General features: G+C 67.9%; 49 protein-coding genes, 1 pseudogene and 1 riboswitch (2 of these 51 running past the window's edge). Of the genes and pseudogenes, 20 read left to right on the top strand and 30 right to left on the bottom strand.

Features of this window, described 5'->3' with window-relative positions; genetic code table 11:
- From J2Y70_RS09725 to J2Y70_RS09660, 14 genes are all read right to left on the bottom strand, one after another.
- Positions 1–2,796 carry the 5' portion of a discoidin domain-containing protein gene (locus J2Y70_RS09725; RefSeq protein ID WP_309916554.1) on the bottom strand. 51 nt of this gene lie to the left of the window's left edge, so 2,796 of the gene's 2,847 nt are visible here — the first part of the coding sequence; it begins with the start codon at positions 2,794–2,796; its stop codon lies beyond the left edge, outside the window.
- Positions 2,797–2,828: 32 nt separating this feature from the next.
- Positions 2,829–3,623, bottom strand: coding sequence for an FkbM family methyltransferase (locus tag J2Y70_RS09720; protein ID WP_309916551.1), 795 nt, complete (start codon positions 3,621–3,623; stop codon positions 2,829–2,831).
- Positions 3,624–3,670: 47 nt separating this feature from the next.
- Complete coding sequence (locus J2Y70_RS09715; protein WP_309916547.1) at positions 3,671–4,468, bottom strand: sugar phosphate isomerase/epimerase family protein; 798 nt, start codon at positions 4,466–4,468, stop codon at positions 3,671–3,673.
- Entirely contained in the window at positions 4,465–5,421 is a 957-nt protein-coding gene (locus J2Y70_RS09710; protein WP_309916544.1) for an aldo/keto reductase, read from the bottom strand. Before J2Y70_RS09710 ends, J2Y70_RS09715 begins: the two co-directional genes overlap by 4 nt.
- A gap of 31 nt (positions 5,422–5,452) precedes the next feature.
- A complete protein-coding gene (locus J2Y70_RS09705) occupies positions 5,453–7,501 on the bottom strand; it encodes a glycosyltransferase (RefSeq protein ID WP_309916541.1) in 2,049 nt (682 codons plus the stop codon).
- Positions 7,501–8,430 (bottom strand): GDP-L-fucose synthase, encoded by a 930-nt coding sequence (locus J2Y70_RS09700; RefSeq protein ID WP_309916538.1) that lies wholly within the window; start codon positions 8,428–8,430, stop codon positions 7,501–7,503. The genes J2Y70_RS09705 and J2Y70_RS09700 overlap by 1 nt, the downstream gene beginning before the upstream one ends.
- Positions 8,431–8,569: 139 nt before the next feature.
- Positions 8,570–11,005, bottom strand: a complete 2,436-nt coding sequence (locus J2Y70_RS09695; RefSeq protein ID WP_309916535.1) for a methyltransferase domain-containing protein — start codon at positions 11,003–11,005, stop codon at positions 8,570–8,572.
- Between the two features lie 4 nt (positions 11,006–11,009).
- Entirely contained in the window at positions 11,010–12,380 is a 1,371-nt protein-coding gene (locus tag J2Y70_RS09690; RefSeq protein ID WP_309916532.1) for an ABC transporter ATP-binding protein, read from the bottom strand.
- On the bottom strand, positions 12,370–13,212 hold the full coding sequence (locus tag J2Y70_RS09685) for an ABC transporter permease (protein WP_309916529.1): 843 nt from the start codon (positions 13,210–13,212) through the stop codon (positions 12,370–12,372). Before J2Y70_RS09685 ends, J2Y70_RS09690 begins: the two co-directional genes overlap by 11 nt.
- Before the next feature lie 5 nt (positions 13,213–13,217).
- Complete coding sequence (locus J2Y70_RS09680) at positions 13,218–14,441, bottom strand: cystathionine gamma-synthase (RefSeq protein ID WP_309916526.1); 1,224 nt, start codon at positions 14,439–14,441, stop codon at positions 13,218–13,220.
- Between the two features lie 82 nt (positions 14,442–14,523).
- A complete protein-coding gene (locus J2Y70_RS09675; RefSeq protein WP_309916522.1) occupies positions 14,524–15,894 on the bottom strand; it encodes a pyridoxal-phosphate dependent enzyme in 1,371 nt (456 codons plus the stop codon).
- Positions 15,895–16,096: 202 nt separating this feature from the next.
- Positions 16,097–16,321 carry a YdcH family protein gene (locus J2Y70_RS09670; RefSeq protein WP_263110973.1) on the bottom strand — a complete coding sequence of 75 codons (225 nt, stop codon included), beginning with the start codon at positions 16,319–16,321 and terminating at the stop codon, positions 16,097–16,099.
- Between the two features lie 341 nt (positions 16,322–16,662).
- On the bottom strand, positions 16,663–17,559 hold the full coding sequence (locus J2Y70_RS09665; protein ID WP_309916518.1) for an OmpA family protein: 897 nt from the start codon (positions 17,557–17,559) through the stop codon (positions 16,663–16,665).
- A complete protein-coding gene (locus J2Y70_RS09660; protein WP_263397147.1) occupies positions 17,556–17,948 on the bottom strand; it encodes a DUF4398 domain-containing protein in 393 nt (130 codons plus the stop codon). The genes J2Y70_RS09665 and J2Y70_RS09660 overlap by 4 nt, the downstream gene beginning before the upstream one ends.
- Positions 17,949–18,047: 99 nt before the next feature.
- Between J2Y70_RS09660 and J2Y70_RS09655 the strand changes: the two genes are divergently transcribed.
- On the top strand, positions 18,048–19,193 hold the full coding sequence (locus tag J2Y70_RS09655; protein WP_309916514.1) for a PilT/PilU family type 4a pilus ATPase: 1,146 nt from the start codon (positions 18,048–18,050) through the stop codon (positions 19,191–19,193).
- 108 nt (positions 19,194–19,301) lie between these two features.
- On the opposite strand, the gene maiA is transcribed toward J2Y70_RS09655, so the two are convergent.
- Positions 19,302–19,961, bottom strand: coding sequence for a maleylacetoacetate isomerase (maiA, locus tag J2Y70_RS09650; protein WP_309916510.1), 660 nt, complete (start codon positions 19,959–19,961; stop codon positions 19,302–19,304).
- Between the two features lie 89 nt (positions 19,962–20,050).
- The gene (locus J2Y70_RS09645; RefSeq protein WP_309916506.1) at positions 20,051–21,040 is read right to left on the bottom strand and encodes a fumarylacetoacetate hydrolase family protein; all 990 of its coding nucleotides are present in this window, start codon (positions 21,038–21,040) and stop codon (positions 20,051–20,053) included.
- A 373-nt stretch (positions 21,041–21,413) separates the two neighbouring features.
- Between J2Y70_RS09645 and J2Y70_RS09640 the strand changes: the two are divergent.
- From J2Y70_RS09640 to J2Y70_RS09630, 3 genes and pseudogenes are all read left to right on the top strand, one after another.
- Positions 21,414–22,724: pseudogene (locus J2Y70_RS09640) on the top strand (DEAD/DEAH box helicase); the annotation flags it as partial.
- A 178-nt stretch (positions 22,725–22,902) separates the two neighbouring features.
- Positions 22,903–23,262 carry a 6-carboxytetrahydropterin synthase QueD gene (gene queD / locus J2Y70_RS09635; protein WP_309916503.1) on the top strand — a complete coding sequence of 120 codons (360 nt, stop codon included), beginning with the start codon at positions 22,903–22,905 and terminating at the stop codon, positions 23,260–23,262.
- A 227-nt stretch (positions 23,263–23,489) separates the two neighbouring features.
- A complete protein-coding gene (locus tag J2Y70_RS09630; protein WP_263397140.1) occupies positions 23,490–23,861 on the top strand; it encodes a phasin family protein in 372 nt (123 codons plus the stop codon).
- A 303-nt stretch (positions 23,862–24,164) separates the two neighbouring features.
- Here J2Y70_RS09630 and bioD read toward each other — a convergent pair whose 3' ends face one another.
- The gene (gene bioD, locus J2Y70_RS09625) at positions 24,165–24,857 is read right to left on the bottom strand and encodes a dethiobiotin synthase (RefSeq protein ID WP_309916499.1); all 693 of its coding nucleotides are present in this window, start codon (positions 24,855–24,857) and stop codon (positions 24,165–24,167) included.
- A 270-nt stretch (positions 24,858–25,127) separates the two neighbouring features.
- Between bioD and J2Y70_RS09620 the strand changes: the two genes are divergently transcribed.
- From J2Y70_RS09620 to btuB, 3 genes are all read left to right on the top strand, one after another.
- Positions 25,128–25,610 carry a GAF domain-containing protein gene (locus J2Y70_RS09620; RefSeq protein WP_309916496.1) on the top strand — a complete coding sequence of 161 codons (483 nt, stop codon included), beginning with the start codon at positions 25,128–25,130 and terminating at the stop codon, positions 25,608–25,610.
- Positions 25,607–26,050, top strand: coding sequence for a TfoX/Sxy family protein (locus J2Y70_RS09615; protein ID WP_309916494.1), 444 nt, complete (start codon positions 25,607–25,609; stop codon positions 26,048–26,050). Before J2Y70_RS09620 ends, J2Y70_RS09615 begins: the two co-directional genes overlap by 4 nt.
- A 26-nt stretch (positions 26,051–26,076) precedes the next feature.
- Positions 26,077–26,296: riboswitch (cobalamin riboswitch) on the top strand.
- Between the two features lie 111 nt (positions 26,297–26,407).
- The gene (gene btuB / locus J2Y70_RS09610; RefSeq protein WP_309916491.1) at positions 26,408–28,279 is read left to right on the top strand and encodes a TonB-dependent vitamin B12 receptor; all 1,872 of its coding nucleotides are present in this window, start codon (positions 26,408–26,410) and stop codon (positions 28,277–28,279) included.
- Positions 28,280–28,522: 243 nt separating this feature from the next.
- On the opposite strand, the gene J2Y70_RS09605 is transcribed toward btuB, so the two are convergent.
- Positions 28,523–29,422: a LysR substrate-binding domain-containing protein gene (locus J2Y70_RS09605; protein WP_309916487.1), complete on the bottom strand. Its 900-nt coding sequence runs from the start codon at positions 29,420–29,422 to the stop codon at positions 28,523–28,525.
- Positions 29,423–29,561: 139 nt separating this feature from the next.
- On the opposite strand from J2Y70_RS09605, the gene J2Y70_RS09600 reads away from it, so the two are divergent.
- The 3 genes from J2Y70_RS09600 to J2Y70_RS09590 are packed head-to-tail and all read left to right on the top strand — an operon-like array spanning position 29,562 to position 31,303.
- Positions 29,562–30,107 (top strand): hypothetical protein, encoded by a 546-nt coding sequence (locus tag J2Y70_RS09600; protein ID WP_309916484.1) that lies wholly within the window; start codon positions 29,562–29,564, stop codon positions 30,105–30,107.
- An 8-nt stretch (positions 30,108–30,115) separates the two neighbouring features.
- A complete protein-coding gene (locus J2Y70_RS09595) occupies positions 30,116–30,442 on the top strand; it encodes a hypothetical protein (RefSeq protein WP_309916481.1) in 327 nt (108 codons plus the stop codon).
- A gap of 21 nt (positions 30,443–30,463) precedes the next feature.
- Positions 30,464–31,303: an MBL fold metallo-hydrolase gene (locus J2Y70_RS09590; RefSeq protein WP_309916479.1), complete on the top strand. Its 840-nt coding sequence runs from the start codon at positions 30,464–30,466 to the stop codon at positions 31,301–31,303.
- A 154-nt stretch (positions 31,304–31,457) separates the two neighbouring features.
- Here the strand turns inward: J2Y70_RS09590 and gph are convergent, their stop codons facing one another.
- The gene (gene gph, locus J2Y70_RS09585) at positions 31,458–32,111 is read right to left on the bottom strand and encodes a phosphoglycolate phosphatase (protein WP_309916476.1); all 654 of its coding nucleotides are present in this window, start codon (positions 32,109–32,111) and stop codon (positions 31,458–31,460) included.
- Positions 32,112–32,156: 45 nt separating this feature from the next.
- On the bottom strand, positions 32,157–33,059 hold the full coding sequence (locus J2Y70_RS09580) for a LysR family transcriptional regulator (protein ID WP_309916472.1): 903 nt from the start codon (positions 33,057–33,059) through the stop codon (positions 32,157–32,159).
- Between the two features lie 100 nt (positions 33,060–33,159).
- On the opposite strand from J2Y70_RS09580, the gene J2Y70_RS09575 reads away from it, so the two are divergent.
- The gene (locus J2Y70_RS09575; protein WP_309916469.1) at positions 33,160–33,795 is read left to right on the top strand and encodes an NAD(P)H-binding protein; all 636 of its coding nucleotides are present in this window, start codon (positions 33,160–33,162) and stop codon (positions 33,793–33,795) included.
- Between the two features lie 142 nt (positions 33,796–33,937).
- Positions 33,938–34,879: an MBL fold metallo-hydrolase gene (locus J2Y70_RS09570; RefSeq protein WP_309916466.1), complete on the top strand. Its 942-nt coding sequence runs from the start codon at positions 33,938–33,940 to the stop codon at positions 34,877–34,879.
- 51 nt (positions 34,880–34,930) lie between these two features.
- Here J2Y70_RS09570 and dinB read toward each other — a convergent pair whose 3' ends face one another.
- The gene (gene dinB / locus J2Y70_RS09565; protein ID WP_309916463.1) at positions 34,931–35,992 is read right to left on the bottom strand and encodes a DNA polymerase IV; all 1,062 of its coding nucleotides are present in this window, start codon (positions 35,990–35,992) and stop codon (positions 34,931–34,933) included.
- Positions 35,993–36,199: 207 nt separating this feature from the next.
- Between dinB and fabA the strand changes: the two genes are divergently transcribed.
- Both fabA and fabB read left to right on the top strand, forming a co-directional pair.
- Positions 36,200–36,715, top strand: a complete 516-nt coding sequence (fabA, locus tag J2Y70_RS09560; protein ID WP_309916460.1) for a 3-hydroxyacyl-[acyl-carrier-protein] dehydratase FabA — start codon at positions 36,200–36,202, stop codon at positions 36,713–36,715.
- Complete coding sequence (gene fabB, locus J2Y70_RS09555) at positions 36,715–37,923, top strand: beta-ketoacyl-ACP synthase I (RefSeq protein WP_309916456.1); 1,209 nt, start codon at positions 36,715–36,717, stop codon at positions 37,921–37,923. Before fabA ends, fabB begins: the two co-directional genes overlap by 1 nt.
- Before the next feature lie 54 nt (positions 37,924–37,977).
- Here the strand turns inward: fabB and J2Y70_RS09550 are convergent, their stop codons facing one another.
- From J2Y70_RS09550 to J2Y70_RS09525, 6 genes are all read right to left on the bottom strand, one after another.
- Complete coding sequence (locus J2Y70_RS09550; RefSeq protein ID WP_309916453.1) at positions 37,978–38,835, bottom strand: SH3 domain-containing protein; 858 nt, start codon at positions 38,833–38,835, stop codon at positions 37,978–37,980.
- A gap of 313 nt (positions 38,836–39,148) precedes the next feature.
- Positions 39,149–41,173 carry a M3 family metallopeptidase gene (locus J2Y70_RS09545; RefSeq protein ID WP_309916448.1) on the bottom strand — a complete coding sequence of 675 codons (2,025 nt, stop codon included), beginning with the start codon at positions 41,171–41,173 and terminating at the stop codon, positions 39,149–39,151.
- A 61-nt stretch (positions 41,174–41,234) separates the two neighbouring features.
- Positions 41,235–42,338 carry a PLP-dependent cysteine synthase family protein gene (locus J2Y70_RS09540; RefSeq protein ID WP_263397125.1) on the bottom strand — a complete coding sequence of 368 codons (1,104 nt, stop codon included), beginning with the start codon at positions 42,336–42,338 and terminating at the stop codon, positions 41,235–41,237.
- A 153-nt stretch (positions 42,339–42,491) separates the two neighbouring features.
- Positions 42,492–42,704, bottom strand: coding sequence for a heavy-metal-associated domain-containing protein (locus J2Y70_RS09535; protein ID WP_309916445.1), 213 nt, complete (start codon positions 42,702–42,704; stop codon positions 42,492–42,494).
- A gap of 46 nt (positions 42,705–42,750) precedes the next feature.
- On the bottom strand, positions 42,751–45,204 hold the full coding sequence (locus J2Y70_RS09530) for a heavy metal translocating P-type ATPase (protein ID WP_309916442.1): 2,454 nt from the start codon (positions 45,202–45,204) through the stop codon (positions 42,751–42,753).
- Positions 45,201–45,644, bottom strand: coding sequence for a heavy metal-responsive transcriptional regulator (locus J2Y70_RS09525; protein ID WP_309916439.1), 444 nt, complete (start codon positions 45,642–45,644; stop codon positions 45,201–45,203). The genes J2Y70_RS09530 and J2Y70_RS09525 overlap by 4 nt, the downstream gene beginning before the upstream one ends.
- Positions 45,645–45,888: 244 nt before the next feature.
- On the opposite strand from J2Y70_RS09525, the gene J2Y70_RS09520 reads away from it, so the two are divergent.
- The 3 genes from J2Y70_RS09520 (at position 45,889) to J2Y70_RS09510 (ending at position 49,688) form a co-directional block, all read left to right on the top strand.
- A complete protein-coding gene (locus tag J2Y70_RS09520) occupies positions 45,889–46,323 on the top strand; it encodes a CopL family metal-binding regulatory protein (protein ID WP_309916436.1) in 435 nt (144 codons plus the stop codon).
- 111 nt (positions 46,324–46,434) lie between these two features.
- Positions 46,435–48,258 (top strand): copper resistance system multicopper oxidase, encoded by a 1,824-nt coding sequence (locus J2Y70_RS09515; RefSeq protein ID WP_309916433.1) that lies wholly within the window; start codon positions 46,435–46,437, stop codon positions 48,256–48,258.
- A gap of 479 nt (positions 48,259–48,737) precedes the next feature.
- Entirely contained in the window at positions 48,738–49,688 is a 951-nt protein-coding gene (locus J2Y70_RS09510) for a copper resistance protein B (protein ID WP_309917050.1), read from the top strand.
- A 177-nt stretch (positions 49,689–49,865) separates the two neighbouring features.
- On the opposite strand, the gene J2Y70_RS09505 is transcribed toward J2Y70_RS09510, so the two are convergent.
- On the bottom strand, positions 49,866–50,339 hold the full coding sequence (locus J2Y70_RS09505; protein ID WP_309916430.1) for a hypothetical protein: 474 nt from the start codon (positions 50,337–50,339) through the stop codon (positions 49,866–49,868).
- Positions 50,340–50,658: 319 nt separating this feature from the next.
- Positions 50,659–51,384, bottom strand: a complete 726-nt coding sequence (locus tag J2Y70_RS09500; RefSeq protein WP_309916427.1) for a TetR family transcriptional regulator — start codon at positions 51,382–51,384, stop codon at positions 50,659–50,661.
- 37 nt (positions 51,385–51,421) lie between these two features.
- Between J2Y70_RS09500 and J2Y70_RS09495 the strand changes: the two genes are divergently transcribed.
- Entirely contained in the window at positions 51,422–52,615 is a 1,194-nt protein-coding gene (locus J2Y70_RS09495; RefSeq protein ID WP_309916424.1) for an NAD(P)/FAD-dependent oxidoreductase, read from the top strand.
- A 165-nt stretch (positions 52,616–52,780) separates the two neighbouring features.
- Here J2Y70_RS09495 and glmS read toward each other — a convergent pair whose 3' ends face one another.
- On the bottom strand, positions 52,781–54,613 hold the full coding sequence (gene glmS / locus J2Y70_RS09490) for a glutamine--fructose-6-phosphate transaminase (isomerizing) (RefSeq protein WP_309916421.1): 1,833 nt from the start codon (positions 54,611–54,613) through the stop codon (positions 52,781–52,783).
- Between the two features lie 296 nt (positions 54,614–54,909).
- Here glmS and J2Y70_RS09485 point away from each other — a divergent pair, with 296 nt between their 5' ends.
- Both J2Y70_RS09485 and J2Y70_RS09480 read left to right on the top strand, forming a co-directional pair.
- Complete coding sequence (locus J2Y70_RS09485) at positions 54,910–56,181, top strand: efflux RND transporter periplasmic adaptor subunit (protein ID WP_309916418.1); 1,272 nt, start codon at positions 54,910–54,912, stop codon at positions 56,179–56,181.
- Positions 56,182–56,363: 182 nt separating this feature from the next.
- Positions 56,364–56,674, top strand: partial view of an ABC transporter ATP-binding protein gene (locus J2Y70_RS09480; protein ID WP_263397113.1) — the 5' portion only. The gene runs 412 nt beyond the window's last position; only the first 311 of its 723 coding nucleotides appear in the window; it begins with the start codon at positions 56,364–56,366; the stop codon falls past the right edge of the window.

Raw genomic sequence — 56,674 nt, 5'->3', positions numbered from 1 at the left:
CAGCGCGGCAAGCACGCCGTACAGGGCGAACATGACCCAGAAAGCCAGCAATGGCCAGTTCCTGTAGCGCAGCTCCAGCACGTTGCGGCCCGCCGCCGCGTCGATGGTGATCAGTCCCTCGCGCGGCCTCGGCTTGATCCGCTTGCCATTGAGCGTGTAGCGCAGGTTGGGATTATCGGAGAACAGGTACTGCACGGTCGTCGGCGCGTCCGACTGCCATGCCACCCGGGTGTAATTGGCGAAGTTGGTTTCGAAATCCAGCAGCTTCGGCGAGACGTCGGTGACCGCTCCCGCAGCCGGTGCCGGTGCCGGGCCACCGAATACCTCGACCTCGGCCAGGTGAAGATAGGCTTCCTCCGGCGCGCTCGCGCCGCCAAGCTGCACACGTACATAGCGACCCTGCACACCGCCGACCCGGACGACGTCATGCTGCGTGCGCCCGGGCAGCTGCCGCGCCCAGGTCCCCGGCCGGGCCTTCAGGGTGTCCGCGGTGTCGGCGGGCCCGAAAGGCGTCCTGGAGACGAAGACCCAGTAGTCGTGCAGCCTGAACTCGTACCTCTTCACGTTCCAGATGCCGATGCGGTCGATCGCCTGCGCACTGCCAAGGTCGATATCAAGCCACGCGTTGAGATCCTGGTTGGTGTGGGAAATCGATCCAGCCTCGAGATCCCCGTTCGTATTGCCATCGACGGCGAGGCGCGCCTCGCGGCCATCGATGGTCCCGCTCTGCGTCGCCGCCTTGCCCCTGGCGATATTCACCGGCTCAGGACGCGTTGGCCCGATCCTGAAGAAGCCATTGTCCACCACGGTGGAGTCGGCCGGTGGATTTGCCGATGCCGTGGCCCGCAAAGGCACCGCGACGATGCCGTTCGGCAGGTGGTAGATGTCGTCGGGCGCCACGCCCGCGGCGAATTCCGCCAGGGCGCCCACGGCGGACAGGTCGGACTCATAGGCCACGAAGAAGTCCGCGCTCGAACGCGTGACCAAGTCCCAGTCAGGATTCAGCACCCAGGTTTCATCCCTGACCGCCATCGGCATCTTCTGCAGGTAATCCGCACGCGGACCCATGCGGAAATCGAAGCCATGGTAGGAGGAGAGCTTCAGCTCGTTGAGGACGAGGTAAGGGAACGACTTGGGAAATGGCTCCCGCCCCACCTTGCTCCACAGCAGGGTGAGGTCGACATACTTGAGCACGGCCTTGTCGGAGAACCGCTGCTTGAGATACTCGGCAAAGCGATGCTTCTCGCCCGCATCAAGCGACATCACGTCCGTCCTGGACCGGGCCTCGTAGGTATTCCGCCCGTGCGAGAAGTCGTACATCACGTCGAGTGCGGGCAGAAGGGACAGGGCGATGGCCGCGCTGTACGCAATGCCCCTCACCGGCACCAGCAATGCCACGATGAAGGCGAACGCAAGGACCAGTTCAAACAGCACGTAGTTGTTCAAGCCGAGACTGCCCGACACGCCAGGGCTTCGTGCCACCAGGAAGGCCCCGACCAGCACGAGCAGCCCCACGACCAGCAGCGCGAGCTTGGTGGCGAGCACCGGCCGGGTCTCGACCACGGCCCGCAGCATGATGGCGATGACTACCGCGAACAGGAGGTGCACCGGCAGCAGGAACCGCTGATAGATATGCATGCCCCCGACCTGGGGCACGAAGTAGTAGACGAGGTCGCTGACGACACTGAACTCGCCGAAAGTCGACAGCGTGACGAGCATCCAGATCGCCAGGCAGCCCACGATCGCCCGCCACTCCCTTGGTGTGACCGCCTTGATCGGATCGCGTCCGAAGACAAACAGGCAGAAGATGACGACCGCGATCAGGCCCGCCTGCGACGAGAACTCGTAGAACGGCCCCGGCACCTCCAGCCGCGTGGAAAGCAGCCGGAGCAGGCCCTGGGGCGCCTGGGCAAGCTGGTGAGCGCTATAGAACAGCGACGGGGTATCGGTGCTGATCGTCGCCTTCAGGTGCCGGTAGATGGCGAGCAGGTAAGGCATCACGATTACCGATGCCACCCCGTAGGGCAACATCGCCAGCACGACGCGCCGAACGCGCATCCGCAGCGTGACGTCATCGTCGGCCAGCACCAGAAGCGTTGCGGCGACCACGACGACCGACAGCCCGATGCTCGTGACGCCGATGGGGACATAGCCGCCGAGAAAGCCGAAGATCACCGGCAGGGCCGCGGCGAACAGCCGTCCGACCGTCGGCCCGGCCGCGAAGGACAGCGCCATGTAGGCCGCCCACGGCAACACCGATATGCAGAAGATGAACTGCGGCTGCGTGGTCGCGCTGATCATGTTCACGCTGAACGTGAAGGCGGTGGCCGCGAAGGCCGCAATCGCGAAGCCGAAGAAACGCGTCAGCAGCCTCAACGAGAAATAGCAGGCAATGAACGAATGAAGGGCAACAAGCCAGACCAGGATCCGGCCGTAGTCCTGCATTGCCGTGCCTTCCGGTGAGGACAGCAGGCAATAGAGGACGAAGAGCGGGTGCAGCACGAAGAAGTTCGGCGCAAGGAAATAGTCGGAGCTGCCGTTGTACTGTGAAAAATCCAGCGCACTGAAGTGCATTCCCGCGAGCAGGGAATGCGTCTTCATCATGGAGGGCCAGTAGAGGCCGAGCACATCCCCGCCATAGAGGATGCCGCCGGCGTCAAGCGAGCCATGCCTCAGCGCCGGATAGTAGAAGAGCAAGGTCACCGCGGCCGCGAGGAAGAACGCTCGGTTTCTGTCGATGGCGCCTGCCGCCGCGCCTGCGGCGCGCACAAGCCAGTCCGCCAGCGCATCGAGCATGCGCGGACCGTCGACGTTGAATCGGGCGATTCTCATCTCCCGACCCCGGGCAGGCGCTCAACGGGAATGAAGAAGACGTTGAGGATCGGACCGCCGTCGAAATCCACGAAGGAATCGGATTGCTTCAGGTAACGGCAAACCCGGTAGTTCCGGCCGGCGAAGAACTCGGCAAGATTCGGATAGCTGAGGGGATTGTGCTCGACCATGAAAGCCGGTCGGCACCTGTCGATGGTGTTGGCCAGCCCGGCCACCACGGAGTCCTCGAGTCCTTCCACGTCGATCTTCACGACGTCTACCTGGAGGTTCAGCTCGTCGAGCGGAATCACCTGCACCACGTTCTCGACCAGCTGGACATGCCGGGAAAGGCCGTCGATATTCATGTGCTTCTCGAGGTTGGCACGCACCGCCTCGGGGTTCATCGACGCATAGTTCGTGAGCGCGAAACCCCGGTACACCGGGGTGAAGAGCGTGAAGGACGCCGCACCGCGGCCAGCGCCGACCATGCGGAAGTCGAAGGGCCAGCCCTTCGCGCGAAGCGCGGCAAGCGACGCCTCGTGCGCGGGATTGGGCTCGATCGAGAAAATCGACTTCTGCGGCCGAAGGTGATGCATCGACCGGGCGGAGAGCCCGTCGTTGGCGCCCACGTCCAGCATCAGGTCGCGATCATTCGCCAGCTTGCTCAGGCCATGGAAGTCCGCGTCGTGCGGCAGCATGAACGGCAAACGACCCACTACTCTGCGCGAAAATATGTAGAGATAGATGTTCGAGACAGCAATTCGCTGCAGCACGTCCTTGATCCGGAATACTGTTTTAAGTGGAGCAATCATGTGCAGGCACCTAGGAAAACACTATTGAGATAATGTGAGGCTGGATATCAGTTCTTTCCGAACGCCGCCGCCACGGCTTCCAGCGAGCTGAACAGGTCTGCCAGGCCAAGATTTTTCATTTCCAACGAAACCCAACCGGCATATCCTTCCGCCTTCAACAGTCGGGCCAGCTCCGCATGTTCCGGGCGCAGGGCGACTTTCACCAACGACGGCTCGCTGATCTGTACATGACTGACGTAGGGGATAGCGGCAACCACCGATTCGATGCGCTCGTTATTGGCGATGATCGTTCCCACGTCCAGATTCAGCCGCAGAGACGGAGAGTCGATGAACCGCACAAGCGCCAATGCCTCGGATGTGGTATTGAGGTAGTTCGTGCCGTAAAGCGTCGGATTAGCCTCCATCCCGATCACCACGCCCTTCCGCTCGGCGTAGGCCGCACAGTCCGAGAAGAATCGAACCCCTATCGGATACTGCCCCGCATTTTCGATGACCCGGTTTTTAGGACATCCGAAAACGATATGAGGCACGCCGACCTCCACAGCAAAATCAATTGCCGAACGGGTGTATTGCAGCAGGAAATTGCGCTCATCTTCCGACCCGAAAATCCGCTCGCTCAATCCATACCAGACCGACTGCATGGAGCATGTATCCAAGCCCCATGCGCTGCGGAATTCCGCGACCATCGATGCCGCCAGGCGCCGGCTGTGCGGCTCGTACGGATTCACCGGAACGAGCCGGGTTGGCGCAATCTCCAGCCCGGAGAAGCCCTCGGCCTTCAGCTTCTCGAAAACAGCTTGGTCATCTTCTGATCCCCAACCGATATTGGACGCTGCGAGCTTCATCTACATTCCTCTGATGGAAAATCCACGCGCGCCCAGAACTCGTCCGGAATGGCGGTTTGCAAGGCGCGCACGTTTTCCTCCAGTTGAGCGGTACTGCTGGCCCCCAGCACGGGAAGGACGCCTCCCCTGAGCACCCACTGCAGCGCCGCATGACTTCCTTTCACATCGAACTCTTGGCAAGCATTGACGAAGTGATCGATCCGGGCCTTGTTCTGCTCGTAGATCTTCTCCGTCTTGTCGTAGCCAATCTGCTCGCTTTTCGAGATACGGGATCCGGAGGGGACGCCATCGCGGTACTTACCGGTCAACAGGCCTTGCGCCAGTGGCGAAAAACCAAGCATTCCCACCCCATTTGTCTCACAGAAAGCCCTGACGCCGTTGGCATCAATTCTGTTGATCGCATACGAGAAAATGAACTGTTCCAGGATCGGCTTCTCCATGCCGAGGCGATCACATACTTCATGGCATTCCAGCAGCGCCTCAATGGGCCATTCGGAAGTGGCCCAGTACAAGATCCGCCCGGAATCGATCAGGCGGTCATACGTCCTGACCACCTCCTCCATTGGAACCTCGGGATCGTAGCGATGAGCGTAGTAAATATCCACATACTCGACGCCGAGCCGTGAGATCGATTGCTCGAAGGCCCAGCGGATGTGCTTTCGGCTCAACCCCTTGTGGTAGACATGAGGGCCGATCGGCCAGGAGCCTTTGGTCGCCAAGGCAAATTCTTCCCTGGGGTATCTTTCCAATGCCTGCCCCAGCAGGGATTCGGCCTTGCCCATTCCATAGTTGTTGGACGTGTCGAAAGAGCGCATCCCCAGATCCCAAGCCGCATCGACCATTTCCCGGGCGAACCCGACGTCTGTCTTTTCGGTGCCAATTGTCAATGCACTGCCGAAGGTGAGGCTCGACAACTTCAAGCCGGAGCTTCCTACCCTGACGAACGAATTCATGTCCATACCCGTAGTCCGTGTAGTAATGAGGTCACTTCCGGTGACGCAACCTAGTATTAAGCCATGACAGGCCACTGACGTGCCAGATCTTGCGAGCAACTACATAAAATGGGCGCACGCGCTGCGCGAAGTAGTTGAAGCGATCCATGCCCGGAATGACGGGAGTCGCCGGCAGGCCATGCCCGCTGAGCTTGTCGGCGACGGCCACGGCCGCTGGCGACTCGTGGAAGGCGTCGTACAGCGCATTGATCTCATGCGAGAAGTTGGTGGGCATGTCGTACTGCAGCGCCCAGAAACCCTTCGCGGCAACCTGCATGTGCATAGCGTTGTAGTGGTGGAAGTAGCCCTCGTTCTCGCGCAACGTGAGATGACGTGAGCGATGAAGTTCGACATCCGCGTCACTCGCGCGCAGCACGAGGGCGAGCGCCAGCAGGATGTCGAACCGGACCAACGTCGACAGATCCAGCGTCGCGAGCGCTTCGCGGCTGAAGAACAGTGTACCGAGCTGATGCTCTGCGATGCTGTCCTGGGTCCAGCGGTACAGGCCGACCGAACTGCTGTTGCGCAGGATGCCGCCAGCGCTCGCCGGCGCCTCTGCCTTGAATGCGTTGACGAAGAAGCCGGAAACGAACACGGTGGGCCGCTTCTTCAGCGCGACATGCAACGACCAGTCGAGCGCCTTCTCAAAATAGTCGTACTGCGGGAAGTCTAGCTGGTTGAAGAACACCGCATAGTCGCCCTCGACCAGGCCGGCAGCGTCGAACAGCTTGGAACCCAGGCGCTGCTTGTTCCATTCACCCTCATCACCCTGTGGAGGCGAAAAACGGAATTCGACGTTGGTCGGCTTGTCGGCTGGCGCGTTCTCGCGCCAGCGCGGGCTGCGGACCGTGATGCGCACGCGATGGCGCGACTGGTTTTGAAGTTCCGCCGCAGCGCGCAAGATGTGGGTCAGGTTCGGGAACACCTGCTCACCACTATCATCGTCCTGCTTGGTCCACGGATCGTGGTCGATCAGGACCACGTCCACGACGACACCGGCATCTGCAGCAGCCAATGCAGCATGATGCTCCTCTTTGATCGCCGCCAGAGTCGCGTCGAGCTTGGTTTCGAATGAGTACTCTTCGGCGATCAGCTTCTGCGCTGCGCGAACGCGCCGATTCGCCTCCTCGGGATCGGCCAGGATCTGGTTCAGCGCCGCTTGGATGGCGTTGGCGCGCTCCTGCTCGGTCTCCCCGGAGAAGTAATACACCAGATCCCCGAACTGCTCGATGACATGTGGGTTGCGATCGGAGATGACCGGCGTACCTGACACTAGGCCTTCGAACACACGACCGGAGGCCGTGCGCGACTTCAGGTGCGCGGGCGAAGAGACCGCCAGCACCGCACCGTACTGTCGCATGGTTTCGAACATGCTGACGCCGTCGAATGGGATCTCGCCGCGGTAAGAGGTGAAGCCGGCCCACGGATCGATGCCTTCCAGTTTGCGCGGCCCATAGAAGTCGGCGATGCCGCGCTCCTGCAGCACATCTAGCAGGCCCTGGGCACGGCCGGACTTGCCGCTTCCGCGCTCCCAGTTCACACCGCAGTAAAAGACCTTGGAAGCTTCTGCGGCCGCTGCAGCGCCGCCCAGCGGATGCGGCGGCACCAGCGCGCTGCGCGACGCAGAGCCGATCAGCGACAGACCCTTGTCCTGCCACTCACTGCCCAGCACCTGGCGGATATGTTCCTTCAGCAATGCCGAGCCGTTGAACAGATAACCATCGTAAGCGCGCAGATGCTGGATCAGGTTGATGCGGTAGTTGGACTGGAAATGCATGAATTCCAGCGGATTGGCTACCCAGAGGAACGTGCGCAGATTCAGGAACTTCGGCGTGTCGTAGTGGAACGAAATAGCGAAATCGTACTTGTCAGGCAGATGTACATCGTTGATGCACTTGCCGGTCGCGACGTCGAATCCCAGGAAGTCCACCACGGTGATGGGATAGCCAGTCTTCCTCATTTTCTCGATGAGTTCGTACTCGGCATTTTTGATCTTAGGCCACTGGGAGATCACCAGGACCCGAGGCACCGCTGACGACATCACAGCGCTCCTTCATGGGCGATATACCAGTCCCAGGTCTTCTGCAGGCCCTCCTTCAGCGTGTTGTCGCTGCGGAAACCAGTCGCGTCGATCTTACTAAGGTCGTAACCGAGATATTCGCGACCGTTAGGCTTGCTCAGGTCCCAGTCCACGCGGCCCTGCATCCCAGACACCTCCGTCAGCGCCTCGACCATCTCGCGGATGGTGTAGACGTTGCCGCTACCGATGTTGACCGGGCCTTGGACGTTATCCATCGCTAGTAGCGCGGCCTTGGCGGCGTCTTCCACGAACAGGAAGTCGCGCTGGGCGGTACCATCCCCCCACACCGCGACGCGGCCACCATTGCGCTTGGCTTCGTGAAAACGCTTGATGAGGGAGGGGATCACGTGGCCCTGCTCGGCGTCGAAGCGATCGCGCGGCCCGAACAGGTTGCAGGACACGATATAGGTCCAGTCCAGCCCATAGCTTTCACCATAAGCGCGCAGCATACCCAGCATGGCGCGCTTAGCGTGCGAGTAGGAATCTTCGGACTTGTGCGGTTCGCCCATGAAGATCATGTCTTCGGTGAAGGGCTGCGCCGGCGGCGGATACGGATACACGGCACCAGTCCCCATCACGGCGATCTTGCGCACGCCGGCCTTCTGCGCCGCGTCCACCACGCTGGTGTTGATCAGGACGTTGTCGTAGAACGACAGCGCCTTGTTCTTCATGTTCCCCATGATGCCGTAGACACGACCGGCGCCATGGAATACATACTGCGGCGCTATCTTCTCGAAATAGCGGCGCGTTGCAGGAAGGTCGACCAGGTCGCATTCCTCGCGACCCACGGGTACGACGTTGTGATAACCCAGTGCGCGGAGGTGCTCGACCATCGCAGAGCCGAACAGGCCCCGCGCACCGGTCACTACGATCTTGTCTTCCTTCTTCATGCCATTCCCTCTAACCAATTCAAAACGCATCCACAGCTGCGGACGACGAAATATATAAGCAATCCCCATACGCCGCGCCGGTCGCCCTGAGGCGACAATGGCAACATCGTCACACACGCGGCTTGCCAAGCCCAACGACTCACACCACTTTTGGCTCCCGATTCGCCAGTTCAGCGTAAGCTGATTCCAGCCGTCCGGTCCGATCGATCAGTTCCCGGCTAGCCAGATCCAATGCCTCTGTGCGTTCGACAAGCAAGGACCGCAGTTCGTCGAGCTCGGCCTGCAACGCTCGCGTCCGTGCATCCGATTCCTCGAGAAGCCTGGTTCGTTCCGAAAGCTGCGCACTGACGTCTTCTAGCTGCCGCGTACGATCGATGAGGATTTCTCGCACGCTGACCAACTCGTCAGTACGGCTAACCAGATCGGTGGTCGCGTTTTCCAATCGCAAGGTGCGATCATGCAACTCTGATCGCAGCGTACCGAGTTCAACATCGCGGTAGCGTAGCTGTGAGCGACCTTCTTGCTGATCACGGGTAACGATTTCATATTCATTGGCGAAACTCGCATCCAGCGCACGAACATCGATCTCGCCTCCCGCCGCCAGCAAATGGATACCATTGGCGCAGCGCGCCAGATTATCCCACGCCAGCGCGTATTCGCGGATACCATCCCCATGGTTGAAGAGATTCGGATGCTCCGGCAGCAACAGCACGTCGTCCAGGCTCACCGATAGCAGGCGGCGGCCCACCTCCAGCCCCTGCAGCCAAAGATCATGCGCCTGCTCCTCTCGGCCCAGCGCCAGGGCCAACCGCCCCGCCTCGAACCACGACGCGGTCGTCTTGGTCAGCAAGTGTACGCCGAAGGCTCCTGCGTCGATCCGGGCACAGGCAACGAACGCATCGATGGCCGCGTCGAGCTTCCCCTGAGCGCGCAGCACCGCTGCCTTGACGTAGGCGAGCGACACGCGCCAGCGCAGAACCATCCGCCCTTCGCCCGGGGCCTGAATGTAGTTGTCGATCCGCCCCAACAGCGCGTCGACGGTTGTCGACGACGGCAGCACCGATTCCAGCAGCGCATAGGCTTGCACGCACAGCGCGGCACCTTCGTCAGCGGACCCGGCAGCCGCCTGCTTCAGCACACTGGCAGCATATCGCCCGCGCAACGCAGCAGAGGAGGCACGTTGGCCAATCGTGATCATGGATAAGCCCAGCCACGGGTTGGCGTATTCCTGGGCGTATTGCACTGAAGGATGGCCGGACGCTGCGACGTGGTCAAATACACGTTCTTCGTAAGTGGCGGCGGCAAAGGGCGACTTCATCCCCACCATAAGCCACCATTCCGCGCTCCAGGGTTCTCGCGTCTGCGGGTCGACGGGATACAGCTCGCGCTGCTTCCTTTCCCAGACGAAGCGTTGACCGACGACCTTCGCCTGACTGGCCGACTGCACGTACGCAGCTTCCACATCGAAATCGTTGGCGATCTCCGTGCGCAGGCGATCGAGGTCGTACACGTGCAGGTGGTAAGGATTGGGATCCTCGCCACTCTCGTCGCTCCAGTCGTTGGGCACGCTGACGATTACCCGCCCGCCCGGTGTCAGCACGCGCTCGAACTCCTTGAGCAGACCTTGCGGATCTTCCACGTGCTCGAGCGTCTCGAAAGAGATCACCGCGTCGAAGCTGGCATCGGGGTAAGCGTGCAGCGCTTGCGGCAGGTAGCCGCATACGTAGGCACCGCGCGACCGATCGCCTGCATAGCAGAGGTTGGCATAGTCGACGGCATACTCGCTGCCATCGATCCCGGTGACGCTGGAGGCACGGGTCAGCGCGCGGACGACGTGACCGCCATAGCCCAGGCCGCAGGCAGCATCGAGTACGCGGTCATTGGGGCGGATGAAATCGCAGGCCCACTGATAGCGGATCACGTGCGCGTCGGAGCGCTCGCCGGTATCGCGCAACATGTCCATGTGCAGGCCGCGCTCCTCTTCCAGCGCAGAAAGCGGATAGGCGGCCAGTGCGGCGTCGGGAATGCGTTCGAGCGCCACGAGGATGTCGCCGTTCTCATGGTTGAGCGAGTCGTAGGGATTGAGCCGGTAGTAGCGCGGATGCTTGCGAAAACCAGCGGCAAAACAGAGCCGCTCCCACCAGGCTCGGGTCCGCGCGACGCCATTTTCATTGATGGATGCCGAGGCAAACCGCAAGATGGCGTCGCGACTGCATACGCGGCGGATTTCCGCCAATGCCGCACGCAGGCCTTCCTCATCCATGCATTCAAGGCAGCCATCGGACACGACGACCTCGAACTGACCATCATCGAAGGGCATCGCCCGGGCATCTCCTTGGATGAAGCGGCCGGGCATTCTTGCGTTGGCATCGTCGACGAGCGCACCATCGAGTTCGAGTCCGCTTGCATCGACGCCCTGGCGCAGCAAGGCCTCGGTCAATCGCCCTGCGCCTGAACCAATGTCGAGCACCTTGGCCAGACCGCATGCCGTGACAACGGCATTGGCGAGCCCAGCGCTGCGTTCATTCGAATGGGCCGGACTAGCGCCTCTTGCTTTCATTCTCTTCACCGCCATAGATTCAGTTTCCTTGCCGGCGCCAAGTGGCGTTCATGCGCAGATCGATGACACCGCCGAAGAAGTACTCCTCCTTCCGCATCAGCACCTGAAAGAACGCTGCCTCGTCCACCCAGTGCAGCATTCGCTGCGCCAAATAGTCGGGGGTATCTTCATGAGACACCGACGCTTGCACTTCGTACAGATTGACGCCCAGCACGCAGTCGCATTCGAGTTCTACCTCGAAACGTTCGCCTGCGTGAATCTGGCGCCGCCAGAAAGTTTCGGCGGAGGGATTCTCCGCCATGCGCTGCATGTCCTGATTCAAGGTGCCCCAGGAGTAGAGCTTGACGCCTTCCTTGTTGCGGATGCGCACGCCCACAGACAACTTGTCCGTGGTGATCTGCGACTCGCAGACCACCTTGATGCGCAGCCGTTCGCCGGGATAGAACACGCTGACACCGGAGCCGTCTGCCGCAAGGGTCGTGACACTAAGGATGCGTACCCCACCGTCGCCGAAGGTCAGCCGGTCCGAACCAATCATCGACGCAACCGGCGCCTGCGCCGTATCTGTCTGCGCCGGCTCTTCGCTCTTCAGCATGTCCGTCAGGCTACTGAAGTACGCCGCTTCTTCGTCATGCAAGAGCCTGCGGTAATTCAGCACCACATTGGCCGACGAACCCCAGTCCAGCTGTCTTCCGTTGCTCAACAGCAAGCAGCGGCTGGTCAACGTCCGCACGCTCTCCTGATCATGCGAGACAAATAGCAAGGACATGCCGTCGGAGACCAGCTTCTCGATCCGCTGGAAGCAGCGCTTCTGGAACAGCGCATCGCCGACGGCCAACGCCTCGTCCACGATCAAGATGTCCGGCTCGACCTGCACCTGCACCGCGAATGCCAGGCGCACCAGCATGCCGCTGGAGTAGGTCTTGACCGGCTGGTCGAGATGATCGCCGATGTCAGCGAACGCCGCGATGGCATCGAACTTGCGATCGACTTCATCAGCAGTGAACCCCAGCAGGGCAGCATTGAGATACACATTTTCGCGGCCGGTGAACTCGGGGTTGAAGCCCGAGCCGAGTTCGAGCAGCGCGGCTACGCGCCCCTTCACCTCGACACGCCCCTCAGTCGGGGCCAGCGTGCCCGTCACGATTTGCAACAAGGTGCTCTTGCCACTGCCATTGCGGCCCAGGATGCCGACCGATTCACCGCGGCGGACATCGAAATTAACGTCGCGCAGGGCCCAGAACTCGCGAAAGTACTCACGCTGGCCCAGGCCGGCGGCACGGCGCAGGCGCGGCAGGACGAACTGCTTCATCCGGTCGCGAGGCGTGTCGTACATCTCATAGCGCTTCGACACCGACTCGACGTGGACAACGATCTCGTCAGAGGACATCGGCGAAACCCTTACGCGTTTTCTGGAACCAGGCATATCCGAACATCAACACCGCCACCCCGACCGCCATCGCCAGGCTCCACTGCGGCAGACGCGGCAGTTGCCCGAAAACCAGCACGCTGCGACTATCTTCGATGATGTAGGTCAATGGATTGAGATACATCCAAGGGCGCACCCACTCCGGCAGCGACGCGGCCGGGTAGAACACCGGCGAGAGAAACAGCATGACACTGGAAAGCACACCGGTGACTTGGGAGATATCGCGCAGATAGACCCCCGATGACGCCAACAGCCACGACAGGCCCGTCATCATCAGGATCAGCGGCAACATGACCAGCGGGAACAGCACCGCAGTCCACGGCACGCCGACACCCAACACGATCTGCGCAATCAATAGCACCAGCATGCTGATAGCCAGGTGGAACAACGCCGAGCCGATCAGCACCCAGATGAGCGCGTCCAACGGGAAGATGACCTTCTTGACGAAGTTTACGTTGGCGATGATCAGAGTCGGTGCCTTGTTAAGGCACTCGGAAAAGAACCCGTGCACCGCCAAGCCGACGAAAGCCAGTACCGCAAAGTTCACCTTGTCCACCGGGCCTTCACCAACCCAGCGCACCTTCATGACGGTAGTGAAGACGAAGGTGTACACCGTCAGCATCAGCAACGGGTTGAAGAACGACCAAGCCGTGCCAAGGAAAGAACCGCGATAGCGACCGATCACCTCGCGCCGGATCAGCTGGCGCAGGAGCTGGCGGTTTCTCACTAGCGACCGGATCAGGGCGAGTGGACTGGCCGATACACGGTTTCGCGCATGGACTTGTGCGGACATGCGTTTCAGGACTCCCTGGACGACCGGCCCCGGGCTCCCAGCTGGTCGGTCAACGCCTGCTGCAAATCCACCCGCAAATCCCCCACATCCTCGACCCCCACGCTCAACCGCACCAAGCCATCGCTGATGCCGAGCTGTTCGCGGCGGGCGACCGGGATGGAGGCATGGGTCATGACCGCAGGATGGTTGACCAGGCTTTCCACGCCGCCCAGCGATTCGGCCAGGGTGAACAGCTCGGTCTTCTCGCAGAAGCGCTTGGCCGCGTCGAAGCCGCCCTTGAGCACGATCGAGACGATGCCGCCGAAGCCGGACATCTGCCGCTGCGCCAGGGCGTGCTGCGGATGCGAGGCCAGGCCGGGGTAAATCACCTTCTCCACGGCCGAGTGGGTATCCAGCCACTGCGCCAGCGCCAGCGCGTTGTCGCAGTGCGCGCGCATCCGCAGCGGCAGGGTCTTGAGTCCGCGCAGCGCCAGGAAGCTGTCGAACGGGCCCTGTACGCCGCCCACCGAGTTCTGCAGGAACGCCAGCTGCTCGGCCAGTTCGGCATTGGCGCCGACCACGGCGATGCCGCCGACCATGTCCGAGTGGCCGTTGAGGTACTTGGTCGCCGAGTGCACGACGATGTCCGCGCCCAGTTCCAGCGGGCGCTGCAGCATCGGCGAGGCGAACGTATTGTCCACCACCACCAGCAGGCCGTGCTGGCGCGCGATCGCGGCGATCGCGGCGATGTCGACGATCTTCAGCATCGGGTTGGTGGGGGTTTCGATCCACACCATCCGGGTCTTGGGCGTGATCGCCGCTGCGAACGCGGCCGGATCGGTCAGGTCGACGAAGCTGAAGTCCAGCGCGGCGGTGCGCCTGCGCACACGCTCGAACAGGCGGTAGCTGCCGCCGTACAGGTCGTCCATCGCCACCACATGGCTGCCGCTGTCCAGCAGCTCCATCACCGTGGAGGTGGCGGCCATGCCGGAGGCGAACGCGAAGCCGCGCGAGCCGCCTTCCAGCGCGGCGACGCAGCGCTCGTAGGCGAAGCGGGTCGGGTTGTGGGTACGCGAGTACTCGAAGCCCTGGTGTTCGCCGGGGCTGGACTGGGCGTAGGTGGAGGTCGCATAGATCGGCGGCATCACCGCGCCCGTGGACGGGTCCGGATGCTGGCCGCCATGGATCGCCAGGGTCGCCAGCGACAGCGCAGGGCCGTCGCCATTGGGGTTGGACGTGTGGTCCGTCATAAGGGGTTCCCGGAGAAGGGGCGTGATTCTAGCAGCGAGGTCTGAACGGCCCCCTGTACCGGGAGCCGTCCACGAGGCACCGTCACTGGACGCGGCGGCGCAGGTAGTTGAGCAGGTCGATGCGGGTGATCAGGCCGAGGAAGGCACCGTCGTTCATCACGATGGCGACCTGGCCGCGGTCGAACACCGGCAGCAGGGCCTCGATCGGCGATTTCACGTCGAGCCGGTCGAGCTTGCTGACCATGGCCGTGGAGACCGGGTCGCGGAAGCGGGCCTCGTCGCCATAGACGTGCAACAAGACGTCGCTTTCGTCGACGATGCCCACCAGTTGGTCGCCATCCATCACCGGCAGCTGCGACACGTCGTACAGCTTCATGCGCTGGTAGGCGGTGGTCAGCAGGTCGTTGGGGCCGACCACCACGGTGTCGCGCTGGCTGTACGGGCGCAGGATCAGGTCGCGCAGGTCGCCATGCTGCGGGCGCTCCAGGAAGCCGTTGTCCAGCATCCAGTAGTCGTTGTACATCTTCGACAGGTACTTGTTGCCGGTGTCGCAGACGAACACCAGCACCCGCTTGGGCGCGGTCTGCGCGCGGCAGTACTTCAGCGCCGCGGCCAGCAGGGTGCCGGTCGAGGAGCCGCCGAGGATGCCCTCCTTGGCCAACAGCTCGCGCGCGGTGTGGAAGCTCTCGGCGTCGCTGATCGAATAGGCCTTCTTGACCCGCGAGAAATCGGAGATGGCCGGCAGGAAGTCCTCGCCGATGCCCTCCACCAGCCAGCTGCCGGACTTCTCGCTGACCGTGCCCTGCTCGATGTACTCGGTCAGGATGGAGCCGACCGGGTCGGCCAGCACCAGTTCTGTGTGCGGCGAGGCGGCGGCGAAGGCGCGCGACAGGCCTGTCATGGTGCCGGAGCTGCCGCAGCCGAACACGATCGCGTCCAGCTTGCCGTCCATCTGCCGCAGGATCTCCGGCCCGGTGCCGAACTCGTGCGCGGCCGGGTTGTCGGGATTGCCGAACTGGTTGACGAAGTAGGCGCCGGGGGTCTCGGCGGCGAGGCGCGCGGCCAGGTCCTGGTAGTACTCGGGATGGCCCTTGGCCACGTCCGAGCGGGTCAGCACCACTTCGGCGCCCATCGCCTTGAGGTTGAAGATCTTCTCCCGGCTCATCTTGTCCGGCACCACCAGGATCAGCTTGTAGCCTTTCTGCTGGGCGACCAGGGCCAGACCGATGCCGGTGTTGCCGGCGGTGCCTTCGACCAGCACCGCGCCGGGCTTGAGTTCGCCGCGGCGCTCGGCCGCCTCGATCATCGACAGGCCGATGCGGTCCTTGATCGAGCCGCCGGGGTTGGCGCTTTCCAGCTTCAGGTACAGCTCGCACACGCCGGTGTCGAGCTTGCTGGCCTTGACGATGGGGGTGTCGCCGATCAGGTCGAGTACGGAAGAGTGAATGGCCATCGCGTCCGGATGCATCGCGCCGTCATAGCGGCTGGACCGGTGATTATCCGCGGTATGCGCCGGAATGTCAGACCGGGGCGCGGAATCGGCATGAAAAAAGCCGCGATCGCGGCTTCGGTGGGGAGATGGCGCGGACGGTGGCGAGCCGACGAGGAGGCCGGCCACCGCCCGCGACAAGTGAACGCGTCGTGGGAGGGGTGGATCAGTGCGGCTTCTGCTGCTCGTCGTAGAGCCGCAGCAGCTTTTCCTTGGCCGCGAGCTTTTCCCGCTTCATCTGGGACAGGGTGAGATCGTCGATCGGCAGCACGCCGAGTTCGGCATCCATGCATTTCTTGTCCAGGGTCTTGTGACGCTGGTACAGCTGCTTGAACTCGGGATCGGATTTGATCAGCGCGTCGATTTCGGTCTGCGATTGCCCTTCGAACATAGGAATAGCCTCCTTCAGCTGGAAACAAGAACGCCCCGGCCGGAACGGCACGGGGCGTTGCCTGGGAGCGGAGTCGCGCGGGCCGCCAGCCGCTCCACCGCAACGCCCGGGCCTGCGGCCCTTGGAACGTCGTGCTGCGGTGCGTGCCACTGCTTCATCGGCCCGGTGCCTCCGTTGGGACCAGGCGACGAGATGCCGCCTGGGAGTTCGACCCTACGCCTCCCCACCGCATCCGACAAGGGAGGCCAGCCCGCTTTTCCGCATTCAGTTGCTCGCCGCTCAGGCCCAGGGAAAAACCGCGTTAAAAACGGTTCCAGGGCACCGGTGCGCCCCACCCCGGCTCAGGGCGCGATCACCACCTCGGCGGCGCGGGCCTTGCTCGCCGGCGCCTTCTTGCCGACCGCCTGCAGCCGGCTCGCCGCCACACCGCCGCCGACCAGCGCATCGCGCAGCGCGTCGGCGCGCTTCTGTGCCACACCGGCGTCGGCATCGTAGGCCTCGATCCGCACCCGGCCCTTGGCGCCGATCTGCAGGTACTGCGCCAGCGCCTTGGCCTGGCCGGCGGCATCGGCGGTCAGCGCCGCCTTGCCCGCGGCGAACGCGCCGCCGGTGACGGTGAAGACCTCCCCGCGCGGCTCGAAGCGCGACGCCGGCAGCTTGGCCCCGGCGACCAGTTCGGCCTCTTCGCGGGCCAGCTTGGCCGACTTCTGCTGCGCGGCGCTGAGCTTGGCGGTCTGCTGCCCGGCCACGCTGGTCAGCGCCTGCTCGGCATCCTGCCGCGCCAGCTGTTCGGCCTCGGCCGCCTGGCGCAGGCTTTCGGCCTCCTCGGCCTGGATCTGCGCCTGCACCCGCAGCCGCTCGGCTTCCTGGCGCGCACGCGCGGCCTCGCGGCGGCTGGCTTCGACCAGTAGCTCGCTGCGGGTCCTCTCCAGCTGGTCGACCTGGCGCCGCGCCAGCGCCGCACGCGCGGCGGTCTCGGCGATCTCGACGCGGCGCTCGGCGAGGTAGCGCGCATCGTCCTGCTCCTTGCGCTTGGCCGCGGCGAACGCGGCGACCGCCTGCTGCGCCTGCAGCCGCTCGTAGGCGGCCACGTCGGCGCTCAGCGGATCGGCCTGCAGGGCGACCAGGCGCTGGTTCAGCAACGCCAGTTCCGGATCGTCGGCCGCGAACGCCGCCAGCGGCGCGACCAGCAACAGCAGCGCGGCCAGGCCGCCGGCCATCCCCAGGCGACGGCTCATGGACGGCCCTCCCCGGTGTTCAAGCTACGCTGCAGGTCGGCTACCTCGGCCTTGCGCTGCTGCAGTTGCGCGTTCGCCACCGCCTCCTCGCTGCGTACCCGCGCCAGGTCGGCATCGGCCGCCACGCGCAGCGCCAGCTGCGGCGCGGTCTTGCGTTGGCGGCGGTCCAGCGCCGCCTGCTGGGCCTGCTCCAGGCCCTGGCGGGCCGTGGCGATCAGGTCCGGCGCGTACTGGTCGGCGTCGGCCTGGATCGCGCGCTGCACCGCCTGCTGGGCGGTCTGCAGCTCCGGCGAGGCGACCTGGGCGAACGCGGCGGGCGCGGCAAACAGCGCCAATGCGCACGCCATCACGTACTGCGGGCAACGGATTTGTGCGAAGCTAGTTTTCATCAAGGGGGGCCGTAGGCGGAGACGTCGAGCGCGGCCATTGTCGGAAGCCTGTGGCGCGCTTGCAACGGGCAGCCGCGGATTGTTGGGGAACCATTGCGCATGGATATCGGCTACTTCCTGAAGCTGATGACCGAAAAGAACGCCTCGGACATGTTCCTGACCACGGGAGCACCGGTCTATATCAAGATCGAAGGCAAGCTGTACCCGCTCGGCGCCACCGGCCTGCCGCCGGGCATGGTCAAGAAGATCGCCTATTCGCTGATGGACGAGGGCCAGGTGCCGCAGTTCGAGCGCGAGCTGGAGCTGAACATGGCCATCGCGCTGCAGGACGCCGGCCGCTTCCGGGTCAACGTGTTCAAGCAGCGCGGCGAGGTCGGCATGGTCATCCGCGCGATCCGCAGCAAGATCCCCAGCATCGAGGAACTGCACCTGCCGCAGGTGCTCAAGGACGTGATCATGACCCCGCGCGGGCTGGTCCTGGTGGTCGGCTCGACCGGCTCCGGCAAGTCCACCTCGCTGGCGTCGATGATCGACCACCGCAACAGCACCACCACCGGGCACATCCTCACCATCGAGGATCCGATCGAATACCTGCACAAGCACAAGATGTCGATCGTCAACCAGCGCGAGGTCGGCCTGGACACCCACGCCTTCCACAACGCGCTGAAGAACGCGATGCGCGAGGCGCCTGACGTGATCCTGATCGGCGAGATCCTGGACGCGACGACGATGGAGGCGGCGATCGCCTTCGCCGAGACCGGCCACCTGTGCCTGGCCACGCTGCACTCCAACAACGCCGACCAGACCATCGAGCGCATCCTCAACTTCTTCCCGGAAAGCGCGCACAAGAACGTGCTGATGAACCTGGCGCTGAACCTGCGCGCGGTGGTCTCGCAGCGCCTGGTCAAGGACAAGAACGAGCGCCGCCGCCCGGCCACCGAGGTGCTGCTGAACACGCCGATGATCCGCGACCTGCTGCGCCGCGGCCAGGTCCACGAGATCAAGGCAGCGATGGAGGAGTCGCTGGAGGAAGGCATGGAGACCTTCGACCAGTGCCTGTTCCGGATGGTCAAGCAGGGCCAGATCGAGCAGGAGGAAGCGCTGCGCGCGGCCGACTCGCGCGACGGCCTGGCGCTGAAGTTCCGCCTGTCCGAGGGCTCCAGCGGCGAACACGACCCCTACGCGGACTACGACGCCGCAGCCGGCGGCGCCAGCTCACCGCGGATCACGCACGGCTTCGGTTGAGCGCACGCGGCGGCGCCTTTTGTAGGAGCGGCTTCAGCCGCGACAGGCATCGTCCGGCAAGACCCTGTCGCGGCTGAAGCCGCGCCTCCAGGGTCGACACGCCAGGCTTCAGACCTGCGCGTCCGGCTGCCGCTCCGGGCGCGCCGCATCGAACGCCGGCAGCGCCAGGCAGGCCTGCTCGATCCGCGCCAGGGTCGGATAGACCTGCATGTCCACGCCGAAGCGGCGCGCGTTGAAGACCTGCGGCACCAGGCAGCAATCGGCCAGCCCCGGCTGCTCGCCATGGCAATAGGTGCCGGTGTCGGGCGATTCGGCGAGCAGTTGCTCCAGCGCATCGAAGCCCAGCACGATCCAGTGCAGCATCCACTCCTCGCGCTCGGACTGCGGCACGCTCCACACGGTCTCGAAGAACCGGCCCACGCGCAGGTTGTTGAGCGGGTGGATGTCGCAGGCGATCAGCTGCGCGAGCCCGCGCACCCGCGCGCGGTCGATCGCCGCATCCGGCAGCAGCGGCGGCTCCGGCCAGCGTTCGTCCAGGTATTCCAGGATCGCCAGCGACTGGCGGATCGGCTGGCCGTCGTGGCACAGCGTCGGCACCAGCTCCTGCGGATTGAGTCGCGCGTACTCCGGCGAATGCTGCTGGCCGCCGTCGCGCACCAGGTGCACCGGCAGCGCCTGGTAGGCCAGCCCTTTCAGGTTGAGGCCGATGCGCACGCGATAGGCGGCGCTGGAACGCCAGTAGGTGTACAGCTGCAACGCCTCTTCCACGCCCTGCCCTCCCCGTCCGGACGATCACGATACCGGTGGACACAGTAGCAGCGGCGCCGCCGGTCGTCTCGGCGCCGCCGCCGGCCGGATCAGGGCCGGGAGGCGGGCTCGATGCGCTGTTCGATCGCGCCGAAGATGCTCACCCCGTCACGGTCCAGCATCTCGATCCGCACCACGTCGCCGAACTTCATGAACGGCGTGCTCGGCTGGCCGTCGCGCAGCGTTTCCACCACGCGCAGCTCGGCGAAGCACGAGGCGCCGAGCGAGGTGTCCTGGTTGGCGATGGTGCCCGAGCCGATCACCGCGCCGGCCGCCAGCGGCCGCGTCTTCGCCGCATGCGCGACCAGCTGCGCGAAGTCGAACTGCATGTCCTCGCCGGCTTCCGGCGCGCCGAACCACACGCCGTTGATGTGGGTCAGCAGCGGCAGGTGCAGCTTGTTGTCGCGCCAGGCCTCGCCCAGTTCGTCCGGGGTCACGAACACCGGCGACAGCGCCGAGCGCGGCTTGGACTGCACGAAGCCGAAGCCCTTGGCCAGTTCGGCCGGGATCAGGTTGCGCAGCGACACGTCGTTGACCAGGCCGATCAGCTGGATATGGCCGGCGGCCTGCTGCGCATCGACCGCCATCGGCACGTCGTCGGTGACCACCACGATCTCCGCCTCCAGGTCGATGCCGTAGTCCTCGCTGACCACCTTGACCGCGTCGCGCGGGCCGTAGAAGCCGGCGCTGACCGCCTGGTACATCAGCGGATCGATGTAGAAGCTCTCCGGCACTTCGGCGCCGCGCGCGCGGCGCACCCGCTCCACGTGCGGCAGGTAGGCGCTGCCGTCCAGGAACTCGTAGGCGCGCGGCAGCGGCGCGGCCAGCGCGGCGATGTCCAGGTCGAACTGGCCGTCGGCGCTGCCGTCGTTGAGCGACTCGGACAGCGCGTTCAGGCGCGGCGCCAGGTTGCTCCAGTCCTCCAGCGCGCGCTGCAGGGTCGCGGCGATGCCGGTGGCGCGCACCGCGCGGGTCAGGTCGCGGGAGACGACGATCAGGGTGCCGTCGCGACCGCCTTCCTTCAGGGAACCTAGCTTCATGTCCGTCCAGTGCTGGGGAGCCGATCGGGCGATTGTACGGCCAGACCGGATATTGGTTGCAACTGAAACAGAGCCGCCGGCCGTCGGAAAACCGCCCGGCCTTTTGTGCATTGCGCCAATTCAGCGTAGACTGGCCAGGTCTGCATGCGGCCGTCCGTTTCCCTCAGGGACCGCCGGCGAGGTCAGGATCGTTCGATCCGCTCGCCCGCCCCGCCCGACGCCTTTCGTGGTGCCGACAAACCCGAGCGCTGTCTGCTCCGGGTTGTTCCACCCTCTCGCAGCGCGGTTCACGGGAACGCTCCGAGCCTCACCCTACTTGCGTCTGCACTCCGGGCACGTCCCGGCGACGGCGCGTTATCCGGAGCTTTTCTCGATGTCATTCGAATCCTTGGGCCTGGCGCCCTTCCTGCTGCGCGCGTTGGCCGAGCAGGGCTACGAAACCCCCACCCCGATCCAGTTGCAGGCGATTCCGCTGGCGCTGGCCGGCCACGACCTGATGGCCGGCGCGCAGACCGGCACCGGCAAGACCGCCGCGTTCGGCCTGCCGCTGCTGCAGCACCTGGGCACCTCGCCGCAGCCGGTGGGCAATGGCGCGCGCAAGCCGCGCGCGCTGATCCTGACCCCGACCCGCGAGCTGGCCACCCAGGTGCACGACAGCCTGCGCGGCTACAGCAAGTACCTGCGCATCCCCAGCACCACCATCTACGGCGGCGTCGGCATGGGCAACCAGCTCGACGCGCTGCGTCGCGGCGTGGACCTGCTGATCGCCTGCCCGGGCCGCCTGCTCGACCATCTCGAGCGCCGCAGCGTGGACCTGTCGGGCATCGAGATCCTGGTGCTGGACGAGGCCGACCGCATGCTCGACATGGGCTTCCTGCCCTCGATCAAGCGCATCCTGGCCAAGCTGCCCAAGCAGAACCGGCAGACCCTGCTGTTCTCGGCCACCTTCGAGGAAGGCATCAAGCAGCTGGCCCGCGAGTTCATGCACGACCCGCAGGAAATCCAGGCCACGCCGAGCAACACCGTCGCCGACACCATCACCCACCGCGTGCACCCGGTCGATGGCACCCGCAAGCGCGAGCTGCTGCTGCACCTGCTGGCCGCCGATTCGCGGATGCAGACGCTGGTGTTCGCGCGCACCAAGCACGGCGCCGACAAGCTGACCATGTTCCTGGACAAGTCCGGGCTGAAGACCGCCGCGATCCACGGCAACAAGAGCCAGGGCCAGCGCCTGCGCGCACTGAGCGACTTCAAGGCCGGCCGCATCACGGTGCTGGTGGCGACCGACATCGCCGCGCGCGGCATCGACATCGACCAGCTGCCGAAGGTCATCAACTACGACCTGCCGATGGTCGCCGAGGACTACGTGCACCGGATCGGCCGCACCGGCCGCAACGGCTCGCAGGGCGAGGCGGTGTCGCTGGTGGCGCAGGACGAGGCCAAGCTGCTGCGCGCGATCTCGCGCATGCTCAAGCGCGAGATGGACATCCGCGACGTGCCGGGCTTCGAGCCGTCCACGCCGATCCGCTGGGGCAACAACAATCCGGCCGACGAGCGTCCGGGCGGCCAGCGTCCGCCGCGCAAGAGCACCCACGCGCGCCGTCCGCACGGCGATGCGCCGCGTCCGCACGCGCATGCCGGGGCCAAGCCGGCCGGCGGCACCCAGCCGGGCGGCGCACGCCGCCAGGGCGAGCGCCGTCGCAGCGGCGGCCAGCCCAGCGCTGCGCGCTGAGCGCAGCCGACCGCAGCACCACGAACGCCGCCTCCGGGCGGCGTTCGTGTTTTCGCGACGCCTCGCCACCGCAAATCCCGCAGCCGCCAGCGCCGACGATCCGCGCGGCGCCCACACTTAGAATGACGCCATGAATATCTTCAAGATCTTCACCCTCGAAGCGGCGCACCGCCTGCCCAACGTCCCGCCCGGCCACAAGTGCGCGCGGCTGCACGGGCATTCGTTCCGGGTCGAGCTACACGTCAGCGGCGAGCCTGGCGCCGACACCGGCTGGGTCATGGACTTCAGCGACATCAAGGCCGCGTTCGGCCCGATCTACGACCAGCTCGACCACCACTACCTCAACGATATCGCCGGCCTGGAGAACCCGACCAGCGAACGCCTGGCGGTGTGGATCTGGGAGCGGCTCAAGCCGGCATTGCCGCTGTTGAGCGAGGTGGTGATCCACGAGACCTGCACGTCCGGCTGCCGGTATCGCGGTCCTGCTTGAGGCAGGGATTCGGGGACGGCCCTGTTCCCGGGTGCCCGCGTAGGCGCAGCTGGCGTCCGCCCAATGCGTCCGCAGGCCAGGTCGGCGCCAGGCAGACCGCCTCCAACCTATTGATCCGAAAGCCAGTTTGAACGAAGCCTGAGCGGCTTCAGAAAATTTTGTTGCATTGCAGCAGAATGCGTGTATGTTGCACTGCAACAGCAATCGGCATTCCCTGGAGTTGCATGATGTCCGCTCAGTTCAATGATCAGTTCAGCAGCTACACCCAGCAGTTCGCCGCCGCCGCCGCGCGGGCCAACCGCCTGGCGCTGGAAAGCGCCGAGAGCGTGTTCGGCGTGCAGCTGAAGACCTTCGAGAAGAACGTCGCCGCGACCACCGGCTTCCTCGGCGAGCTCACCGAAGCGCGCGACATCGGCAGCGTGCAGTCGCTGTGGCCGAAGGGCCTGCAGATCGCCCGCGACAACTTCGAGCGGCTGGCCACGGCCAACCAGGAAGTGTTCGGCCTGGGCCTGAAGACCTCCGAAGCCATCGGCCAGCTGGCCAAGAACCAGTTCGAGGCGGCCACCGACCAGGCCGCGCCGAAGGCCAAGACCAAATAAGCAAGACCAGACAAGTCCGCTGCGGCACAGCCGCAGGACTGACCAGTGGTACGCGCGGGTCCCTCCCCCCGTGCAGCCAAGACCCGGTAGATCCCTCCCTCTACCGGGTCTTTTTTATGGCCGGGATTCGGGATTCGGGATTCGCGGGACTCGGGACTTTCGCAGTACCAGGCATTCTTGTGCTTCTTGCGGATGCCTCAGCCCGACTTTTCGGTCCGTTGGGGCTGAAAGCCCCTCCTCCACAAGAAACCCTCCTCGCGGCCGCCATTCCTGCGCTGCGCGCGCTTGCGGCCAGGCGCCGAATCAGCCCGCCGTCTGCGCGCCCTGCCATGGGTGCAGCTGCGCCGCCAGCGCGGCCGGATCCGGTTGCGGCCGGTACGGCAGCCGTCCCCAGCACGGCATCGGCAAGCGCTCCTGCAGCATCTGCATATTGGCGTCGATGCGTTGCATCGCCGGATCGATCTCGTTGCCGATCCAGCCGATGCAGCGCAGGCCGTCGGCGGCGATCGCCGCGGCGCTGAGCCGGGCGTGGTTGAGGCAACCCAGGCGCAGCCCGACCACCAGCAGCACCGGCAAGGCCAGCGCGCGCGCCAGGTCGGCCTGGTCCAGCGTCGCCGACAGCGGCGCCGCCCAGCCGCCGACGCCTTCCACCACCACCACGTCCGCCTGCGCGCGCAGACGCGCGAAGGCCGCCGCGATCGGTTCCAGCTCCACGCGCACGCCGGCCGCGGCGGCGGCCAGTTCCGGCGCCAGCGGCAGCGGCAAGGCATAGGGATTGAGGTCCGCGTAGTCCGGCCGCGGCGCGCTGGCCGCCTGCAGCGCCAGCGCATCCGCGTTGCGCCAGCCGTCCGCACCGCGTTCGCAGCCGCTGGCGACCGGCTTCATGCCCACCGCCGCTTGCCCGCGCGCGCGCAGCGCATGCAGCAGCGCGGTGCTGGCGACGGTCTTGCCGATGCCGGTATCGGTGCCGGTGACGTAGAAGGCGGGGAAGCGCATCGTCGCAGGATCCTCGGGGGCCGCCACATGCGGCGCGGCCGCGCAGGATAGCCGGCGCCGTGCCGCCGCGTCAGCGTCAGCGGCGATCTGCCCGTGCGCACAGGGGCCATCGCGCGGATGCATGCGCCGATGCATGCGCCAAGGAACAGGCTGGGGCGCAGGTCGATCGCTGGCCAGCGACGGCCCGGCGCATCCAGGCAGGCATCCGGTCTCCCTTGCGTCGGCCGTCTCCGCCGCCAGGCCGCCACCGGCCGCTGCTAGACTCGTGCGATGTTCGCTTCCTCTTCGCTCACCGGCAGCAAGCCGGAACAGTACGCCCAGTTGCTCGCCCAGGCCCGCTCCCTGGTCAGCGGCGAACCCGACCGCATCGCCAATGCCGCCAACCTGGCGGCGCTGGTGTACCACGCGCTGCCGCGGTTGAACTGGGTCGGCTTCTACCTGTACGACGGCAAGGAACTGGTGGTCGGGCCGTTCCAGGGCCTGCCCGCGTGCGTGCGCATCCCGCTGCACAAGGGCGTGTGCGGCGCCGCCGCCAGCAGCGGCCAGACCCAGCGCATCGACGACGTCGAGGCCTTCCCCGGGCATATCGCCTGCGATGCGGCGTCGCGCTCGGAGCTGGTGGTGCCGCTGCTGCGCGACGGCGAACTGATCGGCGTGTTCGACCTGGACAGCCCGGACCTGGCGCGCTTCGATGCCGACGACCAGCACGGCCTGGAGGCGATCGCCCAGGTCTTCGTCGACGCGCTGCGATGAGCACCGAGAAGCTGCGCAACATCGGCCCCAAGAGTGCGGCCTGGCTGCGCCAAGTCGGCCTGCGCACGCAGGAGGACTTGGCCGCGGCCGGCGCGGTGGGCGCATTCCTGAAGGTCAAGCGCGCCGGCTTCAAGCCCAGCCTCAACCTGCTGTACTCGCTGGAGGGCGCGTTGACCGGCTGCCACTGGCAGGAACTGCCCGAGGCACGGCGCACGCAGTTGCTGGCCGAGCTGGAAACGGCGGCGGCGCAACTGCCGGCGCAACGCGGCCTGCCGGTGGCCGGACCGGTGGCGACCACCCATTTCGACCGCGACGGCGACCATAGCGATACGCCGTATGCGGACTACGCCGACGACGCGTCCGGCGGCCATGCCTACGACGCCGAGCGCGACCGCGGACGCGACGACGACGGCCACGCCGGCGAGCGCGACGCCGACTGATCCGCGCGTCACGCCGGCGATCGCGTACAATCGCGCCGCTTCAAGGTGACCTGCCGGCTCCGGCCTGCAGGTTGAAACGGGAAGCCGGTGCGTCTTGCGACAAGGCCGGCGCTGCCCCCGCAACGGTAAGCGATCCAAGCTGACGACCTGCGCCACTGTGCAAACCGCATGGGAAGGCGTCGCCAGCCGGGAGTTCCGACTCCCAGATCGCCAGCCCGGAGACCGGCCTTGCAGTCCACTGGTTGCGATGCGGAGGGCGTCGCGGCGTGCCGCGCCGCGTCTGGCGCCGTCCGCTCGCACCTTCCGTTCGCGACTCCTTCGCCGTCACAGCGCGCAACCGCGCGCCGGAGTTGCCCCATGTCGTTCCGCCTGCTTTCGGTCGCGATCGCGTCCGCCCTGTCCCTGCCCTCGCTGGCGCTCGCCGCCGATGCCGCCACCGACCTGGACCAGGTCCTGGTCACCGCCACCCGCACCCAGATCTCGGTCGAGGACAGCGTGGTCCCGGCGCAGGTGATCGACCGCGCCGAGATCGAGCGCAGCCAGGCCACATCGCTGGCGCAACTGCTGCAGGGCCGCGCCGGCATCGGCGTGTCCAACCAGGGCGGGTTGGGCAAGCTGACCACGCTGAGCCTGCGCGGCAGCGAATCGGACCACGTGCTGGTGCTGGTGGACGGCGTGCGCGTCGGCTCGGCCAGCGCCGGCCTGGCCGCGTTCCAGGACCTGCCGCTGAGCCAGATCGAGCGCATCGAGGTCGTGCGCGGCCCGCGCTCGAGCCTGTACGGCTCCGATGCGATCGGCGGGGTGATCCAGATCTTCACCCGCCGCGGCGGCCAGGGCCTGCAGCAGAACCTGAGCCTGGGCGCCGGCAGCAATGGCCTGCGCCAGGCCAGCGCCGGCTTCAGCAACCGCGGCGAGCGCGGCTGGCTGTCGGTGCAGGGCGGCTACCAGAAGACCGACGGCATCAACGCCTGCAACGGTTCGGCCACCCTGTTCGCCGGCTGCTTCATCGACGAGCCGGACCGCGACGGCTACCGCAACACCTCGCTGAGCGCGCGCGCCGGCTATGCGCTGAGCGACACCCTGCGCATCGAAGGCCAGGCGCTGAACATCGACAGCCGCAACGAATACGACGGCGATGCGCTGTTTGCCGGCAACGAGGCCGACAACACCCAGCAGGTGTTCGGCGGCAAGCTCGACTGGACCCCGTCCGAGCGCGTGCACGTGGCCGCGCAGCTCGGCCGCAACACCGACCAGGCCGACAGCTACTACCACGCCGCCGGCAGCGACACGCGCAGCTTCGTCAGCACCTTCGACAGCCGCCGCGACACCGCCTCGCTGCAGGGCGACTTCGGCCTGGCCGAGGGCCACCTGCTCAGCGCCGGCGCCGACTGGCAGCGCGAGGAAGTCACCGGCAGCACCGCCTTCGACGTCGACCAGCGCGACAACACCGGCGTGTTCGCCGAGTACCAAGGCCGCTTCGGCGCGCAGCAGCTGCAGGCCAGCGTGCGCAGCGACGACAACGAGCAGTTCGGCCAGCACACCACCGGCAGCCTCGGCTGGGGCCTGGCGCTGGACGGCGGCTTCAAGCTCACCGCCAGCCTCGGCACCGGCTTCAAGGCGCCGACCTTCAACGACCTGTACTACCCGTTCTCCGGCAATCCGGAACTGAAGCCGGAGAAGTCCAAGAGCGGCAACCTGGGCGTGGCGCAGTACGCCGACACCTGGAACTGGACCTTCAACGTCTACGAGACCCGCGTCGACGACCTGATCTCCTACGACGCCGTCAGCTTCCTGCCGGTCAACGTGGACGAAGCGCGGATCCGCGGCGCCGAGCTGACCGGCTATGCGACGCTGGCCGGCTGGGAACTGTCCGCGCAGCTCAGCCACACCGATCCACGCAACCGCAGCGACGGCGGCAACCGCGACAACTGGCTGGCGCGGCGCGCGCAGAACACCGCGCGGCTGGACGTGGACCGCGGCTTCGGCCCGGTCAAGCTCGGGGTAACCGCGTTCGGCAGCGGCCACCGCTACGACGACGCGGCCAACAGCGTGCGCCTGGCCGGTTATGGCACCGTCGACCTGCGCGTGGAATACGCATTCGCGCCGGACTGGACGCTGCAGGCCAAGGCCAGCAACGTGTTCGATCGCGACTACCAGACCATCAACTGGTACAACCAGCCGGGCCGCGAGTACGCGGTGACGCTGCGCTACGCGCCGGCGGCACGCTGAGCCCCCCGCAGCGGGTTGCGCCATGCGGCGCGGCCCGCTGCACCTGCATGCATCGCAGGCATCGGAGCGGTGCCGCGAGATGTCTCGCGGCACGCTCGGATTAGACGATCAGCTGCATCGGCGTCGCTGTCGACATCAGTCGCGACCGAGCCGCCGTAGGCTTCGCTGGCGTTGCGGCACTATGAGCGTGGATCGGCCGACAGCAGCGGCCACTGGCGTGACAGCACGGCACGGACGCAGCCGTCAGGGCACCGGAGACGACGCCCGCGCTTCCTCGATGAGCCAGTCCGCCAGCACCTGGATCGGCGCATCGTTCAAACGGATCGGCTCCGGCAGGACAAGACAGAAGGTCTTGGAGATCGAGGTGCCGTCGGGCCACGGCGCAACGAGCCGACCAGCGGCCAGCTCGGCCGCGACATACAGGCGTGGTACCAGCGCCACACCGAGGCCGGCCAGCGCCGCCTCGATCGACATGGCGTGGAGATCGTAGCGGGCGCCGACCGCCGGATGGGTCAGCGCAATACCGGCTTCCTGCGCATAGCGATGCCAGGCGTCCGGATTCTGGCGACGATGCAGCCGTGGCAACGCATCCAGGGCCGTCGCGGGGTTTTTCCCGGCGAGCAGCGCCGGATGGCAGACCGGCACCAGCACCTCCTGCAACAGCCGATGCGTGCGCATTCCCGTCCACGCCGGGTGTTCGAAATGGATGGCCGCATCGAAACCGCTGCCGGCCAGCACGAACGGCTGCATGCGCTCGGCCAGATGCACGGTGATGTTCGGGTGCCGTGTCTGGAATTTTTTCAGGCGGGGAATGAGCCAGCGCGTGGCGAAGGTCGGGAGGACGGCGATGTCGAGGCTGACCCCGTCGCTGCGCTGGCCCATCAGGTAGTGGCTGTCGCGTTCCAGCCGGTCGAGCGTCTCGCGCACCTGTGCCGCATAGCGCTCGCCGTTCGGCAGGAGCCTGACGCGATTGCCGATCCGGGCGAACAAGGTGACGCCCAGGAAACCTTCCAGCCGACCGATCTGGCGGCTGATCGCGCCTTCGGTCAACGCCAGCTCCTCGGCCGCGCGCGCGAAGCTGGCATGCCGGGCAGCCGCCTCGAATGCCATGAGCGCGGAGTGGCTGGGAATCTTGCGGCGCATGCACGGCTCCAGGGCACGATACGACATTCGACAGTCCCACCATGACATCGAGTCACTGAAGGGTGATCGAATATCGATTTCGCCCAGAAAAACGTCGACCTAGCATGACCCTACATCAACGAAAGGCAAGGCCGACGCAATGATCTACACGGTGGAATGCAGCTTCGCCGATCCTGCCAGCGAAGCGGAATGGAACGACTTCTACAGCCTGCACAAGCTGCCGGCGCTCATCTCGGTGCAGGGCTTCCACAGTTCGCAGCGCTTCAAGGCCTTGCGCCGCGGCTGCCCCACCTATCTGGCCGTGCACGCGATCGATGGCCTGCACATCCTGACTGGCGAGGACTATCGCCGGAAAGGCGGCGGCAACTTCGCACGCTGGCAACAGCACATCACCGACTGGCACCGCAACCTCTACGACGGGCCGGACAAAGCGCCGGCCGTGGCCGGCGATGAAGTGCTGGCGCTGAGCGCCGCCGGGCCCGAATCCCTGATTCGCCTTGGCCTGGTTCCATGCGCCATGCAGGCGGTGGCGCTGGAGCAATGGCCGCAGCGGCGCTGGCTGGCCAAGCTCGACCGCGCCCGGCTAGCCGCCGGCGACCACCTTTCGGACGACCTCCACTTCTACGCGCCGATGACGGCGCAATTGACCAGCGGCCGCGGCAGCGCCTGCGACGCGACGCGTTAGGACTGCCGATGCCGAACGTCACCCTGTTCCTGCCGGCGCACGCGCTACCGCCTGCCACGGCGCTCTCGGAGCTGACCGAACGATGCACCGAACTGTGCACGGGCCTTCTTCTCGCCGCGTTGGAGAACGTGCATGTCATCTACGTCCCGGTCCTGCATGGCCGCGGCCACCCGATCTTCGCGGAAGTCCGCTACCGGCTCGCCGCGGCGCGTACGCCCACGGCGATGGCGCAGTTCATGGAAGCACTCGATGACGCCATCCGGCGAGCGACAGGCTTGGAGGCCCGCATCCGCTGTTTCGGCTATGCGGCGCAGTACATCCATGCGCGGAACTGACCGGCGGTCCGGAGCGACACGATGACGACCGCAATGTTCCCGAGCCAGCGGATCGGCGATTTCACGATCACCGCCATCAGCGACGGTTATCTCGGCGTCGGCCTGGACGCGCTGTTGCACATGCAGCCGGCCGATGCCCTGCAGATACAGAACGAAGCGCAGGTGGAGGATGCTTCCGCAGTCCATATCAACTGCTACGTGGTACGTGGCCGCGACCGCACGCTCCTGATCGATGCGGGTGCCGGCGGTTTCAGGCAATGGGGCGGCCGACTGCTGAGCAACCTGTCGCTGGCAGGCCTGCGCCCTGCACAGATCGATGCGGTCCTGCTGACCCACGCCCATCCCGATCATGTCGGCGGACTGATCGATGCATCGGGAGCGGCCGCCTTCCCGAACGCCGAACTCGTCGTGCACCGTCGCGAGATCGCGTTCTGGCAGGACGACGGCAACATGAGCCGTGCAGCCGAGCGTGCCCGCGGCAATTTCCAGTTCGCGCGCCAGGTGTTCGACGGCTACCGCGACAGGCTGCGCGTCTTCGATGCAGGCGACGTGTTCCCCGGCATCGCCGCCATGCCGCTACCAGGGCACACCGCCGGGCACACGGGCTATCGCCTCGATGCCGTCGATCGCAGCCTGCTGGTCTGGGGCGACATCGTGCATTTCCCCCATGTCCAGGTGCCGCACCCGGAGGTAGCGATCGTCTTCGATCAAGACCCGGTTGTTGCGGCGGCCACACGGTCGCGGCTGCTGGATGTGGTCAGCACCGAGCGGCTCCTGATCGCCGGCATGCACCTGGGCGAACTCGGCTTCGCACGCATCGAGCGAACCGACGCGGCCTACGCTGTGACCTATGAGGCATGAGCGTGGTGTCTTCGCCGCCTGCGGAGCAGGCGGTCAAGGCAGATCCGCGATGACTGAGCCGACGACCGTCGATCACCGGCCAACGCGGCGAAGCCGCTGCGGTTGCATACAGACGGCGGAAAGATGGCCGGCCAGGCGCGATTGGCGACCCGCATCACCCCAGCGTCAGCAACTCGCGCATGTCGTCCATCAGCAGCACCACCTCCGCGCTGGCCAGGTCCAGGTCGCGCGGGTAGCCGTAGCGCACCAGCGCCGCCGGCATGCCGGCGGCGTGCGCGGCCTGCAGGTCGGTGCCGGAATCGCCGACCATCAGGCAGCGCGCCGGCGGCTGCGCGAATTGCTGCGCCAGGTGCAGCAGCGGCAGCGGGCTCGGCTTGCGCTCGGGCAGGCTGTCGCCGCCGAGCACCGCGGCGAACGCGTCGGCCGCGCCGAGATGGCGCAGCAGCGGCGGCACGAACGCGGACGGTTTGTTGGTGCACAGCGCCAGCGTCACGCCGCGCGTGCGCAACTGCGCCAGCGCCTCGGCCGCGCCCGGATACAGGCGCGGGCTGCGCAGCAGGCACTCCTGGTAATGGCGCATGAAGGTCGGCATCACCGTGTCGATCGGCGTGGCGTCGTGCGCATGCCGCCACGCCGCCTCGACCAGCTTGCGCACGCCCTCGCCGATCCAGCCGAGCACGGTGGCTTCGGGCACGCGCGCCAGGCCGAAGTCGGCGAGCGTGCGATTGAGCGCTTCGGCGATATCGGCGCCGCTGTCCACCAGCGTGCCGTCCAGATCGAACACCACCAGCGCATACGGAAATGTCATCTCGTTCCTCGGTGCGAAGCGCAGCGCACATTGTAGGCGCCGCGCTCAGTCGCGATCCCAGTACGGCACTTCGCCGAAACGCGCGACCAGGAAATCCAGGAACACGCGCACGATCGCCGGCTGCTGCCGGCGCGACGCATACACGCCGAAGATGTCCATGGTGTCGAGCTCGTGGTCGGGCAAGACGCGCCGCAGTTCGCCGCTGCGCAGCAGCGCCGCGGCCTGGTAGGTGGGCAGCATCGCGATGCCGGCGCCGATCCGCACCGCCTCCAGCAGCACGGTGGCCTCGTTGGCGGTGAAGTTGCCGCTCACCGGCACCGACACCCGCTCGCCGCGATAGCGCAGCGGCCATTCGTGCTTGCCCACGTAATGATGGCCCAGGCAGTTGTGCGCGGCCAGGTCGGCGGCGCTCAGCGGCGCGCCGTGCCGCTGCAGGTAGGCCGGCGCCGCGCACAGCACCGAGCGGCACACGCTCAGGCGCCGCGCGATCAGTCCCGGATCGACGCGATTGGAGATGCGCACCGCCAGGTCGATGCGCTCCTCGACCAGGTTGACCGTGCGATCGGCCAGCAGCATGTCCACCCGCGCCTGCGGGTAGCGGGTCACGAACTCGGCGGCTGCCGCGGCCAGATGCGCCTGACCGAACGAGGCGGAGGCGGTGACGCGCAGCTGTCCGTGCGGCTCCGGGTCGTCGCTGGCCAGTTCGTCGCGCAGCGACGCGCCGATCGCCAGCATCGGCCGGAACTGCGCCAGCGCGGTCTCGCCGGCGCCGGTCAGGGTCACCCGCCGCGTGGTCCGGTGCAGCAGGCGGGCGCCCAGCCAGCGCTCCAGCTCGGCCAGGTAGCGCGAGACCATCGCCCGCGACAGGTCCAGCGCCTCGGCGGCGCCGGTGAGACTGCCGCGCTCGGCGACCTCGACGAACACCGCAATCGCGGTCAGACGGTCCATTTGCCCGTTCCATGCAACAAAGAATCGACTTATACGCGGTTTATCGCGCTAATTGCCATGGCTAGGCTGTGCACATCCCGTCCCTCTCTGGAGCACCTCGATGCACATCGCCCTGATCGGCGCCACCGGCAATATCGGCCGCCATATCGCCCAGGAAGCCCTGCGCCGCGGCCATGCGCTCACTGCCCTGGTCCGCCGCGCGCAGCCGCTGCCGCCGGAACTGGACGGCGCCAGCATCGTGGTCGCGTCGCTGGACGACCACGCCGCCCTCGCCGCCGCGGTGCGCGGCCACGACGTGCTGGCCAGCGCCTACGGCCCCGGTGCCGGGGCGGCCGATACGATTCCCGGCGTAGCCCAGACCCTGATCGAGGTCGCCCGCAGCGCCGGCGTGCCGCGCCTGCTTGCGGTCGGCGGCGCCGGCAGCCTGGAAGTGGCGCCGGGCGTGCAACTGGTGGACACGCCCAACTTCCCCGACGCCTACAAGCCTTATGCGCTGGCGCACCGCGCCGCCCTGCAGCGCTTCCAGGCGGCCGCCGACCTGGACTGGACCTTCTACGCCCCGGCCGCGGAAATCGGCCCCGGCGCCAAGCGCGGCGGCGTGCGCACCCAGGCCTCGGCATTGCTCAGCGATGTGCACGGCCACAGCGCGATCAGCTACGCCGACTACGCCAGCGCCTTCGTCGACGAAATCGAACGCCCGCAGTACCTGCGCCAGGTCGCCACCGCCGCGTACTGAGCGGCAGCGCCCGGCGCACTGCGCGGCGGCGTGCCGATGGCGCCGCGCGCGGCCGCCCGTTCCGCGCCGCGACCGCATACGGGCGCGGCCGATCCGCACGCCATGCCGATGCATGGCGTCGCCTTTCCCGATGGAGTTCCGCATGTCTTCCTTTTCGTTGTCGCGCCTCGGCGCCGCGCTGATCCTCGCCCTCGGCATCGCCGGCGCTGGTGCGGCGCACGCCGCCACCGGCACCCCGGCCCAGGCCGCGGCTGCCGCCGCGAAGCAACCGGCCGCCGCGCCGCTGCAGCTGCAGGTCTACCATCCGGACGCGAACGCGATCTTCGGCGTCGCCTCGGTGCTGGTGAGCGGCGCCAAGGACGCGATCCTGGTCGACGCGCAGTTCTCCGCAGCCGATGCGCGCGCCCTCGTCGCGCAGATCCGCGGCTCCGGCAAGCGCCTGACCACGATCTACATCAGCCACGGCGATCCTGACTACTACTTCGGCCTGGACGTGCTCACCCAGGCGTTCCCGCAGGCCAAGGTGCTGGCCAGCCCGGCGACGGTCGCGCACATCCGCCAGACCCAGGCGCAGAAGCTGCAGGTATGGGGACCCAAGCTCGGTGCCGACGCGCCGCAGCGCATCGTGCTGCCGCAGCCGCTGCATGGCGACCGCCTGCTGCTGGAAGGCCGCGAGCTGCAGATCGTCGGCCTGGACGGCGCGACCCCGGACCGCACGTTCGTGTGGATTCCCTCGATCCGGACCGTGCTCGGCGGAATCCCGGTGATGGCCGGCGAACACGTGTGGATGGCCGATACGCAGACCCCGGCATCGCATGCGCAGTGGCTGGCCACGCTGCAACGGATCCAGGCGCTGCAGCCGCAGCGGGTGATTCCCGGGCACTTCGTGCCGGGCGCGGCGCAGGACCTGGCCGCGGTGCGCTTCACCGCCGACTACATCCGCGCCTTCGACGAGGAAACCGCCAAGGCGAAGGATGCGGCCGCGCTGGTCGCGGCGATGCAGCGCCGCTATCCGCAGCTGGGCGGCGTGGAAGCGCTGCAGCTGAGCGCCAAGGTGGCCAAGGGCGAAATGCGCTGGCCGTGAGCGAGGCGCCCGCGCGCGGCGCGAACACGGCCGCGCGCATCGCTGCACGGTTCAGCGGAACAGCTGTCCTTGCGTCTGCACCGGCTCGGCTTCGTGGAAGCCGGCCAGGCCCACGCCGACCAGGCGGTAGCGAGTGGACGCGGGCAGCTCGACGCGCTGGCGCAAGGCCAGCGCGATGTCGGTCAGCGCCTGCAGCGAGTCCGGCGGCTGTTCCGGGGTGAAGCTGCGGGTCAGGATGCGGAACTGCGCGGTCTTCAGCTTCAGCACCACGGTGCGCGCGACGCGCTCGGTGCGACGGGTCGCGTTCCAGGTCTTCTCCGCCAGTTGCCGGATCGCCGGCTCCAGCGCGTCCAGCGCCAGGTCCTCGGCGAAGGTGTCTTCGGAAGAGATCGACTGCACCGGCTGGTCCGACTCCACCGGCCGCTCGTCGATGCCGCGCGCGCGCTGGTACAGGCGCCGCCCGAAGCTGCCGAAGTGCGCCTCCAGTTCCGCTTCGGCATGCGTGCGCAGGTCGCCGACGGTGACGATGCCCAGCGCCGCCAGCTTGGCCTGCATCACCTTGCCCACGCCCGGCACCTTGCTCACCGGCAGCGGGGTCAGAAACGCGTCGACGCGATGCGGGCGGACCACGAACTGGCCGTCGGGCTTGCGCCAGTCCGAGGCGATCTTGGCCAGGAACTTGTTCGGCGCGATCCCGGCCGACGCGGTCAGCTGGGTTTCCTCGCGGATCTGCGCGCGGATGGTCTGCGCGATCTCGGTGGCGGTGGCCAGCTCGCCCTTGGGCACGGTGACGTCGAGATAGGCTTCGTCCAGCGACAGCGGCTCGATCAGATCGGTGTGGCGCTGGAAGATCTCGCGCACCTGCCGCGACACCGCCTTGTAGCGCACGAAATCCGGCGGCACGAAGATCGCGTCCGGGCACAGCCGCTCGGCGCGCAGCGCCGGCATCGCCGAGCGGATGCCGAACACGCGCGCTTCGTAGGACGCGGCGCAGACCACCGAGCGCATGCCGCGCCAGGCCACCACCACCGGCTTGCCGCGCAATGCGGGATCGTCACGCTGCTCCACGGATGCGTAGAACGCGTCCATGTCGACGTGAATGATCTTGCGCATCGGCCCTGCACCCTACGCCAGCGAACGGTAGCCGCATGATAAGCCAGGCTCGCGCATGCGCCGAGAACGCATGCCTTGATTTCGCTCAGCGCGCCGCATTGCAGCACTGTCTACGCTACGCGTGCGTACGGATAAAACGTTTGATTGAAAGCGCGCACCTCGTGCACGCTTGCGCGCCTCGACTGTCTGCCCTGGGAATTTCTGCTCATGAGCCGCCTCACTTCGTATTCACGCGAACAGCTTCTCGCCAGCGCACGCGGCGAACTGTTCGGCGCCGAGGCTGGACGCCTGCCCAACGATCCGATGCTGATGTTCGACCGCATCACCCACATCGACGATGCCGGCGGCGCGCACGGCAAGGGCACGGTCCGCGCCGAGCTCGACGTGCGCCCGGACCTGTGGTTCTTCGGCTGCCACTTCATCGGCGACCCGGTGATGCCCGGCTGCCTGGGCCTGGATGCGATGTGGCAACTGACCGGCTTCTTCCTGACCTGGATCGGCGCGCCGGGCCGCGGCCGCGCGCTGGGCGTGGGCGAAGTGAAGTTCACCGGGCAGGTGCTGCCGAGCGCCAAGCAAGTTGTCTACGAACTGGACATCAGCCGGGTCATCAACCGCAAGCTGGTGATGGCGGTGGCCGACGCGCGCATGGCGGTGGATGGCCGCGAGATCTACACCGCCAAGGATCTGCGCGTGGGCCTGTTCACGTCGACGGAGGCGTTCTGATGCGCCGCGTCGCCATCACCGGCATGGGCATCACCTCATGCCTGGGCAACGATCTGGACACGGTGTCGCGCGCGCTGCGCGACAGCCGCGCCGGCATCCGCGCCAATCCCGAGGCCGCCGAACACGGCCTGCGCAGCCAAGTTGCCGGCGACGTGCAACTGGACCTGGAGGCGCTGATCGATCGCAAGCTCAAGCGCTTCATGGGCGATGCGTCGGCGTACGCCTACCTGGCGTTGCGCGATGCGATCGCCGACGCCGGCCTGGACGAGGCCGTGGTCAGCGACGTGCGCACCGGCCTGATCGCCGGTTCCGGCGGCGGCTCCAGCCACTGGCAGGTGGAAGCGGCGGACCTGCTGCGCAACCGCGGCGTGCGCAAGGTCGGCCCGTACATGGTGCCGCGCACCATGTGCTCGGCGGTTTCGGCCAGCCTGGCCACCGCATTCAAGATCAAGGGCGTGAGCTATTCGCTGTCGGCGGCCTGCGCGACCTCGGCGCACTGCATCGGCGCGGCCGCGGACCTGATCCGCCACGGCCAGCAGGACGTGATGTTCGCCGGCGGCGGCGAGGAACTGGACTGGACCATGAGCCTGATGTTCGACGCGATGGGCGCGCTGTCCAGCGGCTTCAACGACCGCCCGGCGGTGGCCTCGCGCCCGTACGACGCCGAGCGCGACGGCTTCGTCATCGCCGGCGGCGGCGGCATGCTGGTGCTGGAAGACTACGAGCGCGCGGTGGCGCGCGGCGCGCGCATCCATGCCGAACTGCTGGGCTACGGCGTGACCTCCGACGGCGCCGACATGGTTGCCCCGTCCGGCGAGGGCGCGGTGCGCTGCATGCAGATGGCGATGCAGGGCGTGGACGCGCCGATCGACTACCTCAACACGCACGGCACCTCCACGCCGCTGGGCGACGTCACCGAACTGGGCGCGGTGCGCGAGGTGTTCGGCGACGCGGTGCCGCCGCTGTCCTCGACCAAGGCGCTGTCCGGGCATTCGCTGGGCGCGGCCAGCGTGCACGAGGCGATCTACTGCCTGCTGATGATGCGCGACGGTTTCATCGCCGGCTCGGCCAACATCGACGCGCTGGACCCGCGCGCCGAGGGTTTCCCGATCGTGCGCGAGAGCCGCGAGGCGGACCTGCGCACGGTGATGTCCAACAGCTTCGGCTTCGGCGGCACCAACGCCGCGCTGGTGTTCGGCAAGCGCTGAGCGGGGCTGCGCACGGCAGCGGCAGGAGCGTCCTGCCGCTGGCCACCGGCGACGTCAACGTTCCAGTTGCTTGCCGTCGCGGCGCTTGTTCTCGTCCTCGTCCTTGATCCGCTCTTTCCTGGGCGGCGGCGCGGATGGCGGTGGCGCGGGCGGTGGCGAAGCGGGCTTCGGTGGCGGTGGCGGTGGTGCCGGCGGCGGCGTGTGCTGCGCCGCCAGCACCACCGTCTCCGGCTTCGGCGGCCACCACGGCGAGGCGGACGGCGAGGATTGCGGGGGCTCGGTCGACTGGTGCACGGACTCGCGCCAACGCCGCTCGTCTTCATCGCGCCGCTGCTGCTCGGCCAGTTCCTTGTTGCGCTTGGGGTTGAGCGCATCCGGCGGCGGCGCCTGGTACATGCGCTCGCCCGGCGGCACCCATTGCGACTGCATCGGCGCCTCCACGGCGGGCGGCGCCGGCTGGTAGCCGAGCGTGTCGGCGATACGTTGCGGGATCAGCTGACGCTTGAGTGCCTCGGGCATCGGCGCCGGCGCAGAGGGCGACGCCTGCGCTTGCTGTCGCCAGCGTGCGCGATCGCGCGCCCAGGGCCGGCCACGGTAGTGCGCGTCCCAATAGGGATCGAGGGCGAACCCGATGGCCGGAGCGAAGACACCGTCGCGCGCGTCGAACTCGACCACGCCGGCCGGCAGCCATCCGCGCGCCTCGCGCCAGCGCACGTCGCACCACGAAAAATCGTTGACGCACCCGTAGACGGTGATGCTGTCGCCGCCCACCACCGTGGCGACGCGCGGATAGTCGTTGGCCGGGCCTGCGCGCAGATTGGCGGCGCTGCGGGCGAACCCGCCGTTGCTCTGCGCCAGCACCGGCGCGACGGCGGCCAGCAACAGCGGTGCGATCCAGATGCAGCGTTTCATGCCCAACCTCCTGTGCCTGGCCGGCCCCGTGGCCGGGGTTTCTTCCATGGGCTCGTGAGAGCCATCGTGTTCGGCAATGTTCTAGCACGCCGACGCGCTAAGGACCTGTTAACCCGCTCGGGCCACGGTGCAACTAGGCGCATGCCGGCCGGAAGACAAGGAAGAAACTGCTGCCATCAGCCACCACGCGCACATGTGGCGCGTGCGCACCAAGACGGATTGGCGGATTGCTGCGCGCGAAAGGCGGATGCCTGCGCCAGCGCATCGGCACGTCGCCACCGCGCCGCATGGATCGCGGCGCGGTGGCGCGCGATCAGCCGGCCATGCCGCTATGCCGCAACAACGCATCTAGCTCCGGCGCGCGGCCGCGGAAGGCGGTGAAGCTCTCCAGCGCCGGACGGCTACCGCCGCGCGCCAGGATCTGCTGCAGGAACCGCGCACCGGTGGCGGCCAGCTGGTCCGGCGCTTCCTCGAACGCGGCATAGGCGTCGGCGCTGAGCACTTCGGCCCACTTGTAGCTGTAGTAGCCGGCGCCGTAGCCGCCGGCGAAGATGTGGCTGAACTGGTGCGGGAAGCGGTTCCATGCCGGCGGACGGTTCACCGCCACCTCGTCGCGTACGCGTTCGAGCAGCTGCAGCATGCTGTCGCCGGCGGCATCGAAGCTGTGATGCAACTGCATGTCGAACAGCGCGAATTCCAGCTGGCGCACGGTGAACATGCCGCTCTGGTAGTTCTTCGCCGCGAGCATCTTGTCGAATAGCGCGCGAGGCAGCGGCTGCCCGCTGTCCACGTGCGCGGTCATCGCCTGCAGCCGCGGCCATTCCCAGCAGAAGTTCTCCATGAACTGGCTAGGCAGCTCCACCGCATCCCATTCCACGCCGTTGATGCCGGCCACGCCGAGTTCGCCGACCTGGGTCAGCAACTGGTGCAGGCCGTGGCCCATTTCGTGGAACAGGGTGGTGACTTCGTTGTGGGTGAAGGTGGCCGGCTTGCCGTCGCCGCCGCGGCCGAAGTTGCACACCAGGTACACCAGCGGCGTCTGCACGCCGTCGGCGCGGTCGCGGCGGTTGCGGCAATCGTCCATCCAGGCGCCGCCACGCTTGCCTTCGCGCGCGTACAGGTCGAGATAGAACTGCCCGACCAGGCGGCCGCGCGCATCGCTGACGCGGAAGAAGCGCACGTCCGGATGCCACACCGGCGCGCTGTCCGCTTGCACCTGCAGGCCGTACAGGTCGTTGATGACGCCGAACAGGCCGTCCAGCACCTTCGGCTCGGTGAAGTAGAGCTTCACCTCCTGCTCGGAGAAGCTGTAGCGCGCCTGCTTGAGCTTTTCGCTGGCGTAGGCCAGGTCCCAGGCCTGCAGCTCGTCCAGGCCCAGATGCTCGCGGGCGTAGGCTTCCAGTTCGGCGCGGTCGCGCTGCGCGTACGGCTTGGCGCGCGCGGCGAGGTCGCGCAGGAAACCCAGCACCTCGTCGGGGCTGCGCGCCATCTTGGTCGCCAGCGAATACTCGGCGTAGCTGGCGAAGCCGAGCAGGCCGGCCAACTCGCCGCGCAGCGCCAGGATGCGCTCGATCGCCGCGCTGTTGTCCAGCGCCGGGTCGCCGAACTCCGAGGCGCGGATCGCGTTGGCGCGGTACAGGGTCTCGCGCAGCGCGCGATCGTCGGCGTACATCTGCACCGGCAGGTAGCACGGCATCTGCAGGGTCAGCTTCCAGCCGGCCTGGCCGTCCTTGTCGGCGGCCGCGCGCGCCGCGGCGACCACGTCCTCGGGCAGGCCGGCCAGGCGCTCGCGGTCGTCGACCAGCAGCGACCACGCGTCGGTGGCGTCGAGCACGTTCTGCGAGAACTTCGCCGACAGCGCCGACAGTTCTTCCTGGATCGCGGCGAAACGCTGCTTGTCGGCATCGCCCAGCTCGGCGCCGCCCAGGCGGAAATCGCGCAGCGCGTTGTCCAGCACCTTGCGCCGCGCGGCGTCGTAGCCGGCGGCCTCGGGCGTGGCGGCCAGCGCACGGTACTGCGCGAACAGCGCCAGGTTCTGCCCCAGCGCGCTGGAGAAACGCGTCACCTTAGGCAGGTTGGCGTTGTAGGCCTCGCGCAGCGCCGGCGTGTTGACCACGCCCTGCAGGTGGTTGACCTGGCCCCAGGCGCGCCACAGGCGCTCGGTGGCGTCGTCCAGCGGCGCCACGAAGCTGTCCCAGCGCAGCGGTGCGACCCGCTCTGCCTGGGCGACCGCCGCCTCGGCCTCGGCCAGCAGCGCATCGATCGCCGGGCCGACGTGCTCGGGCTGGATCGCATCGAAGCGCGGCAGGCCGGAAAAATCGAGCAGGGGGTTGGTCATCGCGGGACTCTCGGTAGCGGGGGAAGGGCCGGCACCGCCGGCCATCATCGGGATATGGCGATCAGGACAGCGCGGCACAAGCCAGCGGCGGCAGGCCGGCGCCGGCCACCGCCGCGGCCAGCTGCGCGTCGGCCTGCTCCACGTCGATGCCGTGCTGGCGGTACCAGTCCGGCTGGTAATAGCTGTGCCCGTAGCGCTCGCCGCTGTCGCACAGGATGGTGACGATGGAGCCGCTGCGGCCCTGCTCGCGCATCTGCGTGGCCGCCTGCAGCACGCCGACGAAGTTGGTGCCGGTGGAGCCGCCCACGCGCCGCCCCAGGCGCGCGCTGACGTAGCGCATCGCCGCCAGGCTCAGCGCATCGGGCACCTTGACCATCGCATCGACGCAGCTGGGAATGAAGCTGGATTCCACCCGCGGACGGCCGATGCCCTCGATGCGCGAACCGCCGGTACTGGTCAGGCCGGCATAGTCGCGTCCGGCCAGCGCCTCGCGGTAGCCGTCGAAGAACATCGACACTTCCGGATCGGCGCACAGGATGCGGGTGGCGTGGCGGCGATAGCGCACGTAGCGGCCGAGCGTGGCGGCGGTGCCGCCGGTGCCGGGGCTGCACACGATCCATTCCGGCACCGGATGCGGCTCTTCCTGCATCTGCCGGAAGATCGACTCGGCGATGTTGTTGTTGGCGCGCCAGTCGGTGGCGCGCTCGGCGTACAGGAACTGGTCCATGAAATGGCCGCCGCTCTCGCGCGCCAGCTGCACCGAATCGGCGTGCAGGTCGCAGGCGCGCTCGACCAGGTGGCAGCGCCCGCCCTGGAACTCGATCGCGGCGATCTTCTCCGGCGAGGTCGTGGCCGGCATCACCGCGATGAACGGCAAGCCCAGCAGGCGCGCGAAATAGGCTTCGGACACCGCGGTGGAGCCGCTGGAGGCCTCGATCACCGGCCGCCCCTCGCGCAGCCAGCCGTTGGCCAGCGCGTACAGGAACAGCGAGCGCGCCAGGCGGTGCTTGAGGCTGCCGGTGGGATGGCTGGATTCGTCCTTGAAATACAGGTCGATGCCGGGGAAACCGGGCAGGTCCAGCGGGATCAGGTGGGTGTCGGCCGAGCGGTTGAAATCGGCTTCGATCTTCTGGATGGCGTTGGCCACCCAATCGCGAGGGGTCATGGCGGTGCGCAGGGCGGAAAAATCGTGCCCACGATACACGCCTGCCGATGTCCTTGGGTCGCGCCGCAGCGGCGCCGCGCGGCGACGTTCACTTGGTGGCGTGGCGTTTCGTGGGCGTGGTCGCGACCGGCTGAGCGGCGCCCACGCCGCCGCTCAGCGCGGCGCGACGCCGAAGCCGGCGTCGACGATGGCGCGCTCGATCGCCGCCGGGTCGATGCGGGCGTCGTCGTAGTCGACATCCACACGCCCGCCGTCCAGCACGATCTGCGCCGCGGCGACGCCGGCGCTGGCCTCCAGCACCCGTTTCAGCCGCGCCGCGCAGCCGCCGCAGGTCATGCCCTGGACTGTGAGTTGGAGATGACGCATTGCAGTGTCCTCGTTCGGAAATGGCGTTGTCGCCGCGGCGCCGCGTTCACCGCGGCCGCCAGCGGTTCAGCAGCAGGGAATTGCCCAGCACCGAGACCGAACTCAGCGCCATCGCCGCGCCGGCGATCACCGGATTGAGCAGGCCGAACGCCGCCAGCGGGATGCCGAGCACGTTGTAGACGAAGGCGAAGAACAGGTTCTGGCGGATCTTGCGCAAGGTCGCCGCGGACAGGTCGATGGCGGTGGCCACGTCGTCCAGGTCGCCGTGCACCAGCACCACGTCGGCCGCTTCCACCGCGACGTCCGAGCCGGCGCCGATCGCGAAGCTGACGTCGGCCGCGGCCAGCGCGGGCGCGTCGTTGATGCCGTCGCCGACCATGCCCACATGCGCGCCGCGCTCGGCCTGCAGGCGCCGCACTTCCTCGGCCTTGTGCTGCGGCAGCACCTCGGCCAGCACGCGCTGGATGCCGACCTGCGCGGCCACCGCCCGCGCGACGTGGCGGTTGTCGCCGGTCAGCATCGCCACGTCGATGCCGCGCGCCTTGAGCCGGGCGACCGCTGCGGCTACACCGTCGCGCAACGGATCGGCGATGGCGATGTAGCCGGCGAGCTGGCCGTCCACCGCGACGGCGACCACGCTCTGTCCGCGCGACTGCGCCGCGTCCGCGCGCTGCAGCAGGGCCGCGTCCGGCGCCTGCACGGCCAGTTCCTGGATCCACGCCAGCGAGCCCAGCGCCACCTCGCGCGCATCGACGCGGCCGCGCACGCCCTTGCCGGGCAGCGTCTCCACCGCCTCCAGCCGCGGCGCAGGCGCCGGCCCGCGCACCCCGTCGTCGGCGGCGCGGCGCACGATCGCCTGCGCCAGCGGGTGCGCCGACCCGGTCTCCAGCGCCGCAGCCAGGCGCAGCAGTGCGGTGGCGTCGCCGCCCTCCGCCACGCCCGTCGCGATCACCTGCGGCCGGCCCTCGGTCAGGGTGCCGGTCTTGTCCACCACCAGCGTGGTCAGCGTGCGCGCGCGCTCCAGCACCTCGGCGTTGCGGATCAGGATGCCGGCCCTGGCGCCCACGCCGGTGCCGACCATGATCGCGGTCGGCGTGGCCAGGCCCAGCGCGCACGGGCAGGCGATCACCAGCACCGCCACCGCATGCACCAGCGCGGTGGCGAAGCTGCCGCTCAGCGCCCAGGTCGCGGCCAGGGTCAGCGCGGCGATCGCGATCACCGCCGGCACGAAGATCCCGGCGATGCGGTCGACCAGATGCTGGACCGGCGCCTTGGAACCTTGCGCCGCGTCGACCATGCGCACGATCTGCGCCAGCAGGGTGTCGGCGCCGACGCCGGTGGCGCGCGCGCGCAGCATGCCGAACTGGTTCACGGTGGCCGCGAACAGGCGACTGCCCGGCTCCTTGGCCACCGGCATCGCCTCGCCCGACAGCATCGCCTCGTCCACGCTGGAGCGGCCGTCGAGCACCTCGCCGTCCACCGGCACGCGCTCGCCGGCGGCGACCACGAACACGTCGCCGACGACCAGCGCGGCGGCATCGATTTCCACGATCGCGCCATCGCGCTCGACCCTGGCGGTCTTCGGCTTGAGGTCGAGCAAGGCGCGGATCGCCGAGGAGGTCCTGCGCCTGGCGCGCGCCTCGAGCAGGCGCCCGAGCAGGATCAGGGTGATGATCGAGGCGCTGGCCTCGAAGTACACGTGCTGCCCGGCCAGGCCGAACACGGTGACCGCGGCACTGTACAGATAGGCCATGCTGGTGCCGAGCGCGACCAGCACGTCCATGTTGGCGCGGCCGTTGCGCAAGGCCGCGAACCCGGCGCGGTAGAAGCGCGCGCCGATCCAGAACTGCACCGGCGTGGCCAGCAGCAGCTGCAGCCAACGCGGCAACGGCTCGGCATGCTGGCCGCCGAGGGCATGGTCGATGCCGGAGAAGTCGAACATGCCGAACATCTGCGCGAACAACGGCAGGGTCAGCAGCACCGACGCGGCGAACAGGCCCAGCTCGCGCTGCCAGGCGCGGCGTTCGGCCTGTTCGCGCGCGGCCATCTGCGCCTGGTCCAGCTCGCGCACCGCAGTGGCGCCGAAGCCGGCCTTGCCGATCCGCGCGATCAGGTCGGCCGGCTCGACCACGTCCGCCACGTACTCCACGCGCGCGCGGGCCGAGGCCAGGTTGACCGTGCCTGCGATCACCCCGGGCGTCTTCGCCAGTACCGCTTCGATCGAGGCGGCGCAGGACGCGCAGCTCATGCCGCTCAGTTCCAGCGTCGCGGTCTGCGTCGGCACCGCATAGCCGGCCTGGCCGATGCGCTGCAGCAGGGTCTGCGCATCCACCTGCTGCGGGTCGTAGTCCAGGCGCACGCGCGCGGCGGCGAAGTTGGCCTGGGCGCTGACCCCGGGCAACTGGTTGAGCGCCTGCTCCAGGCCCACGGCGCACGACGCACAGCTCATGCCCTGTACCGGCAGGCTCAGCGTGGCGGTGCCGGCGGCGACGGTATTCACGGCTGCACCTTGCCTGGCGCCGCGTCGCCGCGGATGTCGCTGAGGATCGGGCAACGCTCGGGTTCGCCGCTGCCCGGGCATTCCTGGACCAGTGCGGCCAGCGCGTTGCGCATCTCGGTCAGTTGCGCGATGCGCCGGTCCAGTTCGTGCAGGCGCTCGTTTGCGCGCTGCCTGATGCCCTGCACGCCATGCACGCGGTCGTCCTGCAGCGCGAGCAGGTCGCGGATCTCCTCCAGCGAAAATCCCAGGTCCTTGGCGCGGCGGATGAAGCGCACCCGCTCCACCGCGGTGGCATCGTAGTCGCGGTAGCCGGACGCGCGCCGCGGCGGCGCCGGCAGCAGGCCCTGGCGCTCGTAGTAACGGACCGTGTCGATGGCGACGTCGGCCTGGCGCGCGAGCGCGCCGATGGTGAAGTGGGACGGAGTGGCAACCGGTTTCATGCGTCCAAGCTACTCCCTGGACGTCGGTCCAGGGTCAAGCCATTGTCGCCGTGGCGCGCACGTCGTTCATTGGCCGCTCACGCTGCAACGAAATCCAGGTCCACCAAGCGTTTGCCGGAGTGCAGGCGCGCCCTGGACCCGGCTCCAGGGTGCGGCCGTAGCGAGCGGCCAGCGCGCGCCGGCGCTTGCCGGCAGCGATCACTCCAGTATTCTCTGGGCATCCTCCGCGCGCCTTTCTTATTCCGTGCCGATCTTCGCCCTGCTGACCCGCCTGCTGCTGTGCCTGAGCCTGTTGCTCAATGGCGCCGGCAGTGCCGTGGCGATACCGGGGGTACACGGCACGGCCGACGCGGCGCCAGGCGCGGACCATGCCATGGCGCATGCGCACGCCGGCAAGCACATGCAGGCCGTGCAGGTCGCCCGCGCGACGATGCCCTGTCATGAGGGCATGCCGCCGCAGGCCGACGAGCACGGCGACGATTGCCACGACAAGGCCGGCAAGCACGGCTGCTGCGGCACCGCGGCCGGCTGCCAGTGCCCGCATGCGCAGCCGTTGCCGGCGCTGATCGCGCTGCCGTCGGCCCTGCCCGTCCCCGCGCAGGGCGGGTTTCCAGGCAGCCATCAGGACGGCCGCGGCGCGCCGGGGCTGCCGCGGCTGGAGCGACCTCCCAGCGCCTGATCGCGACGCCGCCGCCCTTCCGGGTGGCGCCACTGCGGCCGCGCTTCCGCGCGCCGTCGTTTCCGCGCATGCACCGCTCAGGCGCTCGCGCATCGCATCGAGGCTTGCCCCATGAAACCACCTTCCTCCGGCCTGCCGGCCCTGCCGTCGCGGCGCCGTTTCGTCACCGGGCTGGCGCTGGGCGCCGCCGCCGGTCTCGGCGGCCTGTCGCTGCGCCCGGCGCAGGCCGCCGCGCTGGCACGCAACGGCGCCGTTCCCTACCAGCTGCACGGCACCGATTTCGACCTGAGCATCGGCAGCGCACGGGTCAACTTCACCGGGCGCGAGCGCCCGGCCATCACCGTCAACGGCAGCGTGCCCGCGCCGATCCTGCGCTGGCGCGAAGGCGACACGGTCGATGTGCGCGTCGCCAACCGCCTGCGCGGGCAGGCGCAGACCTCCGTGCACTGGCACGGCATCCTGCTGCCGGCCAACATGGACGGCGTGCCCGGCATGAGTTTCGACGGCATCTACCCCGGCGAGACCTACCGCTACCGCTTCACCCTGCGCCAGTCCGGCACCTACTGGTACCACAGCCATTCGCTGCACCAGGAGCAGGCCGGCCTGTACGGCGCCATCGTCATCGATCCGCTGCAGCCGCCGCCGTATCGCTACGACCGCGAGCACGTGCTGCTGCTGTCGGACTGGACCGACCTGGACCCGGCAGCGCTGTTCCGGCGGTTGAAGAAGATGCCGTCCTACGACAACACCTACCAGCGCACCGTCGGCGACTTCCTGCGCGACGCGCGCGAAGACGGGCTGCGCGCCACCCTCGCCGATCGCGGCATGTGGGGCCGCATGCGGATGACCCCGAGCGACCTGTCCGACGTCAACGCCAACACCTACACCTACCTGCTCAACGGCATCGCCCCGGACGGCAACTGGACCGGCGAATTCCGTCCCGGCGAAAAGATCCTGCTGCGCCTGATCAACGCCTCCAGCATGACCTACTTCGACGTGCGCATTCCCGGGTTGAAGATGACCGTGGTCGCCGCCGACGGCCAGTACGTGCACCCGGTGAGCGTGGACGAACTGCGCATCGCCGCAGCCGAGACCTACGACGTGCTGGTCGAGCCCAGCGGCCAGGATGCCTACACCGTGTTCGCTCAGGACATGGGCCGCACCGGTTACGCGCGCGGCACCCTGGCGGTGCGCCAGGGACTGCAGGCGCCGGTGCCGGCGAACGATCCGCGGCCGCTGCTGCGCATGCCGGACATGGGCCACGACATGGGCGGGCATGCCGGCATGGACCATGGCGGCGGCACGCCGATGCAAGGCATGCAGGGCGGCGGTGGCGCCAGCACGGGCATGGCCGGCATGGAGCATGCCGCGATGGACCACGGCGCTCATGCGGCCGCCGGCGCCGGCACCCCGCCCGCGCACCCGGCCAGCGAGCGAAGCAATCCGCTGGTGGACATGCAGTCCTCCGCCACCGCACCGAAGCTGGACGACCCGGGCATCGGCCTGCGCGGCAACGGCCGCCGCGTGCTGACCTACGCCGACCTGCACAGCCTGTTCGAGGACCCCGACGGCCGCGAGCCCGGGCGCGAGATCGAACTGCACCTGACCGGCAACATGGAGAAGTTCGCCTGGTCGTTCGACGGTATCCCGTTCGCCAGCGCCGAGCCGCTGCGGCTCAACTACGGCGAGCGCCTGCGCATCGTGCTGGTCAACGACACGATGATGCAGCACCCGATCCACCTGCACGGCATGTGGAGCGACGTGGAGGACGCCGCAGGCCGGTTCCAGGTGCGCAAGCACACCGTGGACATGCCGCCGGGCACGCGCCGCAGCTACCGCGTGCGCGCCGATGCGCTGGGCCGCTGGGCCTACCACTGCCATCTGCTGTACCACATGGACGGCGGCATGATGCGCGAAGTGCGGGTGGACGCATGAACGCCGCGCCGCTCGCCACGCTCGCGCAGGCCATCGGTCTGGCGCTGCTGTTCGCGCATGGCGCTGCGCATGCGCAGCATGTGCATGCGACTGCAAGCGATGCCGACCCAGCCGCTACCGTTCCCATAGCCGCCCCTGCGCCTGCGTCCGCATCGTGCGAGTGCCCGTCACCCGACGACCGGACACTCATGCACACCCCGCCGCCGCCCGCTGACGCCGGCAACGCTGACGCAGCGATGGCCCATGCCGGCATGGACCATGCCGCGATGGGCCATGTCGCACACACCGACGCTGCGCCGACCGCCCCGGCGGCGAGCGATGGCGGCATGCAGCACGTGGGCATGGACCACGCAGCACATGGCGCCCACGCCATGCCGAACACTGCAGACATGCAGCACACGGGCATGGACCATGCCGCACACACCGGCACTGCGCCGACCGCCCCGGCGGCGAGCGATGGCGGCATGCAGCACGTGGGCATGGACCACGCAGCACATGGCGCCCACGCCGTGCCGGAGACTGCGGACGTGCAGCACACAGGCATGGACCACACCACGATGGAACACGGCACGCCAACCACGCCGCATGCCGATCACGCCATGCACGACCCTGCCATGCCCGACCACGCCGGAACGCCGCACGCCGCTGCGGCAGCGGCGGCTGCAACGCCGCCAGCCGCGGCATGCACCTGCACGGGTGCGCCCGCTGCGGCCCTGCCGCGCGAGCCGATCCCGCCGCTCACCGACGCCGACCGCGCCGCCGCATTCCCGACCCTGCGCGCGCACACCATGCAGCATGGCCCGGCGCGCACCGGCTACCTGCTGTTCGATCGGCTGGAGGGCTGGGACGCCGACCACGGCAGCGGCCAGGCCTGGGAGGCCAGCGCCTGGTATGGCGGCGACATCGATCGGCTTTGGCTGCGCAGCGAAGGCGAGCGCAGCGGCGGCCGCACCGAAGCGGCGGACCTGGAGGCGCTGTACGGTCACGCGGTGTCGCCCTGGTGGGATCTGCTGGTCGGAGTCAAACAGGATTTCGCCCCGGGCGACGCGCGCACCTCGGCCGCGTTCGGCGTGCAGGGCATGGCGCCGTACAAGTTCGAAGTCGCCGCCACGCTGTACGTCGGCGAAGGCGGCAGCGCCAGCGCCCGCCTGGAAGGCGAATACGACGTGCTGCTGAGCAATCGCTGGATCCTGCAGCCGCGGCTGGAAGCGGAGGCGGCGTTCGCCGACGATCGCGCACACGGCATCGGCAGTGGCCTGTCCACGCTGGAAGCCGGATTGCGCCTGCGCTACGAGATCAGCCGCCGCTTCGCGCCGTATCTCGGCGTGGTCCACGAGCGCGCGTTCGGCGCGACTGCGGACTATCGGCGCGAGGCGGGAGAAGCCGCACGCGACACGCGTGTGGTGGCGGGCGTGCGGGTCTGGTTCTGAGGCTGTTCGAGCGCTCCTGGCTCCCTGTAGGAGCGGCTTCAGCCGCGACAGGCGTTACCGATGGATCCTGTCGCGGCTGAAAGCCGCTCCTACAGCACCGCGCCAACTGCATCGGCATCAAGTGCAACATGCCAACGCCACGGTGGCCCGGAACGCTTCGTTGCAGTTTTGCGCCGCTCAAGCGCGCAGCGAACCACCCTCCCCGATCCGCCACTCGCGCGGCGGCCGCAACGCGCCCAGCGTGCGCACCAGTTCCTGATAGCTGCGCGCCAGTTGCCCGAACAACCCGGCATCGCTGTCGCGGGTTTCGGCGACCTCGTAGTAGGCGCCGCGACCCAGCTCGATGAAGTAGTCCACGCTGACCCGGCGCCGCGCGGCCATGCCGGGAAACAGCCCGGCGATCAGCAGGCAGCCGTCGCCGACCTCGCGCAGCGCGTCGGCGCGGGCGCGCCCGACCTGCTCCTGCGCATGCAGCCAGGCCAGCGCCTGGGTGCGCGACAGCAGATGCCCGTCGGCCTGGTAGCGCAGCAGCACGAACACCAGATAGCTCTCGCGCGACTCGTCCAGCGGCCGGCCCAGCCGCTGCCCTGCCTCGTGCACCAGCGCCTGCCACAGTTCGGCCGGCGCCCCCTGTCTGAAAGACTCGTACATACGTCCTCCTGCGTGGTGGGAACCCTCGCCGAAAGCTTATGCATAAGCTGGGCCACTGCGTTGGCAGCCGGCCGCGGCGGCTGCCAATCCGGCGTGCGTGGGTGCGCGGCGAACCACGGAAGCCTGTTACGCGGATGCCGCGCGACGCGGCAATCACCGACATGCGTGCGTGGAATCGGTGCGACATGCACCGACGACCAGCGGCGATCCGGCACCGAAGAGGCTCGCGACCAAAACAATGTCACATGGCGCCAGCATGTTGACCAGCACCGCTCCGCTACACGCGCCATGCCGGCACCGTGACGCGACGCCGACCCCGCTACTTCTTTTTGGTGGCGATCTTGCGGGCCGGTACGGCGGCCGGCTGCGCCTGCGCGCGCCCTGCCAGACCATGCAGGATCAGGTCGATGCCGGCCAGGAAATCCACCCGGTCGTCATGCGTGCGCAGTTGTACGGCCATGCCGCGCACGAACGGGTACGTGTCCGCATCCAGCCGCGACCACGCATTCGCCACCGCATCCAGGAAATCGGATCTGACGATGCCGCGCACGCGCGCGCGCTGCGTGTTGGCCGCGTTCTGCCCGGCAACGCCGAGCACATAGCTCAACAACGCGGAGACCGCCGCCCACTGCTCGTGGTCCGGCACGCCAAGCGCACGCACCTGCTGGCCGATGCGTTCGACGATGCGCACGATCGGCAACTCGCCGGGTGCGCCGGTGAGCGCCGACCCCATCCACGGATGCGCATCGATCGCGTCGAACATGCCCAGCGCCAGCGCGCGGATCGCCGCCTCCGGCGTGGCGTCGGCGGAGGGCGCGTGCAAGGTGCGCGCGACGATGGCGTCGCAGGCGGCGGTCAGCAGATCGCGCTTGTCGGCGACGTGCCAATACAGCGCACCGGGGCCGGTGGCGAGCCGTTCGGACAGCGCGCGGAAGGTCAGGCCGCCCTCGCCGCCGCTGTCCAGCAGCGTGATCGACGCGTCCACGATCTGTTCGCGCGAGAGCGATTCCTCGCGTCGCGGGGTGCCGCGCATTGTCTTGGCCATGCCCCATGTTGACACGGATGGAACGCCATTCCAATATGTGGAACGACGTTCCATACGTACGCGCACCCGCCCCGGCGCGCCCACTCGACCAAGGATTCAGATGCACACCCCCATCGCGATCATCGGCGCCGGACTCGGCGGGCTCATGCTCGCCCGCGTGCTGCACGTGCATGGCATCGCCGCGACGATCTTCGAAGCCGAGGCCTCGGCGGATGCCCGCCCGCAAGGCGGCCTGCTCGATATCCACACCTACAACGGCCAGCGCGCGCTCAAGGCCGCGGGTCTCTACGACGCGTTCCTGGGTCTCGTGCTTCCCGGCGCGGATGCGAAGCGGGTCGTCGACAGCCAAGGCACCGTCCTGATCGACAGGCCCGACATGGGCAGCGGCGGCAGGCCCGAAGTGGATCGCGGCAACCTGCGCCGGCTCCTGCTCGACTCGCTTCCCGCCGGCACCATCCGCTGGGGACACAAGCTGGCCGCGGTCGCTCCGCTCGCCGACGCGCGGCACCTGCTGCGCTTCGCCGACGGCGCGACGGTAACCACCGATCTGCTCGTGGGTGCGGACGGCGCCTGGTCGCGGGTGCGTCCGCTGCTGTCCGATTCAGTGCCCGCCTACGCCGGCACCTCGTTCGTCGAGACCTGCCTGTTCGACGGCGACAACCGCCACCCAGCCAGCGCGCAGGCGATCGGCGGCGGCACGCTGATGGCGGTCGCGCCGGGCAAGGGTATCCTCGCCCACCGCCATGCCGATGGGACGCTGCAGACCTACGTGTCGCTGAACAGGCCGGAGGAGTGGTTCGCGCGCCTGAACTTCGCCGACCCGGCGACCGCGCTGGCCCGCGTCGCCGCAGAATTCGCCGGCTGGGCGCCTGCGCTGACCGCACTCATCACCGACGGCGACACCGCTCCCGTGCTGCGCCCGATCCATGCGCTGCCGATCGGGCACCGCTGGGAACGCACGCCCGGGGTGACATTGCTCGGCGATGCGGCGCACCTGATGTCGCCGTTCGCCGGCGAAGGCGCCAACCTGGCGCTCCACGACGGCGCCGAACTTGGCAAGGCCATCGTCGCCAATCCCGGCGATGTTGAAGCCGCGCTCACCGCGTACGAAAGCGAGATGTTCCCGCGCAGCGCGGCCTTTGCCGAAGAGTCCGCGCAGAATCTCGCGATGTTCTTCGACGCCGACGCGCCGCAGGGCCTGGTCGCGTTCTTCAACAGCGTGGCCGGGTAGCGAAACGGTGACGCAGAGGCTGCAGGACCGCGCCGCGCAGGCATCGGACATCGGGCATCGGCCGCGCAGCGCTTGTGACGCTGGCGATGCGCCAGAGATGTCCATGCACGACGCAGGCCGGCCTGCACGGACAACCAGACCGGCCTAAGCAACGCGCGCCTGCGGCTACTCCACCGTCACCGACTTGGCCAGGTTGCGCGGCTTGTCCACGTCGGTGCCGCGCGCCAGCGCGGTGTGATAGGCGAGCAACTGCACCGGGATGGTGTGCACCACCGGGCTGAGCAGGCCGGCGTTGCGCGGCGTGCGGATCACGTGCACGCCTTCGGATTCGCTGAAGTGGCTGTCCTGGTCGGCAAACACGAACAGCTCGCCGCCGCGCGCGCGCACTTCCTGCATGTTGGACTTCACCTTCTCCAGCAGCGCGTCGTTGGGCGCGATCACCACCACCGGCATGCTCGCGTCGACCAGCGCCAGCGGGCCGTGCTTGAGTTCGCCGGCCGGGTAGCCCTCGGCGTGGATGTAGGTGATTTCCTTGAGCTTGAGCGCGCCTTCCAGCGCGATCGGGTAATGCAGGCCGCGGCCAAGGAACAAGGCGTTGTGCTTGTCGGCGAAGCGCTCGGCCCACACCGCGATCTGCGGCTCCAGGTTCAGCGCGTGCTGCACGCTGCCCGGCAGGTAGCGCAGTTGCTCCAGGCACTCGGCTTCCTGGGCGGCGCTCAGGCGTCCGCGCAGCTTGGCCAGCACGCAGGTGAGCTGGAACAGCGCCGCCAGCTGGGTGGTGAAGGCTTTGGTCGAGGCCACGCCGATCTCGGCGCCGGCGCGCGTGTACAGCACCAGTGCGCTGGCGCGCGGGATCGCGCTCTCGGGCACGTTGCAGATCGACAGGGTCTTGGCGTGGCCCAGCGACTTGGCGTATTTCAGCGCCTCCATCGTGTCCAGGGTTTCGCCGGACTGGGAGATGGTGACGATAAGCTGCCGCGGATTGGCGTGGGCGGCGCGGTAGCGGTACTCGCTGGCGATCTCCACGCTGCACGGCAGCCCGGCGATCGACTCGATCCAGTAACGCGCGGTCAGCCCGGCGTAGTAGCTGGTGCCGCAGGCGAGGATCTGCACGCCGTCGATGTCGGCCAGCAGCGCGTCGGCGTTGCGGTCGAACAGCGTCGTCTCGAAACCGCCGGCATCGAACAGCGCTTCCAGCGTGTCGGCCAGCGCGCGCGGCTGTTCGTGGATTTCCTTCTGCATGAAGTGGCGGTACGGGCCCAGCTCCAGCGAGGCCAGCGACACTTCGGACATGTGCACTTCGCGCTGCACCGGCCGGTTCTCGGCGTCGTACACCTGCACGTCGGCACGGCGCAGTTCGGCGGTGTCGCCCTCTTCCAGGAAGATTACCCGGCGCGTGGCCTGGATCACCGCCGACACGTCGGAGGCGATGAAGTTCTCGCCTTCGCCCAGGCCGATCAGCAGCGGGCAGCCCATGCGCGCGCAGACCAGCACGTCCGGCCGCGACTTGCTGACCGCGGCCAGCGCGTAGGCGCCGGTCAGTTCCTTCACCGCGGCCTGCAGCGCCGCCAGCAGCGAAAGCCCCTGCGACGCGTGGTGGTGGATCAGGTGCGCGATGACCTCGGTATCGGTCTGCGACTCGAACACGTAGCCCAGCGCGCGCAGGCGCTCACGCTGCTGCTCGTGGTTCTCGATGATGCCGTTGTGCACCAGCGCCAGGTCGCCGTGGCTGACGTGCGGATGCGCGTTGGCCTCGGTGACGCCGCCGTGGGTGGCCCAGCGGGTATGGCCGATGCCCAGCGTGGCGTGGACGTCCTCGGCCAGCGCGGCGCTTTCCATCTCCGCCACGCGCCCGGTGCGGCGTACCCGGCGCACGTGATCGCCGGCGACCACGGCAATGCCGGAGGAGTCGTAGCCGCGGTACTCCAGACGCTTCAGGCCTTCGATCAGCACCGGCACCACGTCCCGCTCCGCAATCGCACCCACGATCCCGCACATAGCCGCACCCTTCGCCGAAAGATCGCCATTCTAGCGATGTCCGCTGAATGTCCCACAGGACCTCACGGCGCGACCGGAACAGGCCACGCCCTGTCCAAGCGCGTTCCTATTGAGCAGCCTTGGCCTTCTAATCGCGCCACGGCCTGCTCGATCGCACCGGACACGGTGTCCGCGAACGCGTCCGCGGACACCCGGACAGCCTTCCGCCCCACAAAAAAATATTATTTTTCAAATGCTTGCGATTGGCACGCAGCATGCTTTGGATTGGTTCATCTCCACTGCGCCGACCCGACCCGATGATCCGCGACACTTCCGCCCAGGACCAGGTTCTCGCCCGCCCCCGCTCCGCCGCCGCCTGGCGCCGCTGGTTCTGGCCCGCGCTGGTCGGCCTGGCGGTGCTGCTCGGCATCGCCTTCGCCGCGCGCGGCTGGATCGCCGGCAGCCGCTCGTTCGATGCGCAACGCGTACGCATCGCCACGGTCAGCCGCGGCGACCTAGTCCGCGACATCTCCGCCGACGGGCGCCTGATCGCCGCCAACAGCCCGACCCTGTACGCGATCTCCGGCGGCACGGTGAGCCTGAAGGTGGTCGCCGGCGACGTGGTCAAGCAGGGCCAGGAGCTGGCCGAGATCGACAGCCCCGAACTGCGCAGCAAGCTCGCCCAGGAAGAGGCGACGCTGGCCGGCCTGGAGGCCGAGGCCGGCCGCGCCGACCTGGATGCGGTGCTGGCGCGCGCCAACGCCAGCAAGCTGGTCGACCAGGCGCAGATCGAGCGGCAGGCCGCCAGCCGCGACCTGGAACGCTACCAGCGCGGCTACGACGGCGGTGCGGTGCCGGCGGTGGAACTGGCCAAGGCGCAGGATTCGCTGAAGAAGGCCGACATCGCGATGAGCCATGCGCAGAAGGATTCCGGCCTGCAGACCCAAGGCGCCGGCCTGGACGCGCGCAACAAGCGCCTGCTGGCCGAGCGCCAGCGCGCGGTGGTGACCGAGGTGAAGCGGCAGGTGGAGCTGCTGACGCTGCGCTCGCCGTTCGACGGCCAGGTCGGCCAGGTGCAGGTGTCCCAGCACACCAACGTCGCCGCCAACGCGCCGGTGCTGAGCGTGGTCGATCTGTCCAAGTTCGAACTGGAGATCAAGGTGCCGGAAAGCTTCGCCCGCGACCTGGCGATCGGCATGCCGGCGCAGCTGACCAGCGGCGCCGGCGAGCCGTTCGCCGGCGCGATCTCGGCGGTGTCGCCGGAAGTGGTCAACGGCGAGGTCAACGCGCGCATCCGTTTCACCGACAAGCAGCCGCCCGGCCTGCGCCAGAGCCAGCGCATGAGCGCGCGGGTGCTGCTGGATACCCGCAAGAACGTGCTCAAGCTCGAGCGCGGCCCGTTCGTCGAACAATCCGGCGGCCGCTACGCCTACGTGATGGACGGCAGCTCGGCGATCCGCCGCCCGGTGGAGCTCGGCGTCACCAGCCTGGGCGAGGTCGAGGTGCGTTCGGGCCTGCAGCCCGGCGACCGCGTCGTCGTCTCCGGCAGCGACCTGTTCGGCGAGGCGCCGCAGGTGACGGTGCATTGAAGCCGGGACTCGGGACTCGGGACCGGGGACTCGGAAAAGCAAACGCAAGATGCAGAACAACTGAATTTCGGCGGGGAGACGGGTAACGAAGCGTGAGCTTTTCGAGTCCCGAGTCCCGAGTCCCCAGTCCCCAGTCCCCAGTCCCGGCACCACAACATCACTCCTAGCGAAGGAACCACCTCATGCTCGAAATGCGCTCCGTCTCCAAGGTCTTCCGCACCGAACAGGTCGAAACGCACGCGTTGCGCTCGCTGGACCTGCATGTGCGCGAAGGCGAATTCGTCGCCGTCACCGGGCCGTCCGGCTCCGGCAAGACCACCTTCCTCAACATCGCCGGGCTGCTGGAGACCTTCACCAGCGGCCAGTACGTGCTCGATGGGCAGGACGTCAGCAACCTCAACGACGACGCGCGCTCGCGCATGCGCAACCAGAAGATCGGTTTCATCTTCCAGGGCTTCAACCTGATCCCCGACCTCAACCTGTTCGACAACGT

The organism is Xanthomonas sp. 1678, assembly GCF_031455575.1.
Lineage (GTDB): Bacteria > Pseudomonadota > Gammaproteobacteria > Xanthomonadales > Xanthomonadaceae > Xanthomonas_A.
This window is presented reverse-complemented; position numbering and strand designations above follow the sequence as displayed.

Bases quoted from the DNA above. Each gene is read 5' to 3' on its own strand.
- J2Y70_RS09670 (WP_263110973.1), bottom strand. From the start codon at position 16,321: ATGTTCGAAGGGCAATCGCAGACCGAAATCGACGCGCTGATCAAATCC.
- J2Y70_RS09540 (WP_263397125.1), bottom strand. From the start codon at position 42,338: ATGACCCCTCGCGATTGGGTGGCCAACGCCATCCAGAAGATCGAAGCC.
- glmS (WP_309916421.1), bottom strand. From the start codon at position 54,613: ATGTGCGGGATCGTGGGTGCGATTGCGGAGCGGGACGTGGTGCCGGTG.
- J2Y70_RS09710 (WP_309916544.1), bottom strand. From the start codon at position 5,421: ATGAATTCGTTCGTCAGGGTAGGAAGCTCCGGCTTGAAGTTGTCGAGC.
- dinB (WP_309916463.1), bottom strand. From the start codon at position 35,992: ATGCGCAAGATCATTCACGTCGACATGGACGCGTTCTACGCATCCGTG.
- J2Y70_RS09485 (WP_309916418.1), top strand. From the start codon at position 54,910: ATGATCCGCGACACTTCCGCCCAGGACCAGGTTCTCGCCCGCCCCCGC.
- J2Y70_RS09550 (WP_309916453.1), bottom strand. From the start codon at position 38,835: ATGAAACGCTGCATCTGGATCGCACCGCTGTTGCTGGCCGCCGTCGCG.
- J2Y70_RS09695 (WP_309916535.1), bottom strand. From the start codon at position 11,005: ATGGCGGTGAAGAGAATGAAAGCAAGAGGCGCTAGTCCGGCCCATTCG.
- fabB (WP_309916456.1), top strand. From the start codon at position 36,715: ATGCGCCGCGTCGCCATCACCGGCATGGGCATCACCTCATGCCTGGGC.
- J2Y70_RS09580 (WP_309916472.1), bottom strand. From the start codon at position 33,059: ATGGACCGTCTGACCGCGATTGCGGTGTTCGTCGAGGTCGCCGAGCGC.
- J2Y70_RS09680 (WP_309916526.1), bottom strand. From the start codon at position 14,441: ATGACGGACCACACGTCCAACCCCAATGGCGACGGCCCTGCGCTGTCG.
- J2Y70_RS09570 (WP_309916466.1), top strand. From the start codon at position 33,938: ATGTCTTCCTTTTCGTTGTCGCGCCTCGGCGCCGCGCTGATCCTCGCC.
- gph (WP_309916476.1), bottom strand. From the start codon at position 32,111: ATGACATTTCCGTATGCGCTGGTGGTGTTCGATCTGGACGGCACGCTG.
- J2Y70_RS09700 (WP_309916538.1), bottom strand. From the start codon at position 8,430: ATGAAGAAGGAAGACAAGATCGTAGTGACCGGTGCGCGGGGCCTGTTC.
- J2Y70_RS09525 (WP_309916439.1), bottom strand. From the start codon at position 45,644: ATGAAACCGGTTGCCACTCCGTCCCACTTCACCATCGGCGCGCTCGCG.
- J2Y70_RS09500 (WP_309916427.1), bottom strand. From the start codon at position 51,384: ATGGCCAAGACAATGCGCGGCACCCCGCGACGCGAGGAATCGCTCTCG.
- J2Y70_RS09660 (WP_263397147.1), bottom strand. From the start codon at position 17,948: ATGAAAACTAGCTTCGCACAAATCCGTTGCCCGCAGTACGTGATGGCG.
- btuB (WP_309916491.1), top strand. From the start codon at position 26,408: ATGTCGTTCCGCCTGCTTTCGGTCGCGATCGCGTCCGCCCTGTCCCTG.
- J2Y70_RS09630 (WP_263397140.1), top strand. From the start codon at position 23,490: ATGTCCGCTCAGTTCAATGATCAGTTCAGCAGCTACACCCAGCAGTTC.
- fabA (WP_309916460.1), top strand. From the start codon at position 36,200: ATGAGCCGCCTCACTTCGTATTCACGCGAACAGCTTCTCGCCAGCGCA.
- J2Y70_RS09515 (WP_309916433.1), top strand. From the start codon at position 46,435: ATGAAACCACCTTCCTCCGGCCTGCCGGCCCTGCCGTCGCGGCGCCGT.
- J2Y70_RS09605 (WP_309916487.1), bottom strand. From the start codon at position 29,422: ATGCGCCGCAAGATTCCCAGCCACTCCGCGCTCATGGCATTCGAGGCG.
- J2Y70_RS09655 (WP_309916514.1), top strand. From the start codon at position 18,048: ATGGATATCGGCTACTTCCTGAAGCTGATGACCGAAAAGAACGCCTCG.
- J2Y70_RS09675 (WP_309916522.1), bottom strand. From the start codon at position 15,894: ATGGCCATTCACTCTTCCGTACTCGACCTGATCGGCGACACCCCCATC.
- queD (WP_309916503.1), top strand. From the start codon at position 22,903: ATGAATATCTTCAAGATCTTCACCCTCGAAGCGGCGCACCGCCTGCCC.
- J2Y70_RS09715 (WP_309916547.1), bottom strand. From the start codon at position 4,468: ATGAAGCTCGCAGCGTCCAATATCGGTTGGGGATCAGAAGATGACCAA.
- J2Y70_RS09685 (WP_309916529.1), bottom strand. From the start codon at position 13,212: ATGTCCGCACAAGTCCATGCGCGAAACCGTGTATCGGCCAGTCCACTC.
- J2Y70_RS09535 (WP_309916445.1), bottom strand. From the start codon at position 42,704: ATGCGTCATCTCCAACTCACAGTCCAGGGCATGACCTGCGGCGGCTGC.
- J2Y70_RS09510 (WP_309917050.1), top strand. From the start codon at position 48,738: ATGGACCACGCAGCACATGGCGCCCACGCCGTGCCGGAGACTGCGGAC.
- J2Y70_RS09590 (WP_309916479.1), top strand. From the start codon at position 30,464: ATGACGACCGCAATGTTCCCGAGCCAGCGGATCGGCGATTTCACGATC.
- J2Y70_RS09705 (WP_309916541.1), bottom strand. From the start codon at position 7,501: ATGTCGTCAGCGGTGCCTCGGGTCCTGGTGATCTCCCAGTGGCCTAAG.
- J2Y70_RS09595 (WP_309916481.1), top strand. From the start codon at position 30,116: ATGCCGAACGTCACCCTGTTCCTGCCGGCGCACGCGCTACCGCCTGCC.
- J2Y70_RS09600 (WP_309916484.1), top strand. From the start codon at position 29,562: ATGATCTACACGGTGGAATGCAGCTTCGCCGATCCTGCCAGCGAAGCG.
- J2Y70_RS09545 (WP_309916448.1), bottom strand. From the start codon at position 41,173: ATGACCAACCCCCTGCTCGATTTTTCCGGCCTGCCGCGCTTCGATGCG.
- J2Y70_RS09665 (WP_309916518.1), bottom strand. From the start codon at position 17,559: ATGAGCCGTCGCCTGGGGATGGCCGGCGGCCTGGCCGCGCTGCTGTTG.
- bioD (WP_309916499.1), bottom strand. From the start codon at position 24,857: ATGCGCTTCCCCGCCTTCTACGTCACCGGCACCGATACCGGCATCGGC.
- J2Y70_RS09505 (WP_309916430.1), bottom strand. From the start codon at position 50,339: ATGTACGAGTCTTTCAGACAGGGGGCGCCGGCCGAACTGTGGCAGGCG.
- J2Y70_RS09720 (WP_309916551.1), bottom strand. From the start codon at position 3,623: ATGATTGCTCCACTTAAAACAGTATTCCGGATCAAGGACGTGCTGCAG.
- J2Y70_RS09690 (WP_309916532.1), bottom strand. From the start codon at position 12,380: ATGTCCTCTGACGAGATCGTTGTCCACGTCGAGTCGGTGTCGAAGCGC.
- J2Y70_RS09645 (WP_309916506.1), bottom strand. From the start codon at position 21,040: ATGAAGCTAGGTTCCCTGAAGGAAGGCGGTCGCGACGGCACCCTGATC.
- J2Y70_RS09575 (WP_309916469.1), top strand. From the start codon at position 33,160: ATGCACATCGCCCTGATCGGCGCCACCGGCAATATCGGCCGCCATATC.
- J2Y70_RS09615 (WP_309916494.1), top strand. From the start codon at position 25,607: ATGAGCACCGAGAAGCTGCGCAACATCGGCCCCAAGAGTGCGGCCTGG.
- J2Y70_RS09620 (WP_309916496.1), top strand. From the start codon at position 25,128: ATGTTCGCTTCCTCTTCGCTCACCGGCAGCAAGCCGGAACAGTACGCC.